Below are 50,355 nucleotides of genomic sequence, written 5' to 3'. Positions count from 1 at the left end.
CGGGCGGGTTTTTCCCCCCAGGCCAGGGGTGTTTCCACCCGGGGCGGGCCCCCGGGGCCGGCACGGGGGGGCCAACGGGGGGGGCCCCGGCCGGGCGCTGGGCGGGCGGGGCCCGCCGGGGCCGGAGGTGGTCAGACCTTGAGGTACTTGCGCAGCGTGAAGAACGCCGCCACACCGGCCATGCCCATACCGACCACGATCAGCAGCGGTATCACCGCGAGCACCGAACCGAGGCCGATGAAGTGGATGAACTGCACCCGGTCGGCCAGCCAGTTCTGGACGAAGAAGTGTCCGCCGACCAGCAGCCCGGAGGCCATGATCGCGCCGAGCAGCGCGGAGAACGCGGCCTCGGCGATGAACGGCATCTGGACGTAGAAGTTCGAGGCACCGACCAGGCGCATGATGCCGGTTTCGCGCCGCCTGCTGTACGCCGACACCCGGACGGTGTTGACGATCAGCAGCAGGGCGACGAACAGCATCAGCACCATGATCACGAAGGCCGCCGTCTGGAGGCCGTTGAGCAGGCCGAACAGGTTCTCCAGGATCTTCCGCTGGTCCTCGACCGACTTGACGCCGGGTTTGCCGGCGAAGGCGCTCTGGATGACGTCGTACTTGGTCGGGTCGTTCAGCTTGACCCGCCAGGACTGCGGCATCGCGTCCGGGCCCAGGACGGAGATGAGCGGGTTGTCCGGGTTCATCTCCTTCCAGTGCTTGTACGCCTCGGCGGAGCTCTCGAAGGTCGACGACTGGACCACCGAGTCCATCTTGTCCAGCTGGGCCTTGATGTCCTGCACCTGCTGGTCGGTGGCCGCACCCTTGTCGCACTGCGGCGAGTTGCGCGCGTCCGACTTGGTGCAGAAGTAGATGCTCACCTCGACCTTGTCGTACCAGTACCCCTTCATGGAGTTCACCTGGTCGCGGACCAGGAGCGAGGAACCGGCCAGGGCGAGGGAGAGCGCGACACTGACCACGACCGCGATGGTCATCGTCAGGTTGCGGCGGAGACCCACACCGATCTCCGACAGAACGAACTGGGCACGCATGCGGGTAACAACTCCAGGGTCGGTACTGCTGGTCTGGCGACGCGGGCGGACGGCCCTACGGGTTCAGCGCCGGCTGCGCCGGTCGGTCAGTGCTGGTATCCGTAGACGCCGCGGGCCTGGTCGCGGACGAGCAGCCCCTTGTCGAGCTCGATGACGCGCTTGCGCATCTGGTCGACGATGGCCTGGTCGTGGGTGGCCATCAGCACCGTGGTGCCGGTGCGGTTGATGCGGTCGAGCAGCTTCATGATGCCGACCGAGTTCTGCGGGTCGAGGTTGCCGGTGGGCTCGTCCGCGATCAGCAGCATCGGACGGTTCACGAACGCGCGGGCGATCGCCACGCGCTGCTGCTCACCACCGGAGAGCTCGCCCGGCATGCGGTCCTCCTTGCCGCCGAGGCCGACCAGCTCCAGCACCTCGGGCACCACCTTGTTGATGGCGCTCTTGGGCTTGCCGATCACTTCGAGGGCGAAGGCGACGTTCTGCGCGACCGTCTTGTTGGGCAGCAGGCGGAAGTCCTGGAAGACGGTGCCCAGCTGGCGGCGCATGTGCGGCACCTTCCAGTTGGACAGCTTGCCGAGGTCCTTGCCCAGCACGTGCACCTCGCCCGTGGAGGGGCGCTCCTCGCGCAGGCACAGGCGCAGGAAGGTGGACTTGCCCGAGCCGGACGAGCCGACCAGGAAGACGAACTCGCCCTTCTCGATCTCCAGCGAGACGTTGTCCAGGGCGGGACGGTTCTGCTTGGGATATGTCTTGGAGACGTTGTCGAATCTGATCACGGCTGCATCACGGAGGCCATCCTAGGCGGCGCCAGTCCTCGGTCGGTCCACCCCGGGCGCCCGGCCCTGGGGCGGGCGGCGGGAGCGGAAAGGGCCGCTCCCGGTCTGGGACCATACGCGAATCGGCGGTCGGCGCGCAGGGCCCGCCCGGGCGGGCTTTCGAAATCTGGGGGAGAATGTCTGGTTATGCCCTGAAAATTGGGAGGCATCTCACAGCCCGGGAGCCGGAACGGTCAGAACCTGGCAGAGTGGAGGTGACGGCCGTGTTCGGCCGTTCCCCCGCACAGGGCAAGAAGAGGAACCAAAGCCCCGTCCGGTGCGTTGGCTGTAGCAGCGAGGAGGAGATCGCATGACCTGCGACCATCTGGTGTGCGCCAACTGCAACGGCCGCGTGAGCGACGGGCGTTGCGCGGTCTGCCGCGCCAACCGGGCCCGACTGCAGGAGCAGCAGGGTCCGTTCGCGGCGCTCTCCCCCGCGATGCTGCTGGCCCTGCTGGCCGGTCTGCTCGCGGTGGCGCTGCTCGCCCGGCAGGCACTGGCCTGAACCCACCGAGGCATACGAAGGGCCCCCGACCGCTGCGGTCGGGGGCCCTTCCGTTCCGCCGCCTACTGCGCGGCGGTCTCCCGCTGCTCGCGCCACCGGATGCCGGCCTCGATGCTGTGCTCGATGTCCATCGGGGCCGGCGTCCTCACGCTCAGCTCGCGGCTTCCCGCTGCTTCCTCCATCGGATGCCGGCCTCGATGAAGCCGTCGATGTCGCCGTCCAGCACGCCCTGCGGGTTGCCGACCTCGTACTCGGTCCGGACGTCCTTGACCATCTGGTACGGGTGCAGCACGTAGGAGCGCATCTGGTTGCCCCAGGAGCTGCCGCTGTCCTTCAGTGCGTCCATCGCCGCCCGCTCCTCCTGGCGGCGCCGCTCCAGCAGCTTCGCCTGGAGGACGTTCATCGCGGACGCCTTGTTCTGGATCTGCGAGCGCTCGTTCTGGCAGGAGACCACGACGCCGGTCGGGAGGTGCGTGATGCGCACCGCCGAGTCGGTGGTGTTGACGCCCTGGCCGCCGGGGCCGGAGGCGCGGTAGACGTCGATCCGCAGGTCGCCCTCGTCGATGTCGACGTGGTCGGACTGCTCGACGACCGGGAGCACCTCGACACCGGCGAAGGAGGTCTGCCGGCGGCCCTGGTTGTCGAACGGCGAGATGCGGACCAGGCGGTGGGTGCCCTGCTCGACCGAGAGGGTGCCGTAGGCGTACGGCGCCTTGACCGTGAAGGTCGCGGACTTGATGCCGGCCTCCTCGGCGTACGAGGTGTCGTACACCTCGGTGGGGTACCCGTGCCGCTCGGCCCAGCGCAGGTACATGCGCATCAGCTGCTCGGCGAAGTCGGCGGCGTCGACGCCACCGGCCTCGGCGCGGATGTTGATCAGCGCCTCGCGGGCGTCGTACTCGCCGGACAGGAGGGTGCGGACCTCCAGCTCCTCGACCGCCTTCTGGAGGGAGACCAGCTCGGCCTCGGCCTCGACCCGGGTGTCCGCGTCGTCCTCGGCCTCGGCCAGCTCGAACAGCACGCCCAGGTCGTCGATGCGGCTGCGCAGGCCCTCGACCTTGCGCAGTTCGCCCTGGAGGAAGGAGAGCCGGCTGGTCACCTTCTGGGCGTTCGCGATGTCGTCCCACAGGTTGGGGGCGCCTGCCGCCTCCTCCAGGACAGCGATGTCGGCCCGGATCTTGTCCAGGTCGAGGACGGCCTCGATCGACCCCATGGTCGTTTCGAGGTTCTTGAGCTCTTCGGAAGGATCGACGGCTGCCACGCCCCCAGGGTAATGGTTCCGGGGGTGGTCATGACGACACCGGGGGTCCTCCGGCCCTCCGGCACCCGCCCTGCGGCCCCTTTACGGCGCCCGCGGGGCCGTGCTGGACACCGCCGGGCGGGCCGGGTGGCCGGCGTCCGGGGCGGTGGCCGCGAAGGCCGTCCAGGCCGCGGCGGCGCCCGCCAGCAGCAGGACGGTGGCCAGCAGGACGGCCAGCAGCCGGCGGCGGCGCAGCAGCGCCTGCCGGTCCCGGCGGTGCCCGGTGCCCGGGGCGGTGCGCTGGGCGCGGGACTCCGCGGCGTACGCGGCCAGCTCGTCCGCGGAGGGGCGGCGCAGGCTGGTGTGGGTGTCCCGGGTGGAGTCGGGGGCGACGCCGGGCACCAGCGGGACGGCCGGGCCGCGGCGGCGCTTGTGGATGCCCGGGCCGGCGTCCACCTCGGCGTACACGGCCTCGCCGGGGGTCAGCGCCTCCTCCGCTGGGGCGCGGCCCTGGGAGGGGACGGCCAGCACCGGCAGGCCGGCCAGCGAGGGCAGCTGCTCGCGCAGCCGGGCGGCCAGCTCGGCGGCCCGCAGCCGGGAGGCCGGGGCCTTGGCCAGGCACTCGGAGATGATCCGCCACAGCCCGTCCGGCAGGCCGGGGATCGGCGGCACCTGCTCGGTGACGTGCCGGCGCAGCACCGCGCCGGTGTGGCCGCCGCCGAACGGGGTGAACCCGGCCAGCAGCTCGTACAGCACGGTCGCGAGGGCGTAGATGTCGACGGCGGCGCGCGGCTCCAGGCCCTCGATGATCTCCGGGGCGAGGTAGTCGGGGGTGCCGATGATCCGGGTGGCCCGGGTGCGGCGCGGGGCGTCGACCAGGCGGGCCACGCCGAAGTCGGTGAGCTTGGCGCGCGGGGCGCCGCCGGGGCCGGGGGCGGCGGCGAGGTCGAGCAGGACGTTCTCCGGCTTGACGTCGCGGTGGACGATGCCGGCCGCGTGCGCGGCGGCCAGGCCGTCGGCGACGTCCGCGATGACCGAGGCGGCGGTCTGCGGCGGGAGCGCGCCGTCGCGCTCCAGCCGGGAGCGCAGGTCGGTGCCCTGGACCAGCTCCATCACCAGGGCGAGGTCGCTGCCGTCCACGACCATGTCGCGCACGCCGACCACCCGGGGGTGGTCGAGGCTGGTCAGCGCGGCGCGCTCCTGGACGAAGCGGCCGACCAGCACCTGGTCGGCGGCCAGGTCCTCGCGCAGCAGCTTGACCGCCACCGGGCCGTCGGGCCCCTCACCGAGCCAGACCGTCCCGGCCGAACCCCGGCCGATCACCTGGTGGACGGTGTACCGGCTGCCGATCTTGCGTGCCAATGCTGCTCCGTGGGCGGCGCGGGAGCGCGCCCGGGGGTCCGGTGCGCTCGGTGGGGCGGGACAACAGCGACCAACCTACGCGCCCCGACGCCCCGCGCGGGCCGCCTGAGGGCCCTGGGCGGGCAGTCTCGGGCGAGAAATCTTGTGGATTGTCGACAAATCGTCAATCCCGCCGCGCGGGCCCGGTACTGGACCGGACGGGCCCGCGCGGCGGGACCTGGCCCGGCGTCAGTTCTTCGAGCTGCCGAACAGGGCGTCCGCCCAGTCGCGCACGGTGTTGAACCAGCCCTGGACGTTGTCCCAGTAGTGCGGCAGCGGCGTGAAGTTCCACAGCGCCACTCCGGCCACCACCAGCACCACCAGCACCAGCAGGCACCCCTTGAGGCAGCCGAGACCGGGGATGTACATCCGGTTGCGGCTGCGCGGGCGCCGCTCGCGCGGCGGGGCGGGCTCGCGGCGGGCCTGCTCGCGCGGCTCCTCCCGGTGCTGGGGTTCGCGGTGCTGCGGGGGTTCGCGGTGCTGCGGCGCCGGCGGCTCGGCCCGGCGCGGCACCGGGGTGGGCGGGGGCGGCGGCGGGTAGCCGCCCTGCGACTGCCCGTACCCGGCCGGGGCCGACCGGTAGCCGCCGGGTGGCTGCGGGCGTCCGCCGGGCCCGGGCTGCGGCTGACCGCCGCGGCCGGTCTGGCCGCCCTGACCGCCCTGGTAGGGCGGCGGGGCCACCGGCGGGCGCTGGGCGTACCCGGGCGGCGGGGGGCCCTGACGCCGCTGGTCCGGGTGGTAGCCGGGCGGCGGCTGCGGCTGGTAGCCGGGGCGGCCGCCGGGCCCGGCCTGCCCCCCTGCCCCGGCCTGGAAGGGCGGCGGGGCGACCTGCGGGTCCTCGAAGTCCTCCGGGCCGAAGTAGCCGACCTGGGTCTGCTGGTTGCGGTCCCGGGCCGCCCGCAGCTGCGTCTGCCACGGGTGCGGCGTCTCCTCCTTCGGCGTGCCCGGCGCGCCCGGCGGGGGCGGCGGCACGACGGTGGGCGGCATCACCTGGGTGCGGTCCGGGGCCCCGAACGGCGGGGCGGGCGGCGGCTGGGTGCTCATCACCCGGGTCGCCGCGGCCGGGTCGTACTGCGGGGCGGCCGGCGGCAGGTCGGGGACGCCCGCGCCGGCGAACGGGACGGAGGTCGGGCGCGGGTCCGGCAGCAGCAGCGAGCCGACCGCGAGCGCCTCGTCCACCGCCGCCGGGGAGGCGTGCACCCCGACGCCGGCCGCCACCACCCGCAGCGCGCGGGCCAGCGAGGTCGCGGACGGCCGCTGCGCCGGGTCCTTGCGCAGGCAGCGCTCGATCACCGTCCACAGCGGCTCGGGCATGGTGCTGGGCCGCTGCGGCTCCTGCGCCAGGTGGGCGTGGAGGAGCGCGATGGCGCTGTCGCCCTGGAACGGCTGGCGGCCGGTGACCAGCTCGTACAGCATGATCCCGGCGCCGTAGACGTCCACCGCGGAGGTCTGCGGGCGGCCCTCGGCGGACTCCGGGGCGATGTAGGCGGGGGTACCGACGAACTCGTGGGTGCGGGTGATGCCCGGGGAGTCGGCGAGGCGGGCGATGCCGAAGTCGGTCAGCATCGGGTGCATCTGCTCGGTGCCGTCCACCAGCACGGAGGCGAGCAGCACGTTGGCCGGCTTGAGGTCGCGGTGGACGATCCCGTCCTCGTGGCTGGCCGCCAGCGCGTCCGCGACCTGGGCCATCAGCAGGGCGCCGGCGATCGGGCTGAACGGGCCGTTGGCACGCAGGTAGCGGGCCAGGTCGGGGCCGTCGACCAGGTCCATCACCAGGGCCAGCAGCTCGCCCTCGACCACCAGGTCGCGGACCCGGACGATGTTCGGGTGGGTCAGTCGCAGCAGCAGCGCGCGCTCGCGCAGGAAGCGCATCACGACGTCCGGGTCGGCCGCCAGTTCCTCGCGCAGCACCTTGATCGCCACCAGCTGCCCGGGCTCACTGCCGGGCACCTGGACGTCGGGGCGCACCCGGCCGCGCCAGACCGTCCCGGTGGCACCCCGTCCGAGGGTCTCCTCAAGCAGATACTTGCTGCCGACTGGCCGCACCTGTCGCACTCCTCGTCGTGCCGCCCGCGCGGGGCGCTCCTCCGCCGGTGCGGTGAGCCTGCCGGGCCCGTGTCTGCGGCCACTCTAACGGTGTCCGTTCAGGTTTTTGGGGCGACCGGCAGGCCATCCCGGAGGGGTTGGGGGACATCCCCTAGGGGAGTTCCCGGACCGGTTCGGCGGGCCCGCCGACGGGGCCCCCGCCGCACCGGTTGACCTGACCCTCCGTCGCCTCCACCATGGCGATGATCGCAAGATCGTCAAATCCGGTACGGTGCGCGGACTGTCCGTGACGGATGGCAGGATGGACACTCGCCACTCGTGTGGCCCAAAGGGTCGCCGCGGCCGCCCCGCGCGCCCGCGACGACCCCGGGCAGCGGTACCAGGCTCCACACCAGCAGAAGGGACCCGCGGGCGAGATGCAGATCCGGCTGACCGTCCTCCGACCGCGCAGCGGCCCGGCCGCCGCCGGCTCCGCCATCCCCTACGTGGACGTGCTGGTCACCGCACCCGTCGGCACCGCGCTCGGCTCCCTCGCGGGCGCCCTCGCGGGCGCCGTCGGCGTGCGCGGGCCCCGGGCCGCCACCCACGTGCACCTGTACGCCGGGGCACACCGGGTGGACGAGCACACCCTGCTCGGCCACCCCCCGCTCCTCGACGGCGCCGTCCTCAGCCTCAACGAGCCCGACCCGACCGCCGACGACCCCGACGACACCCCCGCCGCCGCCGAACTGCGCGTGGTCGGCGGACCGGACGCCGGCGGAGTGCACCGGCTGCACGGCCGGGAGATCCGGATCGGCCGCTCCGGCGAGGCCGACGTCCCGCTCGACGACCCCGACGTCTCCCGGCTGCACCTGGCCCTGCACCTCGCCGACGACGGCAGGATCACCGTCCGCGACCTCGGCTCCACCAACGGCACCACCCTGGACGGCCGGCTCGTCCCGCCCGGCGCCCCCGAGGAAGCCGTCCCGCTGGAAGCCGGCACCCTGCTGCGCATCGGCGAATCCACCCTCCAGGTCGCCGCCCCCGACCCGGCCGACGGCCCCGGCACCGGCCGCACCGCCCTGCCCGACGGCCACGGCCACCTCCAGCTCGCCGCCCCCGGCCCGGTCCGCCCCGCCCCGCCGGTGGCCGAACCGCCCGCCGCCCCCGAACCCGCCCCCGGCCGGGGCCGCGGCCTGCGCTCGCTGCGGCTCGGCCGCGCCGCCGAACCGCCCGGCCAGGAGAGCGCCGAACGCCACCACACCGCCGTACGGCTGCGCCAGGCCGCCGCCCAGCGCGAACGGTGGCCGGATCTCGCCACCCTGCTGCTCAACGCCGTCGGCCCCGGCCCCCGGCTCTGGGAGCGCGGCCCCGGCCACCCCGACGCACTCACCCTGCGCCTGGGCACCGCCGACCGCCCCGGCGGCCCCGGCACCGCGCCCGGCACCATGCTGCCCGCCGTCCCCGTCACCCTCGACCTGCAGACCGCCGGCAGCCTCGGCCTCAGCGGACCGCGCGAACGCCTGGACGCGCTCACCCGCGCCGTCGTCGCCCAACTCGCCGCCCTGCACCCGCCGACCGGCCTGAGCCTGGTCGTCGTCGACGCCGACCCGGCCCGCACCCCCGACGAACGCGCCGACACCTGGGCCTGGGCCCTGTGGCTGCCCCACCTGCGCCCCGCCGACGGCCAGGACTGCCGCCTGCTGCTCGGCCTCGACGACGAACAGGCCACCGCCCGGCTGACCGAACTCACCGCCCGGCTCAGCGGCCCGACCGGCCTCGGCGGCCACCCCGCCACCGTCGTCATGGTGGACGGCCGCCCAACCACCGAGACCGCCCGGCAGGCCGTCGACCTGCTGCTGCGCCAGGGCCCGGCCGTCGGCATCTTCCCGATCTGCCTCGCCGAGCAGCCCGAACTGCTCCCCCGCGGCCTCGGCGCCACCGCCCTGATCACCGGCGAGGTCGGCACCCAGCTCTCCCTCGACCGCCCCGTCGCCCGCGGCCGGGAGACCCTGCACGAGGTCTCCCTGGACGCCGTCTCCGACGCCTGGGCCGAACGGCTCGCCCGTGTGCTCGCCCCGCTGCGCGAGGCCGCCCCGGCCGCCCGCGGCCCGCTGCCCGACGCACTGCGACTGCTCGACCTGCTCCAGCTCGACACCGTCACCCCGGCCAAGCTGTCCGCCCGCTGGGCCGCGCACGCCGACGGCATCGGCGCCGCCACCGCGCTGCTCGGCACCACCCGGGACGAACTCTGCACGCTCGACCTGGCCGACCCCGAACTCACCCTCCCCTCCCCCGACCCCGGCGGCCCGCACCTGCTCATCGGCGGCGCCCGCGGCTCCGGCAAGACCGAACTGCTGCGCACCCTGGTCGCCTCGCTCGCCGTCTCCGAACGCCCCGAGCGCCTGGCCGTCACCCTCATCGAGGGCCGGGCCACGGAGGACGGCTTGGACGGCTGCACCGAGCTGCCGCACGTCACCGGCCTGGTGAACGCCACCGCCGACCCCCGGGCCGCGCTGCTCGCGGCGGAGGCCCTGGAGGACGAACTCGCCCTGCGCGAGCGGCTGTTCGACGGCCTGGACTTCGCCTCCTGGCACGCTGCCCGGATCTTGGACGGGCAGAGCCTGGACGGGCAGCAGGTACCGGTGCCCGCCGCCGTCGGTGCGGCCTCCGCCGCCACCCCGAAGATCGTCCACCCGCGCAGCGGCGACGGACCGCGCCCCGCCGCCTCCCCCACCACCCCCGTCCCCGCCCGTCTGGTCGTCGTCGTCGACGACTACGACGCCCTCCTCTCACCCACCTCCCCGGCCGGCCGGCCGCTCGCCCGCGCCCTCTCCGCGATCGCCCGCCGGGGCGGCCCGCTCGGCGTCCACCTCGCGGTCACCACCGGCCGCCCGGAGGAGAGCGCCGGCACCGAGGTCGACGAGGCCGCCCTGCTCCGGATCGCGCTGCGCACCGAGGACCCGGCCGACTCCGACCTGCTGATCCACCTCGGCGACGCGGCGGCCCTGTCCGAGGACACCCCCGGCCGCGGCTACCTGCGCCTGCCGGACGGCGGCGTCACCGCCTTCCAGACCGCCCGGATCAGCGGCCGCATCCCGCGCACCGCCACCCTGCGCCCCACCGTCGTCGCCATCGACCCCCTCCAACTCGGCGCCCCGCCCGCCCGCCGCCCGGTCCGCGAACTCGGCAACGGCCCCACCGACCTCGCCCTCCTCGCCAGCGCCCTCCAACGCGCGGCCGCCCGCTGACCGGCCTGCGGGCCCGCCCGTCGCCGCCTTGCGCGCAGGGAGTCGGCCCGGCCGACTTCCTGCGCGGCCGGGAGCCAACCCGCCACGCTCCTCACCACAGGTCGCCCCACCCACCCCTCCCGCCAGGACAACCAGGTCCGGTGACCGATCAATGAGGTTGGGCGGGCCCGCGTCCTCTGACGCGGGCCCGCCCAAAGAAGAACCCCAAAAGCAACGGCGGCCCCGGCCGCGTTGGGCCGGGGCCGCCGAACCCACCGCCGAACAGCACTCACTTCGCTTCACCATCCGTCGCCGCCTCGGCCTTGCCGAAGCGGCGACGGGCCACTCCCGCGGGGGAAGTTGGCCTGACCGACTTCCCCCGCAGGACCAGGAAGAGGGGTACCGCCACGCTGGAGGCGATTGGAATTGATGCGGTGTCGTCCGGCTGCCCCCGCCGAACGAGTTCGACGGGGGCAGCCGGGCACGGACTGGCCAACACAAAGGTTGCAAGCCCGAAACAGCACGCCGGAAGGTCTGGCCGATCGGTGGCCATGGCCACCCTGTTCCGGGTGATCCGGCCCGAACCGCGGCTGCGCCTCGGCGGGGCCGAGGCGCGGACGCTGGCACCACTCGTCGCGCAGTGGCTGGAACGGGGAAGCAGCGAGGCCGGCCGCCGGGTTCCCACCGGAGTACGGCGGAGGCCCCGACGAACCCGGTGGTTCGTCGGGGCCTCCGCTGCCGGCCGGTCAGGCCGTCAGGCCGTCAGGCCGTCAGGCGCACTTGATGTCGCGGTTCACCACGGCCATCCCGGCGACCTTCGCGCCGTCCACGGTGAACTCGTACTGCCAGCCCTGCTGGCCCTCGACCGGCATCGCGTACTTGCCGCTCTTGGCCTGCTGGAGGCCCTTGGCGCCGTAAGCCTGCTGGAGTGCCTCCAGGGTGGAGCCGGCTCCGATGCCCTCGGCCGTCCTCGCCTCCGCCGGGGCGACCAGCTCACGCAGGCCCGCCGCCGCGAAGGAGACCCGACCGGTGGCCAGATACGCCGCTTCCTTGGCCTCCTGCGCCACCCTCAGGTCGACCAGGGCCATCGTCGAGTCGGCGATCAGCTTGGCGGCGGCGGCCGAGTCCTTGGCCTTCGCGGCCGAGCCCGCGGCGGCGGCCGCCGCGTCCTTGGCGGAGGCGTTCGGCGGCAGGGTGCCCTCCGGGGCGGGCGCCTTCCCGCTGGCCGCGTCGGCCTTGGCGCTCAGGTCCTTGTACCGGGCCTCGGTGGCCGCCTCGGCGGCCATCCGGGCCTGGTCCGGTGCCGGGCCGCCCTTGTAGACGAAGTCCGTGCAGCCGTCGAGCAGCGAGACCGGCGGCTGCTCCAGGGCCCCGGTGGCCAGCCCGGCGTCCTTGGCCATCCCCGGCTTCAGTCCCCGGTACCCGGCTGCCGCGAAGGCCTCGGGCCCCTTCGGCGTGGGCGCCGCCGTGGGCACCGCCGTGGGCGCCCCGGTGGCGGCCTGGGCCTTCGCCGTGCCGTCCTTCCCCTCGTCGGAGGAACCGGCGGAACAGGCCGCCGCCCCGACGGCGAGCAGCGCCACCGAGACGCCGACCCCTACCGCACGCATCGACCTGCGCGTCTTTCCCATGTCGTCATCCCCCTTGGTCGTACCGGCGATCACCGTACCGGGAGCACGACCATGATCCACAATTGAGTTCTCAGGAGCAGTAGGTGTTGTGCTTCACCAGGGCGAGGCCGGTCACCTTGCCCTCGGCCACGGCGAACTCGTAGAACCAGTCCGGGCCGCCGCTGCCGCCCTCGGTCGGGAGTTCGTACGTACCGTCCTTGGTCGGCTTGAGGTCCTTGCCCGCGTAGGCCTGCTTGAGCTGCTCCTCCGTCGAGCCGGCGCCGACGCCCTCGGCGGTCCGGGCGTCCGCGGGCGCCGCCACCTGGCGCAGGCCCTCGGTGCCGAAGTTGACCCGGCCGGTGGCCCTGAGTGCTTCGTCCCGGGCCTTGCGAGTGGGCGTGACGAGGTCCAGGTCCTTCTGGAGCGCGGCGAACTCCTGCTGGTCGGCGGCGTCCTGCTGGAGCTGCTCCTGGAGGCGCGCGCTGTGCTCCTGCATCTCCTTCAGCGAAGCCCCCGCCGCCAGCGGCGGGACCTGCTTCCGCTTCGCCCTCATCTCGTCCATCCTGGCCAACGCCTTGCCGGCCTTCGCGTGGACGTCCGCCTCGTTCGCCATCCGGACCGGATCCGGCGCCGGGCCGCCCTTGTACGCGTAGTCGGTGCAGCCGTTGAGCACCGAGACCGGCGACGGCTCCAGGGCCCCGGACGCGAGCGCCTCCTCCTTGGTCATCGACAGCCGCAGTCCGCGGTAGCCGCCGGTGCCGAACGGCTGCGGCGGCGTACTGGCCGCCGCCGCGGCGCCGCCCTTGCCATCGCCGGCCCCGCCCCCCTCGCAGGCCGCCGCTCCGGCCGCGACCACGGCCATCGCCAGTACTGCCCCCGCCACGCGCGTGCCGCGCGCCGCCCCCACCATGAGCGTCTCCTCTTCGTCGATCGCACACAGTAGCGAACGTGCGGGCACGATCCACAATCGTTTTCCCACATGCGCGGAAGGGGCCCGCGTCCCCAGGACGCGGGCCCCTTCGCAGGCACCGGGTCAGGAGGCCGGGGGCTGGGCGGCGAGGCCGCGGGTGTAGTGGGCGGCGGCGAGGACCGAGGCCATCAGCTCGGAGTCGAGCACGGAGGCGTCGGCCAGCCGGGTGGCCGCCGCGTGGGAGGCGAGCAGCGTCTTGGTGACCCGCAGCGCGGCCTCGGGTCGGCGCGCGATGGGCCTGGTCCACTCGGCGACCGCCCCGTCGAGGTCCTGCTCGGGGACGACGCGCTGCAGGATGGCGAGCTCCCGCGCCTCCACCGCGCCGACCGGGCGGCTGGTGAGGATGATCTCGCGGACCCGGGCCGCGCCGACCTCGTGGAGCAGCCGGGGCAGCAGTCCGCCCCAGGCCACGGGCAGGCCCAGGGCGAGTTCGGGCAGCCGGAAGACGGCGTTGTCGGCGCCGACCCGCAGGTCGCAGGCGAGCGCCAGGGCGAAGCCGGCGCCGGTCGCCCGGCCCTGGACCCGGGCGACGGTCACGGCGGAGCTGTTGGTGAGGGCCTCGCAGACCCGGCGGGCCTTGTCCCCGTAGTTCCGTATGCCGCCGCCGGTCGGGTCCTCGTCGAGGCCCGCGAAGAGTTCCTCGCGGTCGCCGCCGAGGCAGAAGTCCCGGCCGGCCCCGGACAGCACGATCACGCGCACGGCCGGGTCGGGTACGGCGAGGAGGACGAGGAGTTCGTCCAGCATGGCCGAGGTGACGGCGTTCCCGGTCGCCGGACTGTCCAGCTCGACGTGGAGCACCGGGCCCCGGAGCTCGGCGCGGACCGTACGGGTCGGCGCGGGCTCGGAGGCCGGCGCGGGCCCGGGACCGGACCCGGGCTGGGGGTACCAGCCGGTGGGCGCCGAGGGGTACGGGACGTACGGGGGCTGCATCGCGTGCGGGGGGTACTGCGGTGCCTGCGGTGCCTGCGGTGAAACGTTCATGCGGCCACTCTCAGGGACGTCACCCGGTGGAAGACCATCCGGGGTGCGTACTCGGGCGGGCTCGCCACCCGCAGGGTCGGGAAACGCCGCAGCAGTTGGCCGAGCAGGGCGCGCGCCTCCAGCCTGGCCAGGCCCGCACCGAGGCAGTAGTGGGCGCCGCCGCCGAAGGTGAGGTGGGTGCCCCGGCGGAGCACGTCGAAGGTGTGCGGGTCCGGGTTTCGGCGCGGATCGCGGTTGGCCGCGCCGTACATCACGTGGACCATGGTGTCCTTGGGCAGGAACACCCCGGCCAGCTCGGTGTCCTCGCCCGCGACGCGGCTGTTGACGCGGATCGGCGGGTCGTAGCGCAGCGCCTCGTCGATCGCGTCGTCGATGTGCTCCGGCCGCTCCCGCAGCCACTCCCACCGGCCGGGCGAGCGCAGCAGGCACCACACCAGCGAGGAGAGCAGCGTCGCGGTGGTCTCCAGCGAGGCGATGGTGACGAACATGGTGAGCTGGTAGACGATCCGGTCGGTGGCCTCGCGGTCGGACTCCAGTGCGTCCCAGGTGCGGATCCAGCCGGAGATCACGTCGTCGCCGTCGTTGTCGCGGCGCTCCCGGACGAGGCGGGTGAAGTAGTCGCGCAGGTCCATGGTGGCCTGCTCCGAGACCGCCAGCTGGCTCTTGGTGGGCAGGAGTTCCTGGGCGTGCACCTGGTTGTGGGTCATCGTCAGGATGTGCGGGTAGTCCTCCGGCGCGATGTCCAGCCAGCGCCCGACGGTGTTGATCGGCAGCTGCTCGCTGACCAGGGCGGAGAGGTCCGCCTCGCCGTCCGCCCGTATTCGCTCGGCCAGGCGGTCGAGCAGTTCGGCGACGTCGGCCTCGATCTGCGGCGTCATGTCCCGGAGGGTGTTCCGGTCGAAGAGGTTCCCGAGGCTGCGCCGCTGCCGGGTGTGGTCGGGGGCGTTGAGCCGGGAGAGGGTGCGGCTCATCTCCTGGGTGGCGACGGCGTCCCAGCGCTCCGTCTCGGTCTGCCGCTCCTGCCAGGCGAAATCGGGGACGAGCCAGGTCCTGCCGCGCAGGACCTGGTCGCACGCGTCGTACCCGGTGACCAGGTAGCCGCCCCAGGGGGCCGGGACGAGGTCGCCCAGCGCCCGCAGTCCGTCGTAGACAGGGCTCGGGTCGGCGAGTCCCTCGGCCGACCGCAGCCTGCGCAGGAGCGGCACGGCGGCGCGGCGGTCGACCACCCTTCCGTCCGGGCGCTCCGGGTCTGCGGGGCGGGCTTCCAACGTGGCGGTCACACGGGGCTCCTTACGCGCGGGCGGGCAGTACGGCGGCGATCTACCCAGCAACAGCGCGCTCAAGCGTCGATCCGTGTTGCCCCCGTCACGTACCCGCAGCGCCGTCGGAATCCGTTCACCCCGTGGTGGCCGAACGGATTCCGACGGCGCGTCGGATCGGAGCCGAGGACGCCTCAGACCCGGAAGACGTCCAGGAAGGAGCTCCACCACCCCTTCTTCTGCGGGGCCCGGCCCGGTGCGGGGGCGGTGGCCTGCGGGTACGCCTGCGTCGTCTCGGTGGCGACCGGCGACCCGCCCGGCGCGCTCTCCGCACCCGGGCGCGGCCCCGTGGTCCGGGCCGACGCCGGGCTGAACCGCACCGGCAGCGAGACCAGGCCGCGCTGGAACGGGCCCGGCCGCCACTCCACGCTCTCCGCGGGCACCGCGAGCGTGACGTCCGGGAGGGCGTTGAGCAGGCACTCGATCGCGCTCAGGGCGATCAGCCGGGCCGGGGACTTGGCCGGGCACGCGTGCGGGCCGGCGCCCCAGGCCAGGTGGGCTCCCTTGCTGAGGGTCAGCCGGGCGTCCGTCAGCACGGGGTCGCTGTTGGCGGCGGCGAAGCTGATCACCACCGGGCTGCCCGCGTCCATCGGGACCCCGCCCAGGTCGAGGTCCTGCATCGGGTAGTGCGTGGCGTAGTTGGCGATCGGCGGGTTGTTCCACAGCACGTCGTCGAGGGCGTCCTCGATGCGCAGTCCGGAACGGCCCTCGCCGGACAGCAGCAGGAGCAGCGCGTTGCCGATCAGGTTGCGCTCGGGCTCGACGCCGGCGCCCATCAACATGACCAGCTGGTCCTTGAGCTCCTCGTCCCGCAGGCCGGCCGGATGCTGGATGAGCCACGAGGTGATGTCGTCGCCGGGCTGGCGGCGCTTCAGCGCGACCAGGTCCATCAGGCAGGAGGTCAGCTCCTCGTTGGCCTGGATCACGTCGAGGCCGTCGAAGAGCGCGGACATGCTGCGGGTCAGCCGGTCGCCGATGTCGGCCGGGCAACCGAACAACTGGTTGAACAGCAGCAGCGGCAGCAGTTTGGCGTAGTCGTTGAGCAGGTCGGCCCGGCCCAGCGGACTGAACTGGTCGATCAGGTAGCCGGCGATCCGCTCGACGTGCCGGTTGAGCCGGTTGTCGTTGAGCCGGCCCAGGCTCTCGGTGACGGCCTTGCGCAGCCGCAGGTGCTCGGCGCCGTCCGTGAAGAGGCAGTTGGGCCGGTAGAACATCATCGGCAGGACGGGGCTGTCCAGCGGCACCCGTCCTTCGTTCAGCGCCGCCCAGCGCCGGGAGTCCCGGGCGAACATCCCCGGGTTCTGCAGCACCCGCAGAGCGGCCTCGTGCGAGGTGACCAGGGTGGCCTCCACGCCCGGGGCCAACTCCACCGGCGCGGCGGGACCGTTGGTGCGCAGCTTGTCGTAGACCGCGCCGGGGTCGGACGAGAACATCTCCCCGTAGAGCGGTGTGCTCACGCCGACGTGCATCGGGCAGCCCGGCGGAGGCGACTGCGGGGCGGGGCGCTGCGGAGATTCCATGGGTCGTTCCTTGGAGGTGGCCCCGGGCGGATGCGGACCCGGGAGGTGTGAGGGGAGGGAGGCGTGGGGGAGGTCAGGAGGCGCGGTCGAGCAGGTGCCGGACGAGCGTCAGCAGGGCGTCGGCCGAGGAGCGCTGGTCCCGCGCGTCGCAGAACACCACCGGTGTGTGCGGCAGCAGGTCGAGCGCCTCGCGCAGCTGGTCCTCGGTGTACTCGCTCTGCCGGTCGAAGCTGTTGACCGCCACGGCGTACTCCAGGCCGTACTGCTCGATCAGGTCGATGACGGGGAAGGTGTCCGCGAGGCGGGTCGGGTCGGCCAGCAGCAGCGCTCCCAGCGCGCCCCGCGCCATGTCCTCCCAGAGCTGCATGAACCGCTGCTGCCCCGGCGTGCCGAACAGGTAGAGCACCAGGTCGTCGCCGAGCGTCAGCCGGCCGAAGTCCAGGGCGACGGTCGTGGTCTTCTTGTCCGGTACGCCGCGGAGGTCGTCGACGCGGATGGACGCCTGCGTCATGCTCTCCTCGGTGCTCAGCGGGGCGATCTCCGACAGGGCCCCGATGAGCGTGGTCTTGCCGACCGCGAAGTGCCCCACGACCAGGATCTTGACAGCGGTCGTCACCGCGCCCGGGACGTAGATGTCCTCAGGCGAACCGGAGTTGAAGTCCATGCAGTACCTTCTCTAGAAGTCTCGGATCCGGGGCCTGGGCCGGGGGCGGGGCCGACCGGCTCAGCAGCCGCCCCTCACGGATCAAGTCCGTCAGCAGCAGCCTCACGACCCCCACCGGCAGCTCCAGCCGGGCCGCGACCTCGGCCACCGAGAGGTAGCCGCCCGAGCACAGCTCCCAGATCGCCCGGGTCTCCGGGCTCGGCAGGGCAGGGAGTTCCTGCTCGGGCGCGACGGTGACCAAGGTGATCAGAGACAGGGCGTCCGCACTCGGTAACTCGCGCCCACCGGTGATGACGTAGGAGCGGATGAAACCGCCGGTGACCCGCTGTTCCTCGCCGCCGCCCGTCATGAGCCGCTGAGCGTGCTCTGGCGCGGCGCCGCCGACATCGCCCGTCCGAGCGCGCCCACCTGCTGCTGCATCCGGAAGGACATCGCCTCCATGTCGACATCGGGGGCGGTGGAGGCGGCCAGGTACGCGCCGCTGCCGGCCGCGATCAGGAAGATCCAGCCGTGGTCGTACTCCAGCAGGGTCTGGCGCCAGACCCCGGCGCCGCCGCCGACGAACGGGGCGACCGCGCGGCTCAGCGACTGCATCGAGCTCATCGCGGCGGCGTTGGTCTCCGCCTCGTCCCGGCCTATCTCGCTGGACCGTTCGAGCAGGAGGCCGTCGGCGGAGACGAGGATGGCGTGCCGGGCGCCGGGGACCTGGAGTACGTCGTTGAGCACCCAGGAAAGGTCGCGGCTCACTGGTTCTCGGTTCCTTCCGTGGTCATGGTGTTGCGCCCGGACAGCGTGCCGCGCTGGAACGCGCCGAGGCGGGACGACGTGTTCTGGCCGGGGCTCCGCACCGGTGCCTCGGCCCGGCCGGGGTCCTGCGGGGAGGGGAGGACCGACACCGGGCGCTGGCGGCGGCGCCGGGGCAGCTGTCCGTCCGCGGTCATCTCCGGTTCCGTCATCTCCGGTTCCGTCATCGCCGCCGGCGGCACCGGGGCCAGGGACGCCGCCGGCTCGGGCAGCGACACGAGCCGCTGCCCGGGGGTCTGCGCCCAGGCCGGCGCGGGCTGCTCCGCCGGCGCGGCCTGGTGGTCGCCGCGCGTGGTCTGGTGGTCGCCGTGCGTGGTCCGGTGGTCGCCGTGCGCGGCGGTGACCGGGGCCGCGACCTCGCTGCTGAGCAGTTCGGCCGGCAGCAGCACCACGGCCCGCACGCCCCCGTACGGGGAGACCGAGTCGACGGAGACCCGGAAGCCGTAGCGGGCGGCCAGCATGCCGGAGACGGCGAAGCCGAACTTCGGGGGGTTGCCCAGGCTGGTGAGGCCGATCGGCGCGCCCGGGTTCAGGAGCACCGCCGCGCGGTCCTTCTCCTCCTGGCCCATGCCGAGGCCGGCGTCGTCGACGATCAGGCAGACGCCGGTGGGGACGGCCTGGACGCTGACCTCCACCGGGGTGTCCGGGGCGGAGTAGTTGGTCGCGTTGGCGAGCAGTTCGGACAGTACGACGGCGATCGGCTCGACGACCTTGCTGGCGAGCGCGACGCTGACCTGGGAGTGGATCCGCACCCGGTCGAAGTGCCGGATCCGGCCCTGGGCGCTGCGGACCACGTCGTAGACCGAGGCGACGCTCTCCCGGCGGCCCAGCCAGCCGCCGCAGAGCACCGCGATGCCCTGGGCACGTCGGCCGAACTGGCTGTTCGTGTGGTCGATCGTCATCAGGTCGGCCAGGATCTGCGGGCTGTCGCCGTACTTCCGCTGCACCTTGTCGATGACGACCTGCTGCTCGTCGGCCAGGCCCTGCAGCGTCCGCATCGCCGCCTTGAGGACGGCCTTGGTGTCCTCCTCGGCGTCCCGGCGGACGTCCGTCAGCTCGGACGCGTGCTGGCTCTGCAGGCGATCGTGCAGCACGGCGAACTCGTCGCGCTGCCGCTGCGCCAGGGCGCTCGCCTCCTCCAGGGAAACGTTTCGCCGCCGCAGGGCGAGGTTCGTCCTGCGGGCCTGGAGGGCCGCTCCGACGGCTACGAGCATCACCACGAGAAAGACCCAGAAAAAGGGTTCCTGCACAAATGACGTCATGAAACTCTCTTCAGGTGGCATCGCGTGGAGCCGTTCCGGGCCCCAGTGCGCGAATGGGACTGGCGGCCCGAACCTCTCCGAAAGACACCCGATGTGACCTCACATCGCGGTGCTTGCCCGGCATGAGACCTGCGGCGACGCCTATCGCGGAGTCAGCCTACTGCAACTCCTGGTATGTCAGAACAGCTGCCAAAAAGGGCAGTTGGGGCGAAATTCCGTGACCGGTCGGGAACTCTGGTGGGAATTGGTGGACTTCGTGACGCGGCGTTAACCGCAAGGACGCATCCCGACCACACTCCGGCTCGCGCGCAGCGTGATGATTCCGTCACCGTCCGGAATTCGCCGCCGTCGGCCGGGCGTGGAAACGCGGCGGGCCCGCGTCCGGGTGGACGCGGGCCCGCCGTGCAGCGGAGCGGTCAGCGCATCGAACCGGTGCGCAGCAGGGTGCGGATGACGCGCATCGCGACCGAGAGGCTGGACAGCTCGTAGTTGTCCGAACCCCTTATGTCGTCGAGGGTGCTCTTGGCGCGGTTCAGGAGGGTGGCGTTGAGGTCCGCCCAGGCGGTGTAGCGCTCCTCCGGGGTGGCGCCCTCGGGGCCGCAGGCCAGGATGTCGGCGGTCAGCGCCGCGTGCGCCGCGAAGAGTTCCTCGCGGATCGCGGCCCGGGCCATCGACGACCAGCGGTCGGTGCGGGGCAGCTCGATGATGCGGTCGAGCAGGTGGGTGATCTGGAGGCGGTCGGCGAGGTCGTAGTAGAGCTCGGCGACCTCAGCGACGTCCTTGTCGGAGCGGTCCGCGACCTCGCTGATGTCCAGGGTCGGGAAGGTCGAGGAGAGGCCGGCGATCCGGGTGGCCAGGTCCTCCGGCACCCCGGCCGAGGCGAGCTCGCCGTAGATGGCCTCGAACCAGACCAGGTCGTCGCCGCGCAGCGGCTTGGGCAGCGAGCCCCAGACCTGGTTGACCCGGTCGTGGAAGAACTCGATGGTGCCGGCGATGTCGAGCGGCTGGCGGCGGTTGTTGAGCATCCACCGGGTGGCGCGCTCGACCAGGCGCCGCGAGTGCAGCCGCATCTTGGTCTGGACCCGGGCCGTGACCTTGTTGTCCAGGCCCTCGATCTCGGCCCAGATCTCCTCCAGGCCGAACACGGCCCGGGCGGCGGTGTGGGTCCGGGCGATCTCCTCGTAGGTCGCGCCGGTCTCCTCCTTCAGCCGGAAGGCGAAGGTGCAGCCGCCGCGGTTGATCGTGTCGTTGACGATCAGGGTGGTGATGATCTCGCGGCGCAGCGCGTGGTTGTCGATCGCGTCGGCGAACCGGGCCCGCAGCGCGCTCGGGAAGTACTCGTGCAGCGCGGCGCGGAAGTACGGGTCGTCGGGCAGCGCGGTGGCGAGCAGCTCGTCGGCCAGCGTGATCTTGGTGTACGCGAGCAGGACGGACATCTCGGGCTGCGAGAGGCCGCGGCCGTTCTGCTGGCGCTCGCGGATCTGGCGCTCGGTGGGCAGGAACTCCAGGCCCCGGTCGAGCTGGCCGGCCGACTCCAGCCGGTTGATCATCCGGGAGTGGACGTTGACCATGCTGTGCGCCTGGGCGACGGCGTTGGCCAGCACCACGTTCTGCGCGTAGTTGTTGCGCAGCACCAGGTGGCCGACCTCGTCGGTCATCTCGGCGAGCAGGACGTTGCGCTGCTTGACCGTCATGTCGCCCTCGGTGACGACCTGGTTGAGCAGGATCTTGATGTTGACCTCGTGGTCCGAGGTGTCCACGCCGGCCGAGTTGTCGATGGCGTCGGTGTTGATCCAGCCGCCGCCCGTCTGACCGTTCGAGGGCGCCTCGGGGCCGCCGACCGCGGCGTACTCGATGCGGCCGAGCTGGGTGCAGCCGAGGTTGCCGCCCTCGCCGATGACGCGGGCCCGGACCTGGTCGCCGTTGACGCGGATGGCGTCGTTGGCCTTGTCGCCGACCTCGGCGTTGGTCTCGGTGGAGGCCTTGACGTAGGTGCCGATGCCGCCGTTCCAGAACAGGTCGACCGGCGCCTGGAGGATCGCCTTCATCAGCTCGGCCGGGGTGAGCCGGGTGTCCTGGACGCCGAGGGCGGCCCGGACCTGCGCGCTGAGCTGGATCGACTTGGCGGTGCGCGGGAAGACGCCGCCGCCGGCCGAGATCAGCGACTTGTCGTAGTCGTCCCAGGAGCTGCGGGGCAGTGCGAAGAGCCGGCGCCGCTCGGCGTAGGAGGCGGCGGCGTCCGGGTTCGGGTCGAGGAAGATGTGGCGGTGGTCGAAGGCGGCGACCAGGCGGATGTGCTCGCTGAGCAGCATGCCGTTGCCGAAGACGTCGCCGGACATGTCGCCGATGCCGATGACGGTGAAGTCCTCGGTCTGGGTGTCGACGCCGAGTTCGCGGAAGTTGCGCTTGACCGACTCCCAGGCGCCGCGGGCCGTGATGCCCATGCCCTTGTGGTCGTAGCCGGCCGAGCCGCCGGAGGCGAACGCGTCGCCCAGCCAGAAGCCGTAGGACTCGGCGACGCCGTTGGCGATGTCGGAGAAGGTCGCGGTGCCCTTGTCGGCGGCGACGACGAGGTAGGTGTCGTCCTCGTCGTGGCGGACGACGTCGGCCGGGTGGACGACCTCGCCGGCGACCAGGTTGTCGGTGATGTCGAGCAGCGCGGAGATGAACGTCTTGTACGAGGAGATGCCCTCGGCCAGCCAGGCGTCCCGGTCGACCGACGGGTCCGGCAGCTGCTTGGCGACGAAGCCGCCCTTGGCACCGACCGGCACGATGACGGTGTTCTTGACCATCTGCGCCTTGACCAGGCCGAGGATCTCGGTCCGGAAGTCCTCGCGCCGGTCGGACCAGCGCAGACCGCCGCGGGCGACCTTGCCGAAGCGCAGGTGCACGCCCTCGACCTGCGGCGAGTAGACCCAGATCTCGAACGCGGGGCGCGGGGCCGGCAGGTCCGGGATGGCCTTCGGGTCGAACTTCATCGACACGTAGGAGTGCCAGTCGCCGGAGCCGTCGTGCTGGAAGAAGTTGGTCCGCAGGGTGGCCTTGATGAGGTGCAGGAAGGAGCGCAGGATGCGGTCCTCGTCCAGCGAGACGACCTCGTCGAGCGCGCCGGACAGCTCCTCCAGGATGCCCTCGGTCAGCTCGGCGGCGCCCTGCTGGTGGCTGGGGCTCAGCCGGGCCTCGAACAGGTTGACCAGCAGCCGGGTGGTGTGGGTGTTGTTGCGGAGCGCGTCCTCCATGTAGTCCTGGGAGAACGTGGAGCCCGCCTGGCGCAGGTACTTGGCGTACGCGCGCAGCACCGTGGCCTGGCGCCAGGTCAGCCCGGCGGTGAGGACCAGCTCGTTGAAGCCGTCGTTCTCGGCCTTGCCCGTCCAGGTGGCGGCGAAGGTCTCCTGGAAGCGCTCGCGGGCCTCGTCGGTGAGCTCGGTGGCCTCGCGCAGCTTCAGGCCGAAGTCGTACACCCACGCGGTGGTGCCGTCGGAGCGGCGCAGCGCGTACGGGTGCTCGTCCAACACCTCGACGCCCAGGCGCTGGAGCACCGGCAGGACCTCGGTGAGCGAGATCGGGCCGCCGACCCGGTAGATCTTGAAGCGGCGCTCGTCGTCGCCGGCGCCGACCGGCTGGTACAGGTTGAGGCGGAAGTCGCCCTCGCCGTGCAGCGACTCGATCTGCTTGATGTCGGAGACGGCGGTGCGCGGCGGGAAGTCGGCGCGGTAGCCGTCGGGGAAGGCGTTGGCGTACTTGTGGCCGAGCTCGGCGGCCTTCTCCTCGCCCAGTTCGATGTGCAGCTGGTCGTGGAAGCCGTCCATCCAGAACCGGGCGGCCTCGGCGAGGCGGTTCTCGATCCGCTCGATGTCGGAGTCGGTGAGCTGCGGCAGTTCGGTGCCGGGGGCGACGCGGACCACGAAGTGCAGACGGGTCAGCACCGACTCGGTGGCGTACACCGTGTAGTCGATGGTGGCGCCGTTCAGCTCCTCCTTGAGGATGTCGGTGAGCAGCAGCCGGATCCGGGTGGTGTAGCGGTCGCGCGGCAGGTAGATGAACGCGGAGAAGTAGCGCCCGTACTCGTCCTGGCGCAGGAAGAGCCGCAGCTTACGGCGCTCCTGCAGGTAGAGCACGCTGGTGGCGATGGAGATCAGCTCCGAGGCCGCGGTCTGGAACATCTCGTCCCGCGGGAAGGTCTCCATGATCTGCAGCAGGTCGCGGCCGTCGTGGCTCTCGCTGGAGAAGCCGGAGCCTTCGAGCACCTCCTGGACCTTGCGGCGCACGACCGGGATGCGGGTGACCGACTCGGTGTACGCGGCGGAGGAGAACAGGCCGAGGAAGCGGCGCTCGCCGATCGGCTCGCCGGCGGCGTTGAACTTCTTGACGCCGACGTAGTCCAGGTAGGACGGGCGGTGCACGGTGGAGCGGCTGTTGGCCTTGGTGAGGACGAGCAGCTTCTTCTCGTGGGCCTTGGCGCGGACGGGCGCGGAGAGGCGGCCGAAGGCCTCGCTGGCCGGGTGGTGGTGGTCGTCGTGGCCGCGCGGGTCGGAGCGCAGGATGCCGAGGCCGGTCCCGGCGACGGCCCTCAGGACCTCCTCGCCCTCGTGCCCGACCAGGTCGTACTCGCGGTAGCCGAGGAAGGTGAAGTGGTCGTCGGCGAGCCAGCGCATCAGCTCCCAGGCCTCGCCGACCTCCTGCTCGGGCAGGCCGGTCGGGGGCTCCTCGGCGAGTTCGTCGGCCAGGCGCAGCGCGCTCTCGCGCATCTTGCTCCAGTCCTCGACGACCTCGCGGACGTCGCCGAGCACCCGGCGCAGGTCGGTCTCGATCGCGCGCAGGTCGTCGCGGTCGGTCTCGCGGTCGATCTCGATGTGCATCCACGACTCGACGCTCGCGTCGGCGGGCCACTCGGCGCCGGCGGCCTGGCTGCGGGAGCAGGCGTCGACGTCCAGGATCTCCAGCAGCTTGCCGGTGATGTCACGGCGGACGACCAGCTGGGGGTGGATCACGACGTGGATGGCGCGGTCCTGGCGGGACAGCTCGTTGGTGACGGAGTCGACCAGGAAGGGCATGTCGTCGGTGACGACCTCGACCACCGTGTGGCCGCAGGACCAGCCGTTCTCCTCGACCGAGGGGGTGTGCACCCGCACCTCGGCGGTGCCCTGCGGGCGCTTGAGGCCCAGCCGGTAGTGGGAGGCCGCCGCGCCGTAGACGTCGACCGGGTCGCGGTCGACCAGGTCCTCGGGCGCGGTGTGGAGGTAGTAGTGGTGCAGGTACGCGGTCAGAGCGCCGTTGCTCAGGCCTTCCCCCGGCGCCGCTCCCCCCACCTGGCTGTTCTCAGCGGCTGCGGCTGCCTTCTTGAGCAGGTCGGCCTTGGCTGCGTCCAGCTTGGTCTGCATGACTTCTTGGCTCCTGTCGCGCGCCGTTGCGTGACTCGGTGGTGTGTGGATGTACACCGACGGGTCACTCGCAATCCTGCCGCACCTTCCGACTGAAAAGGCTTCATGGCGCGCATGAAATACCTTCGCAGTGGGTAGGACGATTCGTCCTGCGGAGCCACCCGACGACGCCAGCCAGCCTAACCGGATCAATCGAAGGTGGACAGGGACAGGGAGGCGCAAACTCGCAGGATGATCGGTCCGTCCTGGACACCATGTCCAAACCGGAGCCTCCCGTTCACTCTCAGCCCATGTGCGGGTACCGCAGGTCCGTGGGGGGAACGAAGGTCTCCTTGATCGCGCGGGCCGAGGTCCAGCGCAGGAGGTTCTGGGCGGCGCCCGCCTTGTCGTTGGTCCCGGAGGCCCGGCCCCCGCCGAAGGGCTGCTGGCCGACGACCGCGCCGGTCGGCTTGTCGTTGATGTAGAAGTTCCCGGCGGTGAACCGCAGCGCCTCGACCGCCTGGGCGATGGCGTAACGATCCTGCGCGATCACCGAGCCGGTCAGGCCGTACGGCGCGCCGGAGTCGACCCGGCGCAGCACGTCCTCCCAACGGGCGTCCTCGTAGACGTGGACGGCCAGGATCGGGCCGAAGTACTCCGTCCGGAAGATCTCGTTGCGGTAGTCGGAGGAGACCAGCACGGTCGGCCGGACGAACCAGCCGATCGCGTCGTCGTACTGGCCGCCCGCCGCCAGCTCGATCGTCGGGTCGGCCTTGGCCCGCTCGATGGCGTCCCGGTTCTTCTCGAAGGCGCGCCGGTCGATGAGGGCGCCCATGAAGTTGGAGAGGTCGGTGACGTCGCCCACCGTGAGCGCGTCCACCTCGGCCAGCAGCTCGTCCTTGATCTTCTGCCAGAGGCTGCGCGGCAGGTAGGCCCGGGAGAGCGCCGAGCACTTCTGGCCCTGGTACTCGAAGGCGCCGCGGACCAGCGCCGCCCTCAGGATCGCCGGATCGGCCGAGCGGTGGGCCAGCAGGAAGTCCTTGCCACCGGTCTCGCCGACGATCCGCGGGTACGTCCGGTAACCGCCGATGTTGGCGCCGATGGTCTGCCAGAGCGACTGGAAGATGGCGGTGGAGCCGGTGAAGTGCAGCCCGGCGAGCGCCGGGTCGGCGAGGGCGACCGCGGAGAGCTGGACGCCGTCGCCGGTGACCAGGTTGATCACCCCGGGCGGCAGACCGGCCGCCTCCAGCAGCCGCATCAGGTAGTACGCGGCCAGGGTCTGGGTCGGCGCGGGCTTCCAGACCACGGTGTTGCCCATCAGCGCGGGCGCGGTCGGCAGGTTGCCGGCGATCGCGGTGAAGTTGAACGGGGTGATCGCGTAAACGAAACCCTCCAGCGGGCGGTGGTCCACCCGGTTCCAGACGCCCGGCGAGGAGATCGGCTGCTCGGCCAGGATCCGCCGGGCGAACCCGACGTTGAACCGCCAGAAGTCGATCAGCTCGCAGGCGGAGTCGATCTCGGCCTGCTGCGCGGTCTTGGACTGGCCGAGCATGGTGGCCGCGTTGAGGGTCTCCCGCCAGGGCCCGGCCAGCAGGTCGGCGGCGCGCAGGAAGACCGCCGCCCGGTCGTCGAAGGACAGCGACCGCCACTGCCGACCCGCCTCGAGCGCCGAGTCCACCGCCGCGCGGGCGTCCTCCCGGGTGGCGTTGCCGAGCACCCCCAGCTTGGCGGCGTGGTGGTGCGGCTGGACGACGTCGATCCGCTCACCGCCGCCGAACCGCTGCTCGCCGCCGATGGTCATCGGCAGCGGGATCTGCTCGGCCGCCAGCTCGTCCAGCCGCCGGACCAGCCGGTCCCGCTCCGGGCTGCCGGGCGCGTACCCCAGCACCGGTTCGTTGACCGGGAGGGGCACCTCGGTGACTGCGTCGATCGGCATGGCGGCTCCGTCCTGCTGACTGCTCCGGTGGGAGGGCCCGACCCACCGGACAGGCCCTGGTCCAGCCTGACCAGCGGCCGCGCGATCCGCCCGCTCAGACACGCGGACGGCGGACGTGGCGCCCGCCACGCCCACCGCGACCGGTCAGCCCCGCCCCAGCCGCCCGGCCAGCTCGACCGCCTCCGCCAGACTGTCCACCACCGGCACCCCGAGCGGCTCCAGCTTCTCCCGGGTGTGCGAGCCGCCGGTGTAGAGCACCGCGTGCGCACCCGCGCCCAGCGCCGCCCGGGCGTCGTCCGCGGCGTCGCCGATCAGCACCGTGCGGGCCGGATCCACCCGCTCGCCGAGCGCGGCCAGGTGCCGGGCCAACTGCTCCGCCTTCTGGCCGCCGGACGGGCCGCTGCGGCCGTCCACCCGCAGGAACCGGCCGGTCAGGCCGAAGGCGTCGACCAGCGGCAGCAGTTTCTCGTGCTCGTACATCGACAGCAGCGACTGGCTGCGCCCGGCCTCCCGCCAGCCGTCCATCAGCTCGTGCACGCCGTCCGTCAGCCCGCAGGCCGGGCTCAGCTCGCGGTAGCGGTCGTGGAAGGCCTCGTCCAGCCGGAGCCACTCCTCCTCGGACGGCATCCGGCCGAGCAGCCGCTCGTAGAACCGGGGGATCGGGATCTCGTACTGCTCGCGGTACTCCCGCATGGTCATCGGCCCGATGCCGATGGTCGCGAACGCGGCGTTGCTCGCGCCGAGCACCGCCTCCATGTCGTGGAAGAGCGTGCCGTTCCAGTCCCAAACGATGTGTGTAGCCACACGCGGAACGGTAACTCCGACCACCGACACGCCGGTAGGACGGGGCTCACGCGCACCTCTCGACGGCTCGCCCGCTCCGCTCACTCACGCGCCCGCCCCGCGCTCTGCCCTGCGCCCTGCGCGGTTGCGGTCAGGCCAGCAGCCCGGGGATCTCCTGGGTGGCGAACCAGAGCAGGTCGTGGTCCTCGGCGCCGTCCACGGTGAACTGGGCGTCCTGGTCGCCCGCGTCGGCCGCGACCACCGCCGCCACCGCCGCCGCGACGTCCTCGACCACCTCGCCGTCGGCGACGTCCGCGTGCACCGCCGCCGCCTTCGCCAGCCGCACCGGGCCGGCCAGCACCACGCGGCCGAGCGAGGCCTGGTCCTGGTACTCGTCGCCGGGGAACGGCCGGACGGCCGAGTCGGCCACGTCCAGGGCCACCACGACCCGGCGGCGCGGGGCGTCCGGGTCTGCGGCCAGCAGCCGCAGGGAGGACTGCGCGGCCCGGTTCAGCGCCGCGTACTCCAGCTCCTCCAGGTCGTCACTGACGTACCACTCGCGCAGCGCGGGCGTCACGGCGTAGGCCGCGGACTGGTCCAGGGCACCACCCGGGTGCGCCGCCGCCAGGCCGTTCAGGGTGGTGGGCACGTACACGCGCATCGGTGGCACTCTCCGGTTCGTCCAGCGGCACAGCTTCCAGCGCCCCAAGAATAAGCGCCGCCGGGCCGGCCGTGATCACCTCGGCCCGACTCAGCAGGCGGCCCGCAGGGCCTCCCCGCACGTGCGCAGGGCGCTCTCCAGCACCGCGTCGCGGCGGGCCGGGTCCATCATGTTCGGGCCCATCACGGCCAGGTCGGCCGGCGTCGGCGCCAGCAGCCGCACCCGTACGCCCTCGGCCCGCAGCAGCGCGGCCTCGCGCAGCAGCTGCCGGGTGACGGCGTGGCGGTAGCGGCTGACCAGCTGGGCCAGCACGCCGCGCGGGCGGTCCCGGGCGCGCCACTCGCGCAGCCCGGCGAGGGCGCCCGCGACCCCGCCCGCTTCGGTGACCCCACCGGCGCCGGGGTCGGGGTCGGCGTCGGGGTCGGCGTCGGCGTCGGGGTCGGCGCGGTCGGCCCGGGGGCGCAGCCACAGGGCCATCGGGGCGAGCACGTACACCTCGTCCAGGCCGCGGCCGAGCAGCAGATCGGCGTTGGTGGCGGACCAGCAGCCGCCGTCCACGTACGCCGAGCCGTTCAGCCGCACCGGCGCGAACCAGCCGGGGATCGAGCAGGAGGCCATCACCGCGTCGGCGACCGCGACCGCCGGGGCGTCCGGGTCCCCGAAGACCACCCGGTGGCCGCTGCGGTAGTCCACGGCCGCCACCCGCAGCGCCGCGGCCCCGGCCTCGCCGTCGGCGCCCGGCGGCGGCCAGCCGCCCGGGCCGAGCAGGCCGCGCACCAGTTCGCCGACCGGGGCCAGCGAGCCGCGGCCGTGCGGCGCCATCGCCGACACCATGGTCAGCAGCGGGTACTCGCGCGGGTGCCGGACGGCGTCCCGCAGCAGGTCGGGCGAGCCGATGCCGGCCCGGGGGCGGGGCGGCAGCGCGCCGCCGACGGCCGTGTCGTAGTCGAAGGCCACCCCGGCCAGCGGGCCGTCGGTGACCGGCAGGCCGCGCTGGTGGTCGCGCAGCTGCTCGGTGCGGACCCCGCCGGCCAGCATCGCGCCGAGGATCGAGCCCGCCGAGGTGCCGAGCAGCACGTCCGCGCCGCCCGGCCGCCAGCCGGTGGCCTCCTCGACGGCGCAGAGCGCGCCGACCGTCCAGGCCGCTCCGAGCATCCCGCCGCCGCCCAGCACCAGGCCGCGCCGGGGTGCGTCCCCGGCCGGCGGGGCGGTGCCCGTGGCCGCCGGGGCCGGCACCGCCGCTACCCGTGTCGTCATCGCGACCGCCCGTCGTCGTGGGTGCGGTCGGGGCCGCTCGGCCCCACCCCGCTCCGCGCGGTTCCCGGTCAGGCTCCGATGGTGCGCGCGAACGGCCCGGCGGCGCAACGGGGGCGGCGCTTCGGCCCACCCGGTCCGGCGCATCGGACCGTCCTCTTTCGGACCGTACGGCCCGTCCACCCATGTCAACCGGGCACCGTGCGACCGCGCGACGGACCCGTCACCGCACTGATCAATTCACTCGGATAGGTGAACTTGCCGGTCGCCCCGGAGCCGGACGCAAAAGCCCTTGCCGCCCGACGCGGAGCACCGCTAGCAAGGACCCGTCCGTACCCGCACCACCCCGCCGAGGAGCCCGCCGTGACCGCACCGCTCACCGCCCGCCCGCACCGCCGGCCGCGCACCGCCGCCGCCCACGACCCGGCCGGGCGCCGCCCGCGCCACCCCCGCGCCGCCTGCCCCGGCCCGGGCGGCCACGACCCCCGGACGCTGGCCTCCCGCTTCGCCCACCAGTTGGTCGAGGTGCTCACCGGTGCCCGGCCCTCCGGCCAGCTGATGCGGCACACCAGCCTGGACGGCTACGGGCAGCTCGCCTCCCTGGTCCGGGCTGGCGCGCTGCGCCGCGGCGGCGCCGCCGACCGGCCCCGGCTCGGCCCGGTGCACGACCGGTCGCCCTCGCCCGACGCGGTCGAGGCCTGCGTCCGGGTCGACCTCGGCCGACGCCACCACATGGTGGCCTTCCGGCTGGAGCAACGCGGCCAGGCCGGGCAGTGGCAGTGCACCGCGGTGGAGGCCCGATGACCACGGCGGCCGCCACGACCAGGACGGCGAGGAGGGCCGCAGCGGCCACCACGACCGCGCGGCGGCCCGGGGCGGCACAGGGCGCCGCCCCCGTCCGGGAGCGGCGCCCTGTGCGGCGTCCTGCGGCCTGCTCAGCCCTTGCGGCGGCGGCCCTTGGCCGACTTGGCGGCCTTGCGGCGCTCGGCGCGGGTCAGCCCGTCGCCCTCGTCCTCCGGCGCGAGGTCCTCGAAGTCGCCCTCGATGACACCGCCGCCGACCTCGTCCGAGGGGGCCGTGTAGTGCAGCCGCTGCGGCTTCGGGGCCTCCAGGCCCTTGGCCTTGATCTCCGGGCGGGCGGCGTCCTTCTCCAGCTTGTCGAGCAGCACCTCGGCGTCCGCGACCGGAACCTCCTCGACCTGCTGCTCGACCTGGACCTCCAGGTTGAACAGGTAGCCGACGGACTCCTCCTTGATGCCCTCCATCATCGCGGTGAACATGTCGAAGCCCTCGCGCTGGTACTCGATCAGCGGGTCGCGCTGCGCCATGGCCCGCAGGCCGATGCCCTCCTGGAGGTAGTCCATCTCGTAGAGGTGCTCGCGCCAGCGGCGGTCCAGCACCGACAGCACGACCCGGCGCTCCAGCTCACGCATGATCTCGGCGCCGAGCTGGTCCTCGCGGGCGCCGTACTGCGCCTGGATGTCCTCCTGGACGACCTTGACCAGGAACTCGGAGGTCATCCCGGCGGGGCCGCCGGCCTCCTCCTCCAGCTCCTCCAGGTCCAGGGTGACCGGGTAGAGCTGCTTGAGCGCCGTCCAGAGCTTCTCCAGGTCCCAGTCGTCCTCGAAGCCCTCGCCGGTGGCCGCCTTGACGTAGGCCTCGACGGTGTCGTCCATGAAGTGGCCGACCTGCTCCTGCAGGTCCTCGCCCTCCAGCACGCGGCGGCGCTCGCCGTAGATGACCTCGCGCTGGCGGTTCAGCACCTCGTCGTACTTGAGGACGTTCTTGCGGATCTCGAAGTTCTGCTGCTCGACCTGGGTCTGCGCGGAGGCGATCGCCCGGGTGACCATCTTGGACTCGATCGGCACGTCCTCGGGCACGTTGGCCATCGACAGCACGCGCTCGACCATGCCGGCCTTGAACAGGCGCATCAGGTCGTCGCCCAGCGACAGGTAGAAGCGGGACTCGCCCGGGTCGCCCTGACGGCCGGAGCGGCCGCGCAGCTGGTTGTCGATCCGGCGGGACTCGTGCCGCTCGGTGCCCAGCACGTAGAGGCCGCCGGCCTCCTTGACCTCGTCCTGCTCCGCCTTGACCGAGGCCTTGGCCTTCTCCAGGGCGGCGGGGAACGCGGCCTCGTACTCCTCCGGGGTCTCGGTCGGGGTGAGCCCGCGCTGCGCCAGCTCGGCCGCCGCGAGGTGGTCGGAGTTGCCGCCGAGCATGATGTCGGTACCGCGGCCGGCCATGTTGGTGGCGACGGTCACGGCGCCCTTGCGGCCCGCCTGCGCGACGATCTGCGCCTCGCGCTCGTGGTGCTTGGCGTTCAGCACCTCGTGCGGGATGCCGCGCTTGCGCAGCTCCTGCGAGAGGTACTCGGACTTCTCCACCGACACGGTGCCGACCAGCACCGGCTGGCCCTTCTCGTGCTTCTCGGCGATGTCCTCGACCACGGCGGCGAACTTGGCCGGCTCCGACTTGTAGATCAGGTCGGGCTGGTCGATGCGCAGCGGGTTCTTGTTGGTCGGGATCGGCACCACGCCGAGCTTGTAGATCTGGTGGAACTCGGCGGCCTCGGTGGTGCCGGTACCGGTCATGCCGGCGAGCTTGTCGTACAGGCGGAAGAAGTTCTGCAGGGTGATGGTGGCCAGCGTCTGGTTCTCGTTCTGGACCTCCACCCCCTCCTTCGCCTCGATCGCCTGGTGCATGCCCTCGTTGTAGCGGCGGCCGGCCAGGATGCGGCCGGTGTGCTCGTCGACGATCATGACCTCGCCGTTCATGACGACGTAGTCCTTGTCCGCCCGGTACAGCTCCTTCGCCTTGATGGCGTTGTTCAGGAAGCCGACCAGCGGGGTGTTCACCGACTCGTAGAGGTTGTCGATGCCGAGGTAGTCCTCGACCCGGGTGACGCCCTCCTCCAGGATGCCGACGGTGCGCTTCTTCTCGTCGACCTCGTAGTCGCGGTCGATCTTCAGGCGCAGCACCAGCTTGGCGAAGTCGGCGTACCACTTGGTCGCCTGGTCGGCCGGGCCGGAGATGATCAGCGGGGTGCGGGCCTCGTCGATGAGGATCGAGTCGACCTCGTCGACGACCGCGAAGTTGTGGCCGCGCTGGACGAGTTCGTCCTTCGACCAGGCCATGTTGTCGCGCAGGTAGTCGAAGCCGAACTCGTTGTTCGTGCCGTACGTGATGTCCATCGAGTACTGGTGCTTGCGCTCGGCGGGCGTCATGTTGCCGAGGATCACGCCGACTTCGAGGCCGAGGAAGCGGTGCACCCGGCCCATCCACTCCGAGTCGCGCTCGGCGAGGTAGTCGTTGACGGTGATCAGGTGGACGCCCTTGCCGGTGAGCGCGTTCAGGTACGCCGGCAGGGTGCCGACGAGGGTCTTGCCCTCGCCGGTGCGCATCTCGGCGACGTACCCGTGGTGCAGTGCCGCACCGCCCATGAGCTGGACGTCGTAGTGCCGCTGGCCGAGCACCCGCTTGGCGGCCTCCCGCACCGTGGCGAACGCCTCGGGGAGGATGTCGTCCAGGGTCTCGCCGTCCGCGAGCCGCTGCTTGTACTCGTCGGTCAGCGCGCGCAGCTCGGCGTCGGTGAGGTTGACGAAGTCCTCTTCGATGGAGTTGACCTGGGCAGCAATCCGCTGCAGCTTGCGAAGGATCTTGCCTTCGCCGGCGCGCAGGATCTTGTCGAAGACGGACACTTGGGCGGGCTCCTTGCCTGTATTGGCACTGGACGACTGCACGGCGGGTTCACCCCACCGCACGGGCCATCGTATGCGAGGAGTCCAAGGCCCCGGGAGGTGCGTCAGCACGGTATTCCCGTGTCACCCGCGCGAGCACTTGATCCGATAGCACCGCCCACCGGGACAAACCGGTCAGCGTGTCGAGGAGTTGGCTCCATATTCGGATGCCCGAATTCCTCTTTCCACGGAATAATCCGCCCATGGAAGAGCCCCGCACCGAGCCCGTCACCCTCACCACCGACCGCCTCGTCCTGCGCGCCCCGCAGGAGTCCGACGTCGACGCCGTCCTCGCCGCCTGCCAGGACGCCGAGATCCAGCGCTGGACGGTCGTCCCGAGCCCGTACCGGCGCGAGGACGCCGAGTACTTCGTCCGCGATCTCGCCGCGAACGGCTGGCGCACCGGCGAGAACCGGATCTGGTGCGTGTTCGAGCGCGGCTCCGACGTCCTGGTCGGCACCCAGGGCCTCGTGCTGCGCCACGGCGACCCGGGCGCCGCCGAGGTCGGCTGGTGGGCCACGAAGGAGTTCCGCGGCCGCGGCTACACGGTCGAGGCCGCCCGCGCGGTCGCCCGCCACGGCCTGGTCGAGCTCGGTCTGCGCCGCCTGGAATGGCAGGCCTACGTGGGCAACGAGGGCTCCCGCGCGGTGGCCGAGAAGGTCGGCTACCGCTTCGAGGGCACCCTGCGCTCGTACGCCGAGCAGCGCGGCGTCTTCCACGACGCCTGGGTCGCCTCGCTGCTCGCCTCGGACCTCCCGGACCTCCCGGACCTCCGGCCCTGACCTCCGCATCGGCGCACCCCGGCCGGTTGTCGGTGGCCCGGGCTACCCTCGCCGACATGACCGCCCCGCCTGCCGCCGACTCCCCCGCCGGCCCGCCGCCCGTCACCGTCCTGAGCGCCGACGAAGCCCGCCGGATCGCCCTTCGCGCCCAGGGCCTGCTCGGCGCGCCGGACCGCCGGGCCGGGGTGCGCGGGGTGCTGCGACACCTGGGCGCCGTCCAGCTGGACACCATCTCGGTGCTGGCCCGCTCGCACGAACTGGTCCCGTACGCCCGGCTCGGCGCGGTCGGCCGCCCGGCCGTCGAGGCGGCCTACTGGGGCGCGGGCACGAGCTTCGAGTACTGGTCGCACGCGGCCTGCATCCTGCCGGTCGAGGAGTGGCCGCTGTTCGCGTTCCGGCGCCGCCGCTACCGCGAGCGCGGCCACCTCTGGGGCCACCAGGTCACGCCCGAGACGTACCGGCACGTGCTCGACAAGCTGCGCGCCGAGGGGCCGCTGACCTCCACGGAGCTGGGCGGCGCCAAACGGACCGCCGAGTGGTGGGACTGGTCGGACACCAAGATCGCGGTGGAGCGGGCGCTGGCCTTCGGCGACGTGGTCTGCACCGAGCGCCGGAGCTGGAAGCGCGTCTACGCGCTGGCCGAACAGGCCATCCCCGACGCGCTGTTCGGGCAGGACCGGTCCGACCGGGAGTGCGTGCGCACCCTGGTCGCCCAGGCCGGGGCCGCGCTCGGCGTGGCCACCCGGGCCGACCTGCTGGACTACCACCGGCTGCGCGCCGAGGAGTTGGACCCGGTCCTCGCGGACTGCGGGCTCGTCCCGGTCGAGGTGGCCGGCTGGGGCCCGGACGGCGCCGCGGCGGCGGCCTGGGCCGATCCGGCCGCGCTGGCCACCGCCCCGCGCGGACGCCACCGCACCACGCTGCTCTCGCCGTTCGACTCGCTGATCTGGGACCGCGCGCGCACCGAGCGGATCTTCGGCATGGCGCACCGGCTGGAGGCCTACACGCCCAGGCACAAGCGGGTGCACGGCTACTTCGCGATGCCGCTGCTGGCCGGCGGCCGGCTGGTGGGCCGGGTCGACCCGGCCCGGGAGGGGCGCACCCTGGTGGCCCGTCAGATCTCGCTGACCGGCGGCGGAGGACGGGGCGCCCGGCACGTCGAGGCGCTGGCGGCGGCCCTGCGCGAGGCGGCCGCCTGGGTGGGCTGCGACGGCGTCCGGGTCGAGACCCTGCCGGACGAACGGCTGCGCCCGGCCCTGGAGAAGCTCCTCGCGAGCTAGGGCCGGGGCGCAGCCACGGTCACCCTATTTCGAGGATCTTCTCGCGCATCGCGTACACCACGGCCTCCATCCGGGAGTGCAGTTGGAGCTTCTCCAGGATGTTGCGCACGTGGTTCTTCACGGTGTTCTCGCTGATGAACAGCTCCTTGGCGATCTCCCGGTTGTTCATCCCGGTCGCCACCAGCTTCAGCACCTCCAACTCCCGGTCCGTGAGCCGGGGTGCGGGCACCAGGTCCCGGTCGTCGGAGCGGCGCTGGATCATCGACTTGAACTCGGTGAGCAGCTTGGACGCCATCGACGGGCTGATCTGGGACTGCCCGTCGGCGACCGCGCGGATCGCGGTGGCGACCTCGTCGGTGGAGATCTCCTTGAGCAGGTAGCCGGTGGCTCCCGCCTTGATCGCCTCGTAGAGGTCGGCCTCCTCGTCGCTTATCGTCAGCATGATGATCTTGGTGCTGGGTGCCACGTCCTTGATCGCGGTGCAGGCCTCGATCCCGCTGCGGCGCGGCATCCGGACGTCCATCAGGATGATGTCCGGCAGCAGGTCGGCGGCCTTCAGCACGGCCTCGGCGCCGTCGCCGGCCTCGCCGACGACCTTGATGTCCGGCTCCTCCGCGAGCACGATCTCCAGCCCCCGGCGGAACAACGCGTGGTCGTCCACCACCAGCACGCGGATCGGCTCACCCCGGTGCGGCGCGTACGCGGGTTCCTCCTCCGGTCCCGGTGGCAGCCCGGTGACCGGCCCCGTAGCGGGCCCCAGCCCGAAGTGATCCCCCATCCGCTCCTCCCCCTTCGCGGGTCAACGTGCGCCAATCATTCCACGCCGCGCGGCCGTTGCGGTCACCCTCCGACGCCGCCGCCCCGCATCGGGTGACCTCCCGGGCCGGCCCCCGACTCCAGGTCGAGCCACCCTGCCCCGAAACGCCGGTGACCCCGGCGGACTCGGCCGCCGGGGTCACCCCTCCAAGACTGATTTCGGACGGTCAGTCCTCGTCGTCGTTTCCGCCGATCGCCCCGCCCGCACCACTACCCGAGACGGCCGACGCGTCGGTCTGCAGGTGGATGACGCCGTAGTGGTAGCCGTGGCGGCGGTAGACGACGCTCGGCAGGCCGCTGTCCTTCTCCACGAAGAGGTAGAAGTCGTGGCCGACCAGTTCCATCTCGTAGAGCGCCTGGTCCAGCGCCATGGGGGCGGCCGGGTGGGTCTTCTCCCGGACCACCAGCGGGCCTTCGCCCTCCACTTCCAGGGATCCCATCATGGTCTTGCGGACGGCCCCGTTGGTCTCGCCCTCCCGTGCCGCCGTGTCCGGCAGCGCGGCCAGCGCCGCGGTCGCCGCGGCGACGCTGATGGGGGTGCGGCCGTTGCCGCCCTTGTGCACTCGGCGCCGGTCCGCGGACTTGCGCAGCTGGGCGTCGAGCTTCGCCGAGGCCAGGTCGAGCGCCGCGTACGGGTCGGCGGCGGCGGCTTCGGCCCGGATCACCGGTCCACGGGTACGGAGAGTGATCTCCACCCGCTCGGACCGGTCGGCCTGCCGCGGGTTGTGCTCCTTGGACACCTCGACGTCGAGGCTGATCACCTTGCCGTCGAACTTCTGGACCTTCTCCAGCTTCTCGGCCACGTGCTCGCGGAACCTCTTGGGCACCTCGGTCTTGCGGCCCTTGACGACGATGTCCACGCAGAACTCCGATCCCTCGTGCTGACGCCGATCCGGGTGCTACCGGACCGGACTGAGACCCAGCTGGACCAGCCCATCCACTGCCGGCCCCCCGCCCCCCGCCGCCAGCGGCGGGAAACGACTGGCCCTCACCTCACTTCCTCCCCACCAGGGACGGTTGGAACCCCCTGGAGCCTTATCGAACACCTCACACGGGGTTTTCGCCTCCCCAGGCGCGGACCCGGGTATGACCCGATACTGCGGGCGAGCGGTCAAGCTGTTGAACCCTGTCTACCCTCCTGCGAGTGAAGCACGGGTAAATACCTGGACAACACCCCCCGTACGGCGCATCCTTTGCTCACTCTCCGTGCCTGCCGCCGCCAGGAGCAGCCGTGCCACCGTCCCCCGCCCCCACCCGTCCACCGTCCGCCCAAGGGCCGTTCGGCCACGCACTGGCCGGGCTGCTGGACGTCCTGGTCCCCGCCCGCTGCGCCGGCTGCGGCACCGAGCGCACCCAGCTCTGCCCGGCCTGCCGGCACGCACTGGCCGCCGCCCGGCCCGGCCCCACCCTGCTGCCCTGGGCGCACGCCGCCGCCCCGTACACCGACCCCGTCCGGCAGTTGCTGCTCGCCCACAAGGAGCGCGGCGCGCTGCGGTTGGCGGGCCCGCTCGGCGAGGCGCTCGGCCGGGCCGTCCGCTCCGCCCTGGGGCCGCGTGCCGGGGCCGCGCCGCTGCTGCTGGTCCCGATGCCCTCGGCCCGAGCCGCCGTCCGCGCCCGCGGCCACGACCCGACGCTGCGGCTGGCCGGGGCCGCCGCCCGTTCGCTGCGCCGGGCCGGCCTGGACGCCCGGGCCGAGCCGCTGCTGCGGCACGCCCGCCCGGTCGCCGACCAGGCCGGCCTGAGCGCGGCCGAGCGCCACCGCAACCTGCACGGCGCGCTCACCGTGCTGCCGCGCGCCCGGCGCGGCCTGCTGGACCGTCAGCCGGTCCTGGTGGACGACCTGGTGACCACCGGCGCCAGCCTCGCCGAGGCGGCCCGGGCACTGGCGGACGCCGGACTGCCCGCCCGGGCGGGCGCCACGGTCGCCGCCACCGCGCACCGGTCCGACTGGGCCGCCGGGCGGCCCGACGAGGCGTCAGCGTGCCGGAGCGTCAGCGCGTCGGGGCGTCAGGCCGCGGCCGGCGGCACCTAGCCCGCGTAGAAGAAGGACCCGGCCTTGTCGGTCAACTGGACCTCCCGCCACTGACTGCCGATCAGCCGGTAGATCGCGCCTCCGGCCGCCGCGAGCACCGACGGCGCCTGGGCCAGGACGTTGCCCCGGGACTCGGAGGCCGAGACGGTGAGCATGTTCTCGGCCTGCAACGTGGCGTCGGCGCTCTGCGTGCCGTCGGTGCCGATGTAGTACAGCTGCTTGATCCGGTCGGCCTCCTTGCCGAGCACCAGCAGCTGGTCCGCCTCCGCCCAGGAGACCGAGGCGACGTCGGTGAGCGAGGGGGCCGCCCGGCGCAGGCTGGTGATCCGCGCGGTCGGCGCCTCCGGGGTGCCGCCGTGCACCACCAGGCCGAAGTACAGCGAGCGACTGGACACGCCCGCGGTCTTGACCACCAGGGCGACCCGGGCACCGTCCGAGGAGACCTTCAGGGCCTGTACGGTCTGCCCGTCCAGCCCCTCGACCGCGACGGGGTACGCCCGGTTGCCGCGGACCATCACCACCCGCGGGCCCTGCGGGTTGCGGTCCACCACCCAGAGGTCGCCGCGGCCGTCCCAGCTGGGCGAGGCGAGCCCGTCCTCCTTGTCGGCGGTCTTCACCGGCGAGGTGAGCACCGGGTCGGGCATCGCCACCGCGCTGTCGGCCAGCGGCACCGAGTACAGCTGGTGGCCGTCCCCGCTGATCGCGGCGGCCCGGGAGCCGTCCCGGTTGACGGCCGTGGCGCCGAGGGGGGTCTTGCCGGCCGGCTGCGGCTTGCCGAGGACGCCGCGCACCGGGTCGCCGTTGCGCTGCTCGTCGGTGACCATCAGGACGCCGTTGTCGGCGCGCTGGTAGTACTGCTGCGCGGGCAGCGGCCCGGCCAGCGCGCCGGGGCCGGTGGCCGGCAGGTCGTTGCGGCTGGCGAAGCAACTGCCCCGCTGGCCCTTCAGTTCGAGCCGTTCGACCTGTCCCTTGCCCTGGTCGGCGAGGGTGTAGAAGAGCTGGGTGGCCATCCGCCGGCAGGACACCGGCTCGCTGACGTCCGCCCCGCCGAGCTGCACGTGGGCGACCCGGCCGTCGTCGACGCTCACCCGGTCGACGCTGACGCCGCCCGGGAAGGACGTCCGGGCGACCGGCGCGAGCCAGGTCGAGGGCCCGGTGACCAGGGCCTTGGCGGCGGCGGTCAGCGGGTCTGTCCGGCGCCGCAGGTAGATCGGGTCGGGGATCAGCACCTGCTGGCCGGCGCTTCCGGTGACGGTCGAGGACGGGTCCGGCGTGGTGTAGAAGTACCGGTCGACCTGGCGGTAGCTGTTGTTGAAGTTGGTCTCGTTCATGATCACGCCGGCCGGCAGCCTGTCGATCCGCCACTCGCCGTCCTTCTCCCGGACGAAGGTGAAGTCGGCCGAGACGTCCCGCTGCCCCTCGACCAGGTACGAGTGCTTCTCGTCGATCCTGGCGATCAGCGACCCGGTCACCGTCGCGGAGACGGTGGTGTCGGCGTCGGTGACGTCCTGGCCGGCCGGGAGGTTCGGGGTGGCGGCGGAGAGCACCTGGACGCCGGCGTCCGGGTTCCAGTGCGCGGAGGCGTTCTCGGTGAGGTACTGGCGCGCGGTCTCGTAGCCCTCGTCGGCGGTCACCGCGTCCAGGAACCCGGTCAGCAGGGCGCGCGGCTTGGCGCCCTTGGCCGGCGCCACCGGGTAGACCTTGGCCTGCAGGTTCTTGTCGGCCGCCCCTTGCGACAGCTCCACCCTGGAGATGCCGCCGGAGTCCGGCATGGCCGCGCAGCCGCTCGCCACCAGGGCGCCGAGCACCACGCCGGCCACCGCCGTGAACCGCGGCTCAGTCCTGCTGCTCGTCCTTCGCACGCTGCGACCCCTCCAGGTCCGTCCCACCCGTCACGTCCGGCTCCGCCGTCCGCTGTGCCACCGACGGCCGTCCGGGCGTCGGGTCCACCATCACCTGGGCGCCGGTGGCGCCGTACCCGCTCCCCGCCGTCCGAACGTCCGAGGGGTCCGCGCGCGGCCCCTCGGGCAGTCGGCGCTTGCCCAGGTCGGGGCCGATGTTCAGCACCCCGCCCAGCCCGCTACCGAAGCCGTTGACGGGCCCCTCCGGCGTCTCCGCCTGCTCCTCGGCGACGGTCATCGCGGTCGCTCCGGCCGGGCTGATCGCCCGCCGGTACGGCGCGCCGTAGGTGCCCAGGCCCCGGTTGTTGCGGGAGTCCTCCGGCTCCAGCCGGAAGGGCGCCCGGCTGATCTCGCCGCCCCGGGTGCGCGGCAGGGTGAGCCGGAAGTGCGAGCCGCCGCCGGGCTCGCCCCAGGCCTGCAGCCAGCCGCCGTGCAGGTGCGCGTCCTCGACCGCGATGGACAGGCCGAGGCCGGTGCCGCCGGTGGTCCGCACCCGGGACGGGTCGGCCCGCCAGAAGCGGTGGAACACCCGGGACGCCTCGCCCGGCTTGAGGCCGATGCCGTAGTCGCGCACGCCGACCGCGACCGCGCCGTCGGCCGAGCCCAGCCGGACCACCACGTCGCGGCCCTCGCCGTGCTCCAGGGCGTTGACCACCAGGTTGCGCAGGATGCGCTCGATCCGGCGGGAGTCCACCTCGGCGACGACCGGCTCGCCGTCCCCGCGGATCACCACCGCGCTGCCCTTGGCCTGGGCCAGCGGGTCGGCGGCCTCCACCACCCGGGCGACGATGTCGCGCAGGTCGACCGGCTCGGCGTCCAGGATCGCGGCACCGGCGTCGAAACGGCTGATCTCCAACAGGTCGGCGAGCAGCGACTCGAAGCGGTCCAGCTGGCCCTGCAGCAGTTCCGCCGAGCGGGCCGCCATCGGGTCCAGGTCCTCGCGGCTGTCGTAGATGAGGTCCGCGGCCATCCGGACCGTGGTCAGCGGGGTGCGCAGTTCGTGCGAGACGTCCGAGACGAAGCGCCGCTGCACCCGGGACAGTTCCTCCAGCTGGCGGATCTGCGCCTGCAGGGCGTTGGCCATCCGGTTGAACGACTCGCCGAGGCGGGCGATGTCGTCCGTGCCGGTGACCTTCATCCGCTCTTCCAGGTGCCCGTCGGCGAGCCGCTCGGAGATGCCGGCGGCCATCCGGACCGGGGTGACCACCTGGCGCACCACGACCCAGGCGATGCCGCCCATCAGGATCACCACGAACACGCCGGCGGTCGCCAGGGTGCCGGTGGCCAGGTTGAGGGTGTCGGTCTCCTGGCCGAAGGAGAACACGTAGAACATCTGGTAGCTGTTGCCGGCCGGGCCGACGAACTGCATGCCGAGGGCCAGCCCGGGCTCGGTCCGTTCGTCGGCTCGGTGGATCCGGGCCGGCTGGTCGAACATCTGGCCGGGCTCGGAGTGGACCTTGTCCCGCAGAGTGTCCGGAACGCTGCTGGGCAGGATGTCGCCCGAGTAGCGCGGCGCGAAGCCGTTCTCCGGGACGACGGCGTCGGTGCCGGAGGTGCCGGAGGCCATCGCGATCACCGAGTAGACGGTCTGCCCGCTCGCGGCCAGGTCGTTGACCTGGCGCAGCAGCCAGGTGCCGGTCTCCTCGATGGTGGGGTCGGGCGTGGCGCCGACCCGCAGCCGCTGGTCCTTCGCCTCGTCGATCTTCTTCAGCTCGGCCTGGAAACCGATCCTGGCCTGCTCCCGGGCGGCCGCCATCTTGGTGTCGAGCAGACCGGTGCGCACCTGCGCCATCACGACCACGCCGAGCACCAGGACGACCGCGATGGACGCGAGCAGCGAGACCGCCACCACGCGCAGCTGGATCGACCGGCGGTACAGCGCCGTCACCCTGCGCACGGGCCGCCGCAGCTGACGGGTCACCAGCGCGAACGCGGCCGCCCGGCGCCGGCGGCGGGTGGTCGAACTCAGCACGGACCCGCGAACCGCGTCGGCCCCGTCGGTCGCGGAACCCGACGGGGCTTCGTCAGCCAGGTGCGTCACGTCAGCTGGGTCCGGCCTTGTAGCCGACGCCGCGGACGGTCACCACGATCTCGGGGCGCTCCGGGTCCTTCTCGATCTTGGACCGCAGGCGCTGCACGTGGACGTTGACCAGGCGGGTGTCCGCCGCGTGCCGGTAGCCCCAGACCTGCTCCAGCAGCACCTCGCGGGTGAACACCTGCCAGGGCTTGCGGGCCAGCGCGACCAGCAGGTCGAACTCCAGCGGGGTCAGCGGGATGCCCCGGCCGTCCCGCTTCACCGAGTGGCCGGCCACGTCGATCACCAGGTCGCCGATGGTCAGCTGCTCGGGCGTCGGCTCCTCGGCACGGCGCAGTCGGGCGCGAACCCGGGCCACCAGCTCCTTGGGCTTGAACGGCTTGGTGACGTAGTCGTCGGCACCCGACTCCAGGCCCACCACGACGTCGACCGTGTCGGTCTTCGCGGTCAGCATGACGATCGGGATGCCGGACTCCGCCCGGATCTGCCTGCAGACGTCGATGCCGTCCCGACCGGGCAGCATCAGGTCGAGCAGGACCAGGTCGGGCTTGGTCTCCCGGAACGCGGCTAGCGCCCTGTCTCCATCCGCGACGAAAAACGGCTCAAAACCCTCACCACGCAGCACGATACCGAGCATCTCGGCCAGTGCGGAGTCGTCATCAACGACGAGGACGCGTCCCTTCATGCGTCCATCCTCTCATTACCGGATTGTGACCTGCCGCACAGCAGTGCCAATGCTCCACAACGGCCAACTCCCCCCGCCGGTTAATTCAGGCCATACCGGGCGAATGCGCCCGGTCGGAACGCCTTCGAACGGTCCGCGGCCCACCGCCCGACCATCGGAACACCCCCGTTTCCGATCAGCGGCCGGATACCCATGGGGCCTTTCCGGGCCCCATGGCACGATGGGCGCTGCGCGCGGGCGAAAGATCCGCCCGGAACCGCGCCCGTGACGCCCCTCCGAGGAGCTGTGATGACCGACACTCCGGGCTGGGCCTCGCCCGGCTCGTCCGAGCCGCCCCGCGACGACGCCCGGCCCCCGGCCGACGCGCCCGCCGCCGTGCCCGGGCCGTCGGCACCACCGCAGGGCGCCCCCGCCCCCGCCCCGGCGCCGGCACCGACACCGGCCCCCGGCTGGAACGGCCAACCGCCCCGGCCCCACTGGGGCCAGCCCGCACCGGGCGGCCACCACCCCTACGGCTGGGGCGCTCCGCAGAGCCCCAAGCCCGGCGTCATCCCGCTGCGCCCGCTCGGACTCGGCGAACTCCTCGACGGCTCCGTCGCCACCATCCGCAAGCACTGGCGGACGACCCTCACCCTCTCCCTCGGCATCGCCGTCGTCGAGCAGGCCGGCGACGTCGCCGCCCAGCTGCTGGTCAAGGGCAAGACCGGCCCCGCCACCCAGGTGACGACCATGCTGGCCTCGATGCCGCTGACGGTGCTGCTCGGCGTGATCGCCACCGCGCTGCTCACCATGGTCGTCAGCCGCGCCGTCCTCGGGCAGTCCGCGACCGCCGGGGACGCCTGGCGCGACGCCCGCCCCCGGCTGCCGCAGCTGCTCGGGCTGACCCTGCTCACCGGCCTGATGTCCGGCGGCGTGGTGCTGCTCGGCTTCAGCCCCTGGTACTTCTACGCCACCGGCTCGGCGGGCGACCCCGGGACGGAGGCCCTGCTGTTCCTCGTCGGCATCCTGACCATCCCGGTCGGCTTCTGGCTGTGGATCCGGTTCAGCCTGGCCGCCCCCGCCCTGATGCTGGAGAAGCAGGGCGTGCGGACCGCGCTGTCCCGCTCCCGACGCCTGACCCTCGGCTCCTGGTGGCGCATCTTCGGCATCTCGCTGCTCGGCGAGGTGCTGACCTTCATCGTCGCCATGGTCATCGCGATCCCGTTCCGCTTCGCCGGACTCGTCCTCGGCTTCAGCGACTTCGACCGCCAGGTCGACCTCAGCGCGGCCCACGAGCCCACCGCGATGCTGATCACCACCGCGATCGCCGGCATCATCGCCGCCACCCTCACCATCCCCTTCCGGGCCGCCCTCGGCGTCCTCATCTACGTCGACCAGCGGATCCGCCGCGAGGCCCTGGACATCGAACTCGCCCGCGCCGCCGGCCTCGCCGAGCCCGGTGCCACCGGCTGGGGCGACCAGGCCGGCCGAACCCCCGCGAGGCGCTGACCCGGATGCCTACCTGGGGGGACAGGCTCCTCGTCGCGGGCGGCGCCCCGGCCCCGGTCCCGCGTGACCCGGCCCGCGACGCCGCCCGCGACGAACTGCTCAACGCCGAGTACCACAAGCACGACCCGAGCGTCCTGGAACGGGTCATGACCTGGCTCAACGACCACATCACCAGCGCGCTCGACAGCATCTCCGGCGACGGCACCAGCGGCACCACCGGTCTGGTGCTCTTCCTGATCGTCGCCCTGCTGATCGGCGCCGCCCTCTGGTGGCGCCTCGGCGCACCCCGGCGCGCGGCCCGCACCGTCCTCGACGTCTACGGCGTCGAAGGACCGCGCAGTGCCGACCAGTACCGGGCCGACGCCGAACGGCACGCCGCCGCCGGGCACTGGACCGAGGCCGTCCGCGAGCAGATGCGCGCCCTGGTCCGGGCCCTGGAGGAACGCACCCTGCTCGACGTCCGCCCCGGCCGCACCGCCGACGAGGCCGCCACCGAGGCCGGCCGGGCCCTGCCCGACCACGCCGCCGCCCTGGCCGCCGCCGCCCGCACCTTCGACGACATCGCCTACGGCGAGCGCACCGCCGACCAGGCCGCGTACCAGCTGCTGCGCGAGCTCGACCGGACCCTGGAACGCGCCCGCCCGGCCCTGGGAGGAGCGGCATGACCAGCACCGCCCCCGCGCCGCCCGCGCCGCCGCCCGCGGACGCCGGACCCGCCGCGCCCGCCCCCGTACCCGTCCCCGTACCCACTTCCGCCTCCGCCTCCGCTTCCGGGACGGCCCCCACCAGCCTCGCCCCCACCGGCCGCGGCCTCTGGCGCCGGGCCCGCTGGTACCTGCTCGTCCTCGCCGTCCTGCTGATCGGCGCCACCGCCGTGGCCGCCCTCGGCCAGGACCGCCGCTACCCGCCGCTCGACCCGCGCTCCTACGACCAGGACGGCAGCCACGCCGTCCTCGCGCTGCTCGAACACCAGGGCCTCAAGACCGACCTCACCACCGACCTCACCGGCCACCCGGGCGGCGCCGACACCCTCGTCCTGCCCGAGCCCGACCTGCTCGGCCCCGCCGAACTGCGCGCCGTCGCCGACGCCCGGCACAGCCGGCTCGTCCTCATCGCCCCCGGCCCGGCCGCACTCAGCGCCCTGGCCCCCGGCATCCGCCCCTCCGACGAGGACGGCGGCCCCTCCTACGCCTCCGTCCGCAGCACCGCCGCACAGTGCTCGCTCACCGAGGCCGTCCGGGCCGGCAGCGCCGAGATCGGCGGGATGCTCTACACCAGCGGCAGCCGCGGCGCCGGCTGCTACCCGCGCGGCCACGGCTACCCGCTGGTCAGCGCCCCGACCGCCGACGGCGACGTCATCGTGCTCGGCACCGGCGCCTTCCTGCACAACGAGCAGCTCGCCAAGGACGGCAACGCCGCCCTCGCCCTCGGCCTGCTCGGCTCCCAGCCCCGCCTCACCTGGCACCTGCCCGACTACAGCGCCCCGCTCGCCCAGGGCACCCGGGACAAGACCTTCGGCGACTACATCCCGGACGGCTGGCGCTGGGCCGGCTACCAGCTCGCCGTCGCGCTCGTCCTGACCGCCCTCTGGCGCGGCCGCCGACTCGGCCCGGTGATCAGCGAGAACCTGCCCGTCGTGGTCCGCGCCGCCGAGACCACCGAGGGCCGCGCCCGGCTCTACCGCCGCGCCAAGGCCCGCGGCCGCGCCGCCGAGGCCCTGCGCCGGGCCGCCGCGCACCGCCTCGCCCCGGCCCTGGGCGTCCCGCTGCACGCCGGCGCGCCCGACCCCGACACCCTCTGCGCGGCCGTGGCCGACCGCCTCCCCGAGCAGCCCGCCGGCGACGTCCGGGCCCTCCTCTTCGGCCCGCCCCCGACCGACGACGCCGCGCTGCTGCGGCTCGCCGACGACCTCGACGCCCTCGAAAGGCAGGTACGGAACCCGTGACCGAACAGGCCACCGCCACCCCCTCCAGCACCCCCGGCGCGGCGGCTGCCACCCCGGGCACCCCCGGCCCCGCCACCGACCCGCGCGCCGCGCTCACCGCCCTGCGCGCCGAGATCGGCAAGGCCGTGGTCGGCCAGGACGCCGCCGTCACCGGCCTCGTCGTCGCCCTGCTCTGCGGCGGCCACGTGCTGCTGGAGGGCGTCCCCGGCGTCGCCAAGACCCTGCTGGTCCGCACCCTGTCCACCGCGCTCAACCTGGACACCAAGCGCATCCAGTTCACCCCCGATCTGATGCCCGGCGACGTCACCGGCTCCCTCGTCTACGACGCCCGGACCGCCGAGTTCTCCTTCCAGCCCGGCCCGGTCTTCACCAACCTGCTGCTCGCCGACGAGATCAACCGCACCCCGCCGAAGACCCAGGCCGCCCTGCTGGAGGCCATGGAGGAGCACCAGGTCACCGTCGACGGCACGCCGCGCGCGCTGCCCGACCCGTTCCTGGTCGCCGCGACCCAGAACCCGGTCGAGTACGAGGGCACCTACCCGCTGCCCGAGGCCCAGCTGGACCGCTTCCTGCTCAAGCTGGTCCTGCCGCTGCCCGACCGCGACCAGGAGTTCCAGGTCCTGTCCCGGCACGCCGCCGGCTTCGACCCCCGCGACCTCGCCGCCGCCGGCGTCCGCCCGGTCGCCGGCCCCACGCACCTCGCCGCCGCCCGCGAGCAGATCGCCAAGCTGACCGTCTCCCCCGAGGTCCTCGCCTACATCGTCGACCTCTGCCGGGCCACCCGGCAGTCCCCGTCGCTGTCCATCGGCGTCTCGCCGCGCGGTGCCACCGCCCTGCTGGCCGCCTCGCGCGCCTGGGCCTGGCTCGCCGGGCGCGACTACGTCACCCCCGACGACGTCAAGGCCCTGGCCCTGCCCGCCCTGCGGCACCGCGTCGCGCTGCGCGCCGAGGCCGAGATGGAGGGCGTCACCGCCGATTCCGTCATCCAGGCCGTCCTCGCCCAGACGCCCGCCCCCCGCTGAACCACCGTCCGTTCCCGAAGGAGCGCACCGCATGGCCCTCACCGGGCGAACCGCCCTGCTCGCCGCGCTCGGCACGCTCGTCGTGGGCCTGTTGCTGCCGTCCTGGGCCGGGATCGGCCTCGTCACCGGCACCGTGCTGCTCGCCGCCGTGATCGACCTGGTGCTCGCCGCCCCCGTCCGCAGCCTGGAACTCGGCCGGGGCGGCGACACCACCGTCCGGCTCGGCGAACCCGCCTCCGTCGAACTGACCGTCACCAACCCTTCCGGGCGGCCCCTCCGGGCCCGGATCCGCGACGCCTGGGCCCCCTCCGCCTGGCGGCCCGGCACCGCCGAGGCCGCCTCCCGGCACACCCTGCACGTCCCCGGCGGCGAGCGGCGCCGGGCCGTCACCGTGCTCACCCCGACCCGCCGCGGCGACCACCACGCCCGCCGGGTGACGGTCCGTTCGCTCGGCCCGCTCGGCCTGGCCGGCCGCCAGGGCTCGCACCACCTGCCCTGGACGGTCCGCGCCCTGCCCCCGTTCACCAGCCGCAAGCACCTGCCCTCCCGGCTCGCCCGACTGCGCGAACTCGACGGCCGCACCTCGGTCCTGACCCGCGGCCAGGGCACCGAGTTCGACTCCCTGCGCGAGTACCTGCCCGGCGACGACGTCCGCTCCATCGACTGGCGGGCCAGCGCCCGCCGCACCACCGTCGCCGTCCGCACCTGGCGCCCCGAACGCGACCGGCACATCCTCGTCGTCCTCGACACCGGCCGCACCTCCGCCGGCCGCGTCGGCGACGCGCCCCGCCTCGACGCCTCCCTCGACGCCGCCCTGCTGCTCACCGCCCTCGCCACCCGAGCCGGCGACCGGGTCGACCTGCTCGCCCACGACGCCCGCAAGCGCGCCGCGGTCGCCGGCAGCTCGCCCAGCGAGATCCTGCCGGCCTTCACCAACGCGATGGCCTCCCTCGAACCGGCCCTGCACGAGACCGACATGCGCTCACTGGTCTCCACCGCCCTCAAGATGGCGCCGCACCGTTCGCTGATCGTCCTGCTCACCGGCCTCGACACGGCCCCGGTCGAGGACGGCCTGGGCCCGCTGCTGCCGCTGCTCACCAGGCGCCACGAAGTCGTCCTGGCCTCGGTCGCCGACCCGCACCTGGACGCCCTCGCCGCCGGCCGCGGCACCCTGGAAGCCGTCTACGGCGCCGCCGCCGCCGAACAGACCCGCGCCGACCGCCGCGCCACCGCCGACCGCCTCAGCCGCCACGGCGTCACCGTCCTCGACGCCTCCCCCAGCCAGCTCGCCCCCGCCCTCGCCGACACCTACCTCGCCCTCAAATCCGCCGGCCGCCTCTGAGCCCTTCCGCGCCACGAGCTCCGTCACGGGCCCGGCCGCCCTCAGCGGGCGGACCGGTGGTGACGCCCCCTCACCTGCCCCAAGGGGACGCCGATGTGATCCGTCAGCGACGCCGCCGGGCGTTGAGCCGGGCGGCCTGACGCGTCAGGTGGTCGCGCTCGGCGAGGTTGGGGGCCTTGTGGGCCGCCTCGGCGTACAACCGTGCCGCCGTCTCCAGGTCACCGTCGCGCTCGTGGAGGTACGCCGCCACCGCCGCGTGGCGGGGCAGCGAACCGTCCAGCTCCGCGAGCGCCGCCAGCCCGGCGCGCGGTCCGTCGGCCTCGCCCACGGCCACCACGCGGTTGAGCCGGACGACCGGGCTGTCCGTCAGGCGGGCGAGCTCGTCGTACCACTCGACGATCTGCACCCAGTCGGTCTCCTCGGCGGTGGGCGCGTCGGCGTGGAGTGCCGCGATCGCGGCCTGGGCCTGGAACTCGCCCAGCCGGTCGCGGGCGAGGGCCGTCTGGAGGATCCCGACGCCCTCGGCGATCAACCCGGTGTCCCACCGGCCGCGGTCCTGCTCGGCCAGCGGCACCAGGCTCCCGTCGGGCCCGGTCCGGGTCGCGCGCCGGGCGTGGTGGAGCAGCATCAGGGCGAGCAGCCCCGCCACCTCGGGGTGGTCGATCGCCGCCGCGAGCTGCCGGGTCAGCCGGATGGCCTCGGCGGCGAGGTCGACATCGCCGGAGTAGCCCTCGTTGAAGACCAGGTAGAGGACGCGCAGCACGGTGGCGACGTCGCCCGGCCGGTCGAACCGCACCCCCGAGACGGTGCGCTTGGCCCGGCTGATCCGCTGCGCCATGGTCGCCTCGGGCACCAGGTAGGCCTGGGCGATCTGGCGGGTGGTCAGCCCGCCGACGGCACGCAACGTGAGCGCGACCGCCGACGACGGCGTCAACGACGGGTAGGCGCACAGGAAGTAGAGCTGGAGCGTGTCGTCCACCGTGGGCGCGGGCCCTGGCGCCGGCTCCTCGTCGACCCGGTCCTCCCGCCTGCGACGGGCCGCGTCCGCCCGGGTCGCGTCGAGGAACCGGCGCCAGGCCACGGTGACCAGCCAGCCCTTCGGGTCCCGCGGTGGGTCGGCCGACCAGACGCGGACCGCCTCGACGAGCGCGTCCTGCACGGCATCCTCGGCCGCCGCGAAGTCGGCTCCGCGGCGGCCGAGGATCCCGAGCACGCTCGGAGTGAGGCTCCGGAGCAGGACCTCGTCCACCGGGGAGGTCACTCGGTGATGGCGGGCGGCGAGCCCAGGAACGGACGCAGCTCCAGCCACTCGTGGATCGACCGCCCGCCCGCCCCGGGAGCGGCCGACAGTTCTCCAGCCAGCTCGACGGCGCGCTCGTAGCTGTCGACGTCGATCACCATCCAGCCGGCGATCAGGTCCTTGGTCTCCGCGAACGGGCCGTCGGTCACCGGCGGGCGCCCCTCGCCGTCGTACCGGACGAACGTCCCCTCGGGAGCGAGCGCCTGGCCGTCGACGAACTCGCCGGTCTTCTCCAGCCGGTCCGCGAAGTCCTGCATGTACTGCATGTGCGCCGAGATCTCCTCCGGCGTCCACTGGTCCATGGGCACGTTGTTGACCGGAGCCGGGGCGCCTCGGTAGTGCTTGAGCAGCAGGTACTTGGCCATCATGTTCTCCTCGGTGCTGGTGCGACCCATTGTGGCCGCGTTCACCCCGGGGACGGAGCCAGCCACGGGTTCTCGACATGGCCGGCCGAACTTTCTTGAACTTCCGTGGGGCGCCTCGCGAGGTGCTCCCGTGAGGTGCTCTTGTGGGGCGAAATGCAAAGAACCCCCATCCGGTTTCCCGGATGGGGGTTCTTTGTGAATGATTGTTCGGCGGCGTCCTACTCTCCCACAGGGTCCCCCCTGCA

38 protein-coding genes are annotated in these 50,355 nt (G+C 73.3%); 11 read left to right on the top strand and 27 right to left on the bottom strand.

Translation table 11 applies throughout. The features are described 5' to 3' along the window. Positions 1–131: 131 nt before the first annotated feature. Together ftsX and ftsE are read right to left on the bottom strand one after the other, a co-directional pair. The gene (gene ftsX, locus ACIPLC_RS34340; protein WP_280680134.1) at positions 132–1,043 is read right to left on the bottom strand and encodes a permease-like cell division protein FtsX; all 912 of its coding nucleotides are present in this window, start codon (positions 1,041–1,043) and stop codon (positions 132–134) included. 86 nt (positions 1,044–1,129) lie between these two features. Then, the gene (gene ftsE / locus ACIPLC_RS34335) at positions 1,130–1,819 is read right to left on the bottom strand and encodes a cell division ATP-binding protein FtsE (RefSeq protein ID WP_063349173.1); all 690 of its coding nucleotides are present in this window, start codon (positions 1,817–1,819) and stop codon (positions 1,130–1,132) included. A gap of 349 nt (positions 1,820–2,168) precedes the next feature. Here ftsE and ACIPLC_RS34330 point away from each other — a divergent pair, with 349 nt between their 5' ends. Further along, positions 2,169–2,363 carry a hypothetical protein gene (locus ACIPLC_RS34330; RefSeq protein WP_400476958.1) on the top strand — a complete coding sequence of 65 codons (195 nt, stop codon included), beginning with the start codon at positions 2,169–2,171 and terminating at the stop codon, positions 2,361–2,363. Between the two features lie 151 nt (positions 2,364–2,514). Here the strand turns inward: ACIPLC_RS34330 and prfB are convergent, their stop codons facing one another. From prfB to ACIPLC_RS34315, 3 genes are all read right to left on the bottom strand, one after another. Then, positions 2,515–3,624 (bottom strand): peptide chain release factor 2, encoded by a 1,110-nt coding sequence (gene prfB, locus ACIPLC_RS34325; protein ID WP_400476957.1) that lies wholly within the window; start codon positions 3,622–3,624, stop codon positions 2,515–2,517. A gap of 81 nt (positions 3,625–3,705) precedes the next feature. Further along, positions 3,706–4,965 (bottom strand): serine/threonine-protein kinase, encoded by a 1,260-nt coding sequence (locus tag ACIPLC_RS34320; RefSeq protein ID WP_400476956.1) that lies wholly within the window; start codon positions 4,963–4,965, stop codon positions 3,706–3,708. A 228-nt stretch (positions 4,966–5,193) separates the two neighbouring features. Next, complete coding sequence (locus ACIPLC_RS34315) at positions 5,194–7,050, bottom strand: serine/threonine-protein kinase (RefSeq protein WP_400476955.1); 1,857 nt, start codon at positions 7,048–7,050, stop codon at positions 5,194–5,196. A gap of 320 nt (positions 7,051–7,370) precedes the next feature. Here ACIPLC_RS34315 and ACIPLC_RS34310 point away from each other — a divergent pair, with 320 nt between their 5' ends. Then, entirely contained in the window at positions 7,371–10,280 is a 2,910-nt protein-coding gene (locus tag ACIPLC_RS34310; RefSeq protein ID WP_400476954.1) for an FtsK/SpoIIIE domain-containing protein, read from the top strand. Between the two features lie 749 nt (positions 10,281–11,029). On the opposite strand, the gene ACIPLC_RS34305 is transcribed toward ACIPLC_RS34310, so the two are convergent. The 14 genes from ACIPLC_RS34305 to ACIPLC_RS34240 all read right to left on the bottom strand — a co-directional run bounded on the left by ACIPLC_RS34305 (position 11,030) and on the right by ACIPLC_RS34240 (position 29,383). After that, entirely contained in the window at positions 11,030–11,887 is an 858-nt protein-coding gene (locus ACIPLC_RS34305) for a hypothetical protein (RefSeq protein WP_400476953.1), read from the bottom strand. Positions 11,888–11,957: 70 nt separating this feature from the next. Continuing rightward, entirely contained in the window at positions 11,958–12,824 is an 867-nt protein-coding gene (locus ACIPLC_RS34300) for a hypothetical protein (RefSeq protein ID WP_400476952.1), read from the bottom strand. Positions 12,825–12,899: 75 nt separating this feature from the next. After that, positions 12,900–13,817 carry an enoyl-CoA hydratase/isomerase family protein gene (locus ACIPLC_RS34295; protein WP_400476951.1) on the bottom strand — a complete coding sequence of 306 codons (918 nt, stop codon included), beginning with the start codon at positions 13,815–13,817 and terminating at the stop codon, positions 12,900–12,902. Further along, positions 13,814–15,004, bottom strand: a complete 1,191-nt coding sequence (locus ACIPLC_RS34290; protein ID WP_400476963.1) for a cytochrome P450 — start codon at positions 15,002–15,004, stop codon at positions 13,814–13,816. The genes ACIPLC_RS34295 and ACIPLC_RS34290 overlap by 4 nt, the downstream gene beginning before the upstream one ends. A gap of 266 nt (positions 15,005–15,270) precedes the next feature. Beyond that, the gene (locus tag ACIPLC_RS34285; RefSeq protein ID WP_400476950.1) at positions 15,271–16,656 is read right to left on the bottom strand and encodes a cytochrome P450; all 1,386 of its coding nucleotides are present in this window, start codon (positions 16,654–16,656) and stop codon (positions 15,271–15,273) included. Between the two features lie 73 nt (positions 16,657–16,729). Then, positions 16,730–17,320, bottom strand: coding sequence for a GTP-binding protein (locus ACIPLC_RS34280; protein ID WP_400476949.1), 591 nt, complete (start codon positions 17,318–17,320; stop codon positions 16,730–16,732). Beyond that, entirely contained in the window at positions 17,295–17,669 is a 375-nt protein-coding gene (locus tag ACIPLC_RS34275) for a DUF742 domain-containing protein (RefSeq protein WP_400476948.1), read from the bottom strand. The genes ACIPLC_RS34280 and ACIPLC_RS34275 overlap by 26 nt, the downstream gene beginning before the upstream one ends. Beyond that, positions 17,666–18,067, bottom strand: coding sequence for a roadblock/LC7 domain-containing protein (locus ACIPLC_RS34270; RefSeq protein WP_049653846.1), 402 nt, complete (start codon positions 18,065–18,067; stop codon positions 17,666–17,668). Before ACIPLC_RS34270 ends, ACIPLC_RS34275 begins: the two co-directional genes overlap by 4 nt. Further along, positions 18,064–19,386 carry an ATP-binding protein gene (locus tag ACIPLC_RS34265; RefSeq protein ID WP_400476947.1) on the bottom strand — a complete coding sequence of 441 codons (1,323 nt, stop codon included), beginning with the start codon at positions 19,384–19,386 and terminating at the stop codon, positions 18,064–18,066. The genes ACIPLC_RS34270 and ACIPLC_RS34265 overlap by 4 nt, the downstream gene beginning before the upstream one ends. Before the next feature lie 416 nt (positions 19,387–19,802). Continuing rightward, positions 19,803–24,767 (bottom strand): NAD-glutamate dehydrogenase, encoded by a 4,965-nt coding sequence (locus tag ACIPLC_RS34260; RefSeq protein ID WP_400476946.1) that lies wholly within the window; start codon positions 24,765–24,767, stop codon positions 19,803–19,805. A gap of 283 nt (positions 24,768–25,050) precedes the next feature. After that, on the bottom strand, positions 25,051–26,676 hold the full coding sequence (pruA, locus tag ACIPLC_RS34255) for an L-glutamate gamma-semialdehyde dehydrogenase (protein ID WP_400476962.1): 1,626 nt from the start codon (positions 26,674–26,676) through the stop codon (positions 25,051–25,053). A gap of 150 nt (positions 26,677–26,826) precedes the next feature. Further along, a complete protein-coding gene (locus ACIPLC_RS34250) occupies positions 26,827–27,486 on the bottom strand; it encodes an HAD family hydrolase (RefSeq protein ID WP_400476945.1) in 660 nt (219 codons plus the stop codon). 130 nt (positions 27,487–27,616) lie between these two features. After that, a complete protein-coding gene (locus tag ACIPLC_RS34245) occupies positions 27,617–28,126 on the bottom strand; it encodes a DUF6912 family protein (RefSeq protein ID WP_400476944.1) in 510 nt (169 codons plus the stop codon). A gap of 90 nt (positions 28,127–28,216) precedes the next feature. Beyond that, complete coding sequence (locus tag ACIPLC_RS34240; protein WP_400476943.1) at positions 28,217–29,383, bottom strand: patatin-like phospholipase family protein; 1,167 nt, start codon at positions 29,381–29,383, stop codon at positions 28,217–28,219. 360 nt (positions 29,384–29,743) lie between these two features. Between ACIPLC_RS34240 and ACIPLC_RS34235 the strand changes: the two genes are divergently transcribed. Further along, entirely contained in the window at positions 29,744–30,184 is a 441-nt protein-coding gene (locus ACIPLC_RS34235) for an Rv3235 family protein (protein WP_400476942.1), read from the top strand. Positions 30,185–30,315: 131 nt separating this feature from the next. On the opposite strand, the gene secA is transcribed toward ACIPLC_RS34235, so the two are convergent. Further along, a complete protein-coding gene (gene secA / locus ACIPLC_RS34230; protein ID WP_387814148.1) occupies positions 30,316–33,078 on the bottom strand; it encodes a preprotein translocase subunit SecA in 2,763 nt (920 codons plus the stop codon). Positions 33,079–33,320: 242 nt separating this feature from the next. Between secA and ACIPLC_RS34225 the strand changes: the two genes are divergently transcribed. Then, complete coding sequence (locus tag ACIPLC_RS34225) at positions 33,321–33,899, top strand: GNAT family N-acetyltransferase (protein WP_400476941.1); 579 nt, start codon at positions 33,321–33,323, stop codon at positions 33,897–33,899. A gap of 56 nt (positions 33,900–33,955) precedes the next feature. Next, complete coding sequence (locus ACIPLC_RS34220) at positions 33,956–35,179, top strand: winged helix-turn-helix domain-containing protein (protein WP_400476940.1); 1,224 nt, start codon at positions 33,956–33,958, stop codon at positions 35,177–35,179. 19 nt (positions 35,180–35,198) lie between these two features. On the opposite strand, the gene ACIPLC_RS34215 is transcribed toward ACIPLC_RS34220, so the two are convergent. Then, on the bottom strand, positions 35,199–35,957 hold the full coding sequence (locus ACIPLC_RS34215) for a response regulator (protein ID WP_400476939.1): 759 nt from the start codon (positions 35,955–35,957) through the stop codon (positions 35,199–35,201). Positions 35,958–36,162: 205 nt separating this feature from the next. Further along, a complete protein-coding gene (gene hpf, locus ACIPLC_RS34210; RefSeq protein WP_400476938.1) occupies positions 36,163–36,855 on the bottom strand; it encodes a ribosome hibernation-promoting factor, HPF/YfiA family in 693 nt (230 codons plus the stop codon). 371 nt (positions 36,856–37,226) lie between these two features. Between hpf and ACIPLC_RS34205 the strand changes: the two genes are divergently transcribed. Further along, positions 37,227–38,027 (top strand): ComF family protein, encoded by an 801-nt coding sequence (locus ACIPLC_RS34205; RefSeq protein ID WP_400476937.1) that lies wholly within the window; start codon positions 37,227–37,229, stop codon positions 38,025–38,027. On the opposite strand, the gene ACIPLC_RS34200 is transcribed toward ACIPLC_RS34205, so the two are convergent. The 3 genes from ACIPLC_RS34200 to mtrA all read right to left on the bottom strand — a co-directional run bounded on the left by ACIPLC_RS34200 (position 38,024) and on the right by mtrA (position 42,648). Next, entirely contained in the window at positions 38,024–39,889 is a 1,866-nt protein-coding gene (locus ACIPLC_RS34200; RefSeq protein ID WP_400476936.1) for an LpqB family beta-propeller domain-containing protein, read from the bottom strand. The genes ACIPLC_RS34205 and ACIPLC_RS34200 overlap by 4 nt on opposite strands. Beyond that, entirely contained in the window at positions 39,864–41,900 is a 2,037-nt protein-coding gene (gene mtrB, locus ACIPLC_RS34195) for an MtrAB system histidine kinase MtrB (RefSeq protein ID WP_400476935.1), read from the bottom strand. The genes ACIPLC_RS34200 and mtrB overlap by 26 nt, the downstream gene beginning before the upstream one ends. A 70-nt stretch (positions 41,901–41,970) precedes the next feature. Further along, positions 41,971–42,648 (bottom strand): MtrAB system response regulator MtrA, encoded by a 678-nt coding sequence (gene mtrA / locus ACIPLC_RS34190; RefSeq protein ID WP_030247322.1) that lies wholly within the window; start codon positions 42,646–42,648, stop codon positions 41,971–41,973. Positions 42,649–42,936: 288 nt separating this feature from the next. Between mtrA and ACIPLC_RS34185 the strand changes: the two genes are divergently transcribed. The 5 genes from ACIPLC_RS34185 to ACIPLC_RS34165 all read left to right on the top strand — a co-directional run bounded on the left by ACIPLC_RS34185 (position 42,937) and on the right by ACIPLC_RS34165 (position 48,445). After that, positions 42,937–44,136, top strand: a complete 1,200-nt coding sequence (locus ACIPLC_RS34185; protein WP_400476934.1) for a hypothetical protein — start codon at positions 42,937–42,939, stop codon at positions 44,134–44,136. 5 nt (positions 44,137–44,141) lie between these two features. Continuing rightward, complete coding sequence (locus ACIPLC_RS34180) at positions 44,142–44,801, top strand: DUF4129 domain-containing protein (protein ID WP_400476933.1); 660 nt, start codon at positions 44,142–44,144, stop codon at positions 44,799–44,801. After that, a complete protein-coding gene (locus ACIPLC_RS34175) occupies positions 44,798–46,081 on the top strand; it encodes a DUF4350 domain-containing protein (RefSeq protein ID WP_400476932.1) in 1,284 nt (427 codons plus the stop codon). Before ACIPLC_RS34180 ends, ACIPLC_RS34175 begins: the two co-directional genes overlap by 4 nt. Positions 46,082–46,182: 101 nt before the next feature. Further along, entirely contained in the window at positions 46,183–47,103 is a 921-nt protein-coding gene (locus ACIPLC_RS34170) for an AAA family ATPase (protein ID WP_400476961.1), read from the top strand. 31 nt (positions 47,104–47,134) lie between these two features. Beyond that, complete coding sequence (locus ACIPLC_RS34165) at positions 47,135–48,445, top strand: DUF58 domain-containing protein (RefSeq protein ID WP_400476931.1); 1,311 nt, start codon at positions 47,135–47,137, stop codon at positions 48,443–48,445. A 103-nt stretch (positions 48,446–48,548) separates the two neighbouring features. Here the strand turns inward: ACIPLC_RS34165 and ACIPLC_RS34160 are convergent, their stop codons facing one another. Beyond that, positions 48,549–49,694 (bottom strand): RNA polymerase sigma factor, encoded by a 1,146-nt coding sequence (locus ACIPLC_RS34160; protein WP_400476960.1) that lies wholly within the window; start codon positions 49,692–49,694, stop codon positions 48,549–48,551. Positions 49,695–49,702: 8 nt separating this feature from the next. Further along, a complete protein-coding gene (locus ACIPLC_RS34155) occupies positions 49,703–50,110 on the bottom strand; it encodes a YciI family protein (RefSeq protein ID WP_400476959.1) in 408 nt (135 codons plus the stop codon). Between the last annotated feature and the right edge of the window lie 245 nt (positions 50,111–50,355).

Origin of the sequence: Kitasatospora sp. NPDC086801, assembly GCF_044745805.1 — a bacterium.
Classification (GTDB): Bacteria; Actinomycetota; Actinomycetes; order Streptomycetales; family Streptomycetaceae; genus Kitasatospora.
Note: the sequence above shows the minus strand (reverse complement) of the source record. Positions and strands in the feature narration are given on the sequence as shown.

Coding starts and splice junctions, on each gene's coding strand:
- ftsX (WP_280680134.1), bottom strand. CDS start 1,043: ATGCGTGCCCAGTTCGTTCTGTCGGAGATCGGTGTGGGTCTCCGCCGC.
- ACIPLC_RS34330 (WP_400476958.1), top strand. CDS start 2,169: ATGACCTGCGACCATCTGGTGTGCGCCAACTGCAACGGCCGCGTGAGC.
- ACIPLC_RS34305 (WP_400476953.1), bottom strand. CDS start 11,887: ATGGGAAAGACGCGCAGGTCGATGCGTGCGGTAGGGGTCGGCGTCTCG.
- ACIPLC_RS34295 (WP_400476951.1), bottom strand. CDS start 13,817: ATGAACGTTTCACCGCAGGCACCGCAGGCACCGCAGTACCCCCCGCAC.
- ACIPLC_RS34285 (WP_400476950.1), bottom strand. CDS start 16,656: ATGGAATCTCCGCAGCGCCCCGCCCCGCAGTCGCCTCCGCCGGGCTGC.
- ACIPLC_RS34280 (WP_400476949.1), bottom strand. CDS start 17,320: ATGGACTTCAACTCCGGTTCGCCTGAGGACATCTACGTCCCGGGCGCG.
- ACIPLC_RS34275 (WP_400476948.1), bottom strand. CDS start 17,669: ATGACGGGCGGCGGCGAGGAACAGCGGGTCACCGGCGGTTTCATCCGC.
- ACIPLC_RS34265 (WP_400476947.1), bottom strand. CDS start 19,386: ATGACGTCATTTGTGCAGGAACCCTTTTTCTGGGTCTTTCTCGTGGTG.
- ACIPLC_RS34260 (WP_400476946.1), bottom strand. CDS start 24,767: ATGCAGACCAAGCTGGACGCAGCCAAGGCCGACCTGCTCAAGAAGGCA.
- ACIPLC_RS34245 (WP_400476944.1), bottom strand. CDS start 28,126: ATGCGCGTGTACGTGCCCACCACCCTGAACGGCCTGGCGGCGGCGCAC.
- ACIPLC_RS34240 (WP_400476943.1), bottom strand. CDS start 29,383: ATGACGACACGGGTAGCGGCGGTGCCGGCCCCGGCGGCCACGGGCACC.
- ACIPLC_RS34225 (WP_400476941.1), top strand. CDS start 33,321: ATGGAAGAGCCCCGCACCGAGCCCGTCACCCTCACCACCGACCGCCTC.
- ACIPLC_RS34220 (WP_400476940.1), top strand. CDS start 33,956: ATGACCGCCCCGCCTGCCGCCGACTCCCCCGCCGGCCCGCCGCCCGTC.
- ACIPLC_RS34215 (WP_400476939.1), bottom strand. CDS start 35,957: ATGGGGGATCACTTCGGGCTGGGGCCCGCTACGGGGCCGGTCACCGGG.
- mtrA (WP_030247322.1), bottom strand. CDS start 42,648: ATGAAGGGACGCGTCCTCGTCGTTGATGACGACTCCGCACTGGCCGAG.
- ACIPLC_RS34185 (WP_400476934.1), top strand. CDS start 42,937: ATGACCGACACTCCGGGCTGGGCCTCGCCCGGCTCGTCCGAGCCGCCC.
- ACIPLC_RS34180 (WP_400476933.1), top strand. CDS start 44,142: ATGCCTACCTGGGGGGACAGGCTCCTCGTCGCGGGCGGCGCCCCGGCC.
- ACIPLC_RS34175 (WP_400476932.1), top strand. CDS start 44,798: ATGACCAGCACCGCCCCCGCGCCGCCCGCGCCGCCGCCCGCGGACGCC.
- ACIPLC_RS34165 (WP_400476931.1), top strand. CDS start 47,135: ATGGCCCTCACCGGGCGAACCGCCCTGCTCGCCGCGCTCGGCACGCTC.
- ACIPLC_RS34155 (WP_400476959.1), bottom strand. CDS start 50,110: ATGGCCAAGTACCTGCTGCTCAAGCACTACCGAGGCGCCCCGGCTCCG.